Raw genomic sequence first — 42,664 nt, 5'->3', positions numbered from 1 at the left:
GCCCCTCTACCCCAGCCTTTGGGCGGCGCCGTGGGGCAACTCCCTTTGGGGCCCGGGGGCTTTGGGGCCTCTGTGCCGGGGGGGGGGGGGGGGGGGGCCCCCCCCCCCCCCCCCCCACCCCAAGCCAGGGAGACCTTGGGGGCCGCAGGCTCAGCGCGAGGGGGCGCAGGTAGCCTCGGTCGGACGGCCTCAGCCGCGTTGGAGGAGGCGGGTGGCGCCCGCGACGACGGTGGAGGCGAGCAGCCAGCCGATCACGACCAGGCCGGCGGAGATCCACTGGCTGATGCCGCCGGGGTTCCAGGCGCCCTGGTTGAGGTCGACGATCGGCAGCAGTTGGTTGAGGGTGTAGAGCACCGCGCTCCAGTGCGGGCGCTCGTCGGCCTTGAGCGGCTCCGGCCGGTGGGTGGCGAACCAGATGCTGCCGAGCGCCCAGGCGAGCAGCAGCCACAGGCCGGCCCGGCCGGGGCGATAGCCGTAACCGACGGTGATGTCCTGGACCGAGCCCCAGATCCGGGCGGGCAGCGGCAGGGTCTCCTGGCGGCGCCGCTGCTTGGCGTAGAGCACCTCGCGGGCGTCGTCGTCGGCGCCGTCGCGGCGCAGGGCGGCGGCGAGCTGCTCGTAGGACTCCGGCTGGAAGTCGACCGCGGAACCCTCCAGCCAGGCGATCCGCTGCCGGATGGTGAAGGGGCGGACCGGGCGGAGGTTCTCGTAGACGAAGCCGGTCAGGCCCAGGTGCTTGCCCAGCGGCCAGGCCTCCGGAGTGTCGACCAGGTTGCCGACCCGGGCGCGGGACAGCGAGACGGTGCCGGTGGGCCGGATCTTGCAGGTGAAGCGGAGTTCAGGGGTGTGGATGCGGCGCAGGGAGACCTCGTCGTCACCCTCCAGGTGGAACTCTCCGGAGATCAGGCAGGCGGCCTCGAAGCGGGCGTCCGAGAGGCGCACCTGGCCGAAGGCGCGGAACGGGGTGCTGGGGGCGTCGGGCGGGGGACTCTGGCCGTAGCCGGAGCCGTAGTAGCTGCGGGAGCCGAACCAGCCGCCGTCGGCGGAGCTGGTCAGGTACAGGGTGTGGCCGACGTTGAGCCGGACCGCGTTGAGGCAGACCCGGTTCTGCGGGTCGGCGTGCAGCTGGGCGCCGCGGAGCGAGAAGCGGCCACCTATCCGGGCCGTGCGGACGCTCAACTCGCCCCGGGTCTCCAGGCGTTCGGCCTCGAAGTCCTGGTGGACGGTGATCCCGTCGGCGGACACCGCGCGGCCGTAGCGGTCGCCGCCGATGACGGCCAGGTTGAGCAGCAGGTCGGTGCCGATCTTGGCGTCGGTGAGCCGGATGCCGTCGGGGATCCGGCAGCGGGCCAGGTGGAGGTCGCCGGTGGTGGAGAGCCGGGAGGCCTCCAGGCGGGGGACCAGGCAGTCGACCATGCGCAGGGTGGTCGCCGAGGCCTCCGAGATGAGGATCTTGTGCTCGAAGCGGCAGCCGCGCAGTTCGACGTACCGGTCGATGTGGCCGCCGGCCAGGTTGAGCGCACCGGTGACGTACACGCCGCTCATCCGCAGCGAGGCGACACGCCCGGCGGTGGGCCGCGGGCCGGCCAGCAGCAGGTGGGCGAGCACCTCGGCGCTCACTGTCCGCTCGGGGCCCCAGACGGCGTCCCCGAAGGGGTCGTCGATGTCGTTCCGGCCACACCGGAGGTCGAAGACCTCGCCCTCGCGGAAGAACTCCCAGAGCTCCCGTTCCGTGTCGGTCCAGCCTTCTGGAGCGGTTTCCGCCATGCTTTTCCCCGTCCCCCCGGTCGTCTCGCCTTTCGTATCACGGACTGAAATGTGGGACCACCTGTTCCGGCCACTCCTTACACTGGTTGGCGTGATCTCTCGAATCGACCTCCGCGGCTCGCTGGACGACCCGCGTGACCTGCTGCCCCGTGCCGAGTTCGACGTGGCGGCCGCCCTGGAGAAGGTGCGGCCGATCGCCGAGGACGTACGCCATCGCGGGGTCGCGGCGCTGATCGAGATCACCGAACGCTTCGACGGCGTCCGGCTGGAGTCCACCCGCGTCCCGGCCGAGCAGCTGACGGCCGCCCTGGAGACGCTGGACCCGCGGGTGCGGGCCGCGCTGGAGGAGTCGATCCGCCGGGCCCGGGCCGTGCACGCCGACCAGCGCCGCACCGGGCACACCACCCAGGTGGTGCCGGGCGGCACGGTCACCCAGCGCTGGGTGCCGGTCGAGCGGGTCGGCCTGTACGTGCCGGGCGGGCTGGCGGTCTACCCGTCCTCCGTGGTGATGAACGTGGTGCCGGCCCAGGAGGCGGGCGTGACGGGCATCGCGGTGACCTCCCCGCCGCAGAAGGCCCCTTTCAACAGTGAGTGGGGCGGCGGCCGGGTCCACCCGACGATCCTGGCGGCCTGCGCCCTGCTCGGCGTGGACGAGGTCTACTCCGTCGGCGGCGCCCAGGCGGTGGCGATGTTCGCCCTCGGCACCGAGGAGTGCGCGCCGGTCGACATGGTCACCGGCCCCGGCAACATCTACGTGGCCGCCGCCAAGCGGCTGTTCGCCGGCCGGATCGGCATCGACTCCGAGGCCGGCCCGACCGAGATCGCCGTCCTCGCCGACGACAGCGCGCTGCCCGGCGACGTCGCCGCCGACCTGATCAGCCAGGCCGAGCACGGTCCGACCTCCGGCTCGGTGCTGGTCACCGACTCCCCGGAGCTCGCCGACGCGGTCGAGGCCGAGCTGGCCGTGCAGGTCGCGAAGACCAAGCACAGCGAGCGGGTGGCCGAGGCGCTGGGCGGCCGGCAGTCCGGCATCATCCTGGTCGACGACCTGACCCAGGGCCTCGCCGTGGTCAACGCGTACGCGGCCGAGCACCTGGAGATCCAGACCCGCGACCCGCACGCGGTGGCGGCGCGCGTCGTCAACGCCGGCGCGGTCTTCATCGGCCGCTGGACCCCGGTCTCGCTGGGCGACTACGCGGCCGGCTCCAACCACGTGCTGCCGACCGGCGGCTGCGCCTGCCACTCCTCCGGGCTGTCGGTGCAGACCTTCCTGCGCGGCGTCCAGGTCGTCGAGTACGACCGGGACGCGCTGGCGGAGGTCGCCGCGCACGTGGTCACCCTGGCCAACGCCGAGGACCTCCCCGGCCACGGCGACGCCATCAAGGCCCGGTTCGATTGGACGGTTCCCGGCTCGTGAGCACCCCTGAGACCCGCCCCACGCGCATTGACGACCTCCCGATCCGGGACGAGCTGCGCGGCCAGTCCCCGTACGGTGCACCGCAGTTGGACGTCCCCGTCCAGCTGAACACCAACGAGAACCCGTACCCGCTGCCCGAGGAACTGGTCGCCCGGATCGCCGAGCGGGTCGCCGCGGCCGCCCGCAACCTCAACCGCTACCCCGACCGGGACGCGGTCGAGCTGCGCGAGGGCCTCGCCGCCTACCTGACCCGCACCACCGGCTTCCCGGTCGCGCGCGAGCAGGTGTGGGCCGCCAACGGCTCCAACGAGGTCCTCCAGCAACTGCTGCAGACCTTCGGCGGCCCCGGCCGCACCGCCCTCGGCTTCGAGCCCTCGTACTCGATGCACGCGCTGATCTCCCGCGGCACCGGCACCGCCTGGATCTCCGGCCCGCGGTGCGGCGACTTCACCATCGACGTGGACTCCGCGCTCGCCGCCATCGCCGAGCACCGGCCCAACGTGGTCTTCATCTGCTCGCCCAACAACCCCACCGGCACCGCCGTCGGAGCCGACACCGTGCTGCGGCTGTACGAGGCCGCGCAGGCCGCCCGGCCCAGCCTGGTGGTGGTGGACGAGGCCTACGTCGAGTTCTCGCACCGCGCCTCGCTGCTGCCGCTGATCGAGGGCCGCCCCAACCTGGTGGTCAGTCGCACCATGTCCAAGGCCTTCGGCGCCGCCGGGCTGCGCCTGGGCTACCTGGCCGCCGACGCGGCCGTCGTGGACGCCGTCCAGTTGGTGCGCCTGCCGTACCACCTGTCGGCCGTCACCCAGGCCACCGCGCTGGCCTGCCTGGAGCACACCGACACCCTGCTCGGGTACGTCGGCCGGCTCAAGCAGGAGCGCGACCGGCTGGTGGACGCGCTGCGCGCGATGGGCCTGGAGGTGACCGACTCGGACGCCAACTTCGTCCAGTTCGGCCGCTTCGCCGACACCCACGCCGTCTGGCAGGCCATCCTCGACCAGGGTGTCCTGGTCCGTGACAACGGCGTCCCCGGGTGGCTGCGCGTCACCGCCGGCACGCCCGCCGAGAACGACGCCTTCCTGGACGCCGTCCGAACTGTGATCAAGGAGCTGTAACCCCGTATGTCCCGCATCGGACGCGTCGAGCGCACCACCAAGGAGACCTCCGTCCTGGTCGAGATAGACCTCGACGGCACCGGCAAGACCGACATCTCCACCGGCGTCGGTTTCTACGACCACATGCTCGACCAGCTCGGTCGCCACGGTCTGTTCGACCTCACCGTCAAGACCGACGGCGACCTGCACATCGACACCCACCACACCATCGAGGACACCGCCCTCGCGCTCGGCGCCGCCTTCAAGCAGGCGCTCGGCGACAAGGTCGGCATCTACCGCTTCGGCAACTGCACGGTGCCGCTGGACGAGTCGCTCGCCCAGGTCACCGTCGACCTCTCCGGCCGGCCCTACCTGGTGCACACCGAGCCAGAGGGCATGGCGCCGATGATCGGCAGCTACGACACCACGATGACCCGGCACATCCTGGAGTCCTTCGTGGCCCAGGCCCAGGTCGCGCTGCACGTGCACGTCCCGTACGGGCGCAACGCGCACCACATCGTGGAGTGCCAGTTCAAGGCGCTGGCCCGGGCGCTGCGCTACGCCGCCGAACGCGACCCGCGCGCGGCCGGAATCCTCCCCTCGACCAAGGGTGCGCTGTGAGCAAGTCCGCCACGATCCTCCTCTTCGTCGGCCTCTTCCTGGCCGGCGGAGTGATCTCCTTCTGGAAGCAGAAGCTGCCGAAGGGCGTCATCCTGGTGCTGGCCATCGGCGCCGTGATGTGCCTGGGCTCCGGCCTCATGCGCCTGTAGACCGCCCGGCCCCGTAGAGAGACTGGACACCTGAACATGGGCAAGAACGTCGTCGTCCTCGACTACGGCTCCGGCAACCTCCGCTCCGCGCAGCGCGCCCTGGAGCGGACCGGGGCGAACGTCACGGTCAGCTCCGACTACGACACCGCGATGGCCGCCGACGGCCTGCTCGTCCCCGGCGTGGGCGCCTTCGAGGCCTGCATGCGCGGACTGAAGTCCGTCCGCGGGGACTGGATCATCGACCGCCGGCTCTCCGGCGGCCGCCCGGTCATGGGCATCTGCGTCGGCATGCAGATCCTCTTCGAGAAGGGCGTCGAGCACGGGGTGGAGACGCCCGGCTGCGACGAGTGGCCCGGCACCGTCGAGCCGCTGGACGCCCCCGTCGTCCCGCACATGGGCTGGAACACGGTGGACGTGCCCGAGGGCAGCCGGATGTTCGCCGGCCTGGACCCGGAGACCCGCTTCTACTTCGTGCACTCCTACGGGGTGCGGCACTGGGAGCTGGAGACCCACAGCGCGCGGATCCACCCGCCGCTGGTCACCTGGGCCACCCACGGGCAGCCGTTCGTCGCCGCCGTCGAGAACGGCCCGCTGTGGGCCACCCAGTTCCACCCCGAGAAGTCCGGCGACGCCGGCGCCGCCCTGCTGACCAACTGGGTCAACACCCTCTGACCGTCTGAGAGTTGTTACTGATGAGCCTTGAGCTGCTGCCTGCCGTCGACGTCCGGGACGGCCAGGCCGTCCGCCTGGTCAAGGGCGCCTCCGGCACCGAGACCTCCTTCGGCGAGCCGCTGGCCGCCGCCCTCGCCTGGCAGAACGCCGGCGCCGAGTGGCTCCACCTGGTCGACCTCGACGCCGCCTTCGGCACGGGCAGCAACTACGAGCTGCTGCGCGAGGTCACCGGTCAGCTGGACATCAAGGTCGAGCTGTCCGGCGGCATCCGCGACGACGAGTCGCTCGCCCGCGCACTCGCCACCGGCTGCACCCGGGTCAACCTCGGCACCGCCGCCCTGGAGGCCCCCGAGTGGGTCGCCAAGGCCATCGCCGAGCACGGCGACAAGATCGCCGTCGGCCTGGACGTGGTCGGCACCACCCTGCGCGGCCGCGGCTGGACCCGCGACGGTGGCCAGCTCTTCGACGTGCTGGAGCGGCTGAACCAGGAGGGCTGCGCCCGCTACGTCGTCACCGACGTCAACCGCGACGGCACCCTGACCGGCCCCAACCTGCAGCTGCTGCGCGACGTCTGCGGCGCCACCGACCGCCCGGTCGTCGCCTCCGGCGGCGTCTCCTCGCTGGACGACCTGCGCGCCATCGCCACTCTCGTCGGTGAGGGTGTCGAGGGCGCCATCGTGGGCAAGGCACTCTACGAGCAGAAGTTCACCCTCGAAGAGGCCCTGGAGGCGGTTTCCGGATGACCGATGGTCGGATCGTACGCGGCCGGATCGCCGGTTTCTCCCCCTGGGAGGAGGAGTTCGGCTACTCCCGGGCGGTCGCCGCGGGCGACCACGTGCACGTGGCCGGCTCCACCGCCTGGGTGGACGGCGGGATCGAGCACGAGGGCGACCCGTACCGGCAGACCCTCGCCGCCTTCGGCGTCGGGCTCCGGGCCCTGGCCGCGTACGGTCTGACCGCGGACGACGTGGTCCGCACCCGGATGTACATCACCCACGTCCGCGACGCCGAGGAGGTGGGCCGCGCCCACCGCGAACTCTTCGTCGACGCACGCCCGGTGGCCACCATGGTGGTGGTCGACGGGCTGATCGACTCCCGGATGATGGTCGAGGTCGAGATCGACGCGTACCGCACCGGGCTGGCAAAGACCCTGGAAGCCCCGGAAGGCAATCAGCCGTGACCCTTGCAGTACGTGTCATCCCCTGCCTGGACGTCGACGCGGGGCGGGTGGTCAAGGGCGTCAACTTCCAGAACCTGCGCGACGCCGGCGACCCGGTCGAGATGGCCAAGCTCTACGACGCCGAGGGCGCCGACGAGCTGACCTTCCTCGACATCACCGCCTCCTCCGGCGATCGCGAGACCACCTACGACGTGGTCCGCCGCACCGCTGAGCAGGTGTTCATCCCGCTCACCGTCGGCGGCGGCATCCGGGCCGTCGAGGACGTCAACAAGCTGCTGCGGGCCGGCGCCGACAAGGTCGGCGTCAACACCGCCGCCATCGCCCGGCCCGAGCTGATCCGCGAGATCGCCCAGCGGTTCGGGCGGCAGGTGTTGGTGCTGTCCGTCGATGCCCGGCGCTGCCCGGAGGGCACGGAGACCGCTTCCGGCTACGAGGTCACCACCCACGGCGGGCGCCAGGGCACCGGCCTGGACGCCGTCGAATGGGCGGGCCGCGCCGCCGAGTTGGGGGCGGGCGAGATCCTGCTCAACTCGATGGACGCGGACGGCACCAAGGACGGCTACGACCTGGAGATGATCCGGGCCGTCCGCAAGGCCGTCTCGGTGCCGGTGATCGCCTCCGGCGGGGCGGGCAAGCTCGGCGACTTCGCCCCGGCCGTCGAGGCGGGCGCGGACGCGGTGCTGGCGGCCAGTGTCTTCCACTTCGGGGACCTGCGGATCGGCGAGGTCAAGAGCGCGCTGCGGGAGGCCGGTCACCCGGTCCGGTGATCCCGTTCCTGCGTCGAGGGCCCGCTGCCGCGCAGCGGGCCCTCCGTGCTGTCCGTCTTCTCAGGACTCCTGTTCCGCAGGACTCCTGTTCCTCAGGACTCCTGCGGCTCGCCCTTGATCAGGGCGAACGGGGCGCCGTTCGGGTCCGCCAGCCAGGCGATCCGGCCGACGTTCTCCACGTCCGAGGCCGGCATCAGCACCGAGCCGCCCGCCGCCGTCGCCTTGGTGACCAGCGCGTCCACGTCCGCGGCGGCGAAGTACGGCGTCCAGGCGGTGGACTGGTCTTCGCCCATCACCGGGGCGATGCCGCCGAAGCTGGTCTGCCGCTGGTCGCCGTCGGCCGTGGAGATCACCCGGTAGCTCATGCCCGGGGACGGCTCGAAGTTCTCCACCCGCCAGTTGAACAGGCCCTGGTAGAAGGCGAAGGCGCCGTCCAGGTCGGAGGTGTGCAGCTCGGCCCAGACCAGGGTGTTGGGCTCGGAGACGGTGTCCAGGCCGACGGTGTTCCCGGACTGCCAGACCGCGAACTCGGCGCCCTGCGGGTCGGTGAGCGCCGCGAACCGGCCCTCCTGCATGACGTCCATCGGCGGCACGCGGACCGTGGCGCCGGACTGCTCGGCGGCCTTGACGGTGGCGTCCGCGTCAGCGGTGCGGAAGTACGTGGTCCAGGCGGACTGCGCGCCCGTGTCGAGGTTGCCGAGCGCGGCGACCCGCTTGCCGTCCAGCTGGAGGAAGCCGTAGCCGCCGGTCTCGGGGACCTCCTGGAAGGTCCAGCCGAAGACCGCGCCGTAGAACGCGGCGGTCGCGGGGATGTCCGGGCTGCCCAGGTCGATCCAGCAGGGCGAGCCGATGGGGAAGTCGGTGGTGAGCATAAGGTGGTGCTCCTTCGACGGAGAGTGACCGGGGCAGTCCGTCGGGCGCTCGCACGCCCCTCCCCGGCCATCTGCGAGTCTGCACCCGGGCACTGACATCCGCACTTCTTGCCCGCCGCCGTTTCTTGATTGCCTCCGCCGCCGCCGCTCCGTATCGTGCTGGGCAACGCGTCGACGGAGACGAGTAGCCAGGGATCACGCGAGCAGAGAGAACCGCCGGAAGCTGGGAAGGCGGTCTCGCGCCCCGAGGCGAAGACCCTCCCGAGCGCGGGGAGGAACGACCCCACCCGGTGGCGGTCCAATGCCCCGCCGGCCGGCCCCCGTCACCGGGCCCGAACGAGGCCGTCACGGCGACGACGTGACGGCGAAAGTGCGGTGGTACCGCGAGTTGCCCTTCTCGCCCGCACTCCCAAGGGATCATGACGACGTCCTTCGGAGGACCGCAATGATCCACAGCCGCGTACACGTCTCCGACCTGCGAGAACACGTCGGCCGCACCGTTTCCGTCCACGGATGGGTGCACACCCTCCGCCTGCAGCGCGCGATGCAGTTCGTCATCGTGCGGGACGGCACCGGCCTGGTACAGGTGACCCACAAGCGTGACGGCGGGCCGCTGGAGGCCCGGCTCGAAGCCCTCACACCCGAGTCCGCCGTCAGGATCACCGGCCGCGTCGTCGACGCGGCCCAAGTCAAGCTCGGCGGCCTGGAGATCGTGCCCGAGACGGTCGAGATCCTGAACCCGGCCGCCACCCCGCTGCCGATCGACGACCACACCGGCCCGGAGCAGCGCCTCGACTGGCGCTACCTGGACGTGCGCCGCCGCCCCGCCACCCAACTGCTGTTCGCCGTGCAGACCACCCTGGAACAGGGCATGCGCGAGTACGCCTACGCGCAGGGCGCCACCGAGATGCACACCCCCAAGCTCATGGGCACCGCCTCGGAGTCCGGCGCGGAGGTCTTCGAACTCGGCTACTTCGGCCGCAGCGCCTACCTGGCGCAGTCGCCCCAGTTCTTCAAGCAGATGGCCATCGCGGCCGGCATCGACAAGGTCTTCGAGATCGGGCCGGTCTTCCGCGCCGAACCGTCCTTCACCTCCCGGCACGCCACCGAGTTCACCGGCGTCGACGTCGAACTGGCCTGGATCGACGGCGTCGAGGACGTGATGGCCTTCGAGGAGCGGATGCTCGCCCACGCGATCGCCAAGGTCGCCGACCTGCACGGCGCGGCCATCGCCGAGCACTTCGGCGTCCAGGTCACCGTGCCCACGACGCCCTTCCCCCGGATCACCATGGCCGAGGCCCAGGAGATCCTGCGCAGGAGCGGCTGGGACCCGGCAGGAGCCAAGGCAGACCTGGACCCGGAGGGCGAGCGCGCCATCTCGGCCCACATCAGCGAGGCCACCGGGCACCAGTTCGTCTTCATCACCCACTACCCGGTCGGCATCCGGCCCTTCTACCACATGCGCCCCGCCGACGACCCCGGCCTCACCCTGAGCTTCGACCTGCTCTGGAACGGCCTGGAGATCACCACCGGCGCGCAGCGCGAACACCGCTACGACGTCCTGCTGGAGCAGGCCGCGGAGAAGGGCCTGAGCCCGGAGCCGATGCGGGACTACCTCAACGCGTTCCGCTACGGCTGCCCGCCGCACGGCGGCCTCGGCATGGGCCTCGGCCGGGTCCTGATGGTCCTGCTCGGCCTGACCTCCATCCGCGACGCCACCTTCCTCTTCCGCGGCCCGAACCGGCTCACGCCGTAGGCGGGTTGTGGCGGCCCCATCGTGTTCTGCGCAGGAAGTCGGCCTGGCCGACTCCCTGCGCAGGGGGCCGGACACGCCCTATGGCAGCGGCAGGACGTGGCGCAGGGCCTCGACGGCGTCCGGGGGGCCGTCGACGGTGAGGGTGGTACGGGCGCCGCGGCCGTAGGTGAAGAGGATGAGTTCGGCGGGTTCGCCGGTGAGGTGGACGGTGGGGGCGCCGGCGGGCCCGACGGTGAGGGACCGGCCGTCGGGGCGGGCGAGGGTGAGGCGGACGGGGGAGCGGCGGCCCGCTTCGAAGCGGGCGAGGAGGGGGAGCCGGCGCCAGAGCGCCTCGGCGCGGCCGGGCGGGACGGGCTGGGCGGTCCAGTTCTCGCCGGCCCGGGCGACGTCCTCGGCGTGGACGAAGTACTCGACGGTGTTGGCCGCTTCGTCCGCACCGGGGAGGGCGAACAGGGAGTAGACCGGGGGCCCGGCGCGGAAGAGCCGGACCAGTTCCTCGTACGGACGCTCGGCGTAGCCGTCCTGCACCCGCCGGGTCCAGCCGGCCAGGGCACCGATCCGGATGCCGGGCGCCGCGTCGGCGCGGCGCTCGCGGATCACCAGGTGGGCGGCGAGGTCCCGGGTGGTCCACCCGGCGCACAGGGTGGGCGCGTCCGGCCCGGCGGCGGTGAGGAGATGGGCGAGACGGTGACGTTCGGCGAGGGCGTGGTTCGACATGACGTCAGACTAGGGCGTGCCCTGGGGCCGCAGCCGCCCCGTGAGTTTGGGGCCGCCCTGTTTGTTGCTCGCGGTGAGGGCGCAGGTGTAGTCGCGCCAGCCCTGCTGGTAGTTGGTCATGGCGGGGCCGAACTGGCGGGGGTAGTAGGGCTTTCCGTCGGGCTGGTGGGCCTTGGCGGTGGTCTCGGCGTCCTTGCAGCCGTCGCGCATGGCGAGGGCGATGGGGATTTCGCCGGTGAGGCCGTCGGGGAGTCTGAGGTTGGCGATGACTTCGCCGTCGTGGGGGGTGGTGCAGGGGCGTTCCTCGGCCTTGGTGATCGCCGGGCTGAGTTGGGGGTGGTCGAAGCAGGCGCCCACCGGGAAGAAGGCGTACGGGGGTTGGGGCTTGGTGGGGGTGGGCGTGGGGGTGGGGGTCGGCGTCGGGGTGGCCGTGGGGGAGGGCGGCGGCGGGGCGGCTGCGGGCTTGGGGGCGTCCTCGGGCCAGAGCAGCACGGTGGCCACCACCGCGAGCAGCACGGCCAGGACGGCGGCGACGGCGATCACCAGGCCCCGGGACGGACGGGAGGCGGCGGCTTCGGGCGGCTGCTGCTCGGAGGTCATGGGCTGAGGATGGCCCAGTCGGGCCCGGCGCGGCAGGCGGTTGGCGGAACTGACTCCGTACGGGCCGTCTGCGAACCAGCCGTCCCGTTCGGAGGCCGTGGCCGGGCTGACACAATGGCCCCATGTCCACCACACCCGCCGCTCCCGGCACCACCGCCCTCGACCCGGCGATCGCCGCCCGCCTCAAGCGCACCGAGGACGGTCTGCTCCCGGCCATCGCGCAGCAGTACGACACCGGCGAGGTGCTGATGCTGGGCTGGATGGACGACGAGGCGCTGCACCGCACGCTCACCACCGGCCGCTGCACCTACTGGAGCCGCAGCCGCCGCGAGTACTGGGTGAAGGGCGACACCTCCGGTCACGTGCAGGCGGTCAAGTCGGTGGCCCTCGACTGCGACGGCGACACCCTGCTGGTCAAGGTCGACCAGACCGGCGCGGCCTGCCACACCGGCGACCGCACCTGCTTCGACGCCGACGTGCTCCCGATCGTCTGATTTCCAGCCATCCAACTCCAGAAGGTGCCGCCCCGCATGGACCTCGAAGCCTTCCGCAAGCTCGCCGTCGACACCCGGGTCATCCCCGTCACCCGCAGGCTCCTCGCGGACGGCCTCACCCCGATCGGCCTCTACCGCAGCCTCGCCGAGGAGCGGCCCGGCACCTTCCTGCTGGAGTCCGCCGAGCAGGGCGTCTGGTCGCGCTACTCCTTCGTGGGCGTGCGCAGCGCCGCCGTGCTGACCGCCGGCCCGGACGGCGACGCCCGCTGGCTCGGCACCCCGCCGGTCGGCATCCCCACCGGCGGTGACCCGCTGGAGGTGCTGCGCGCCGCCCTGGCGGCGCTGCACACCCCGCGCCGCGCCGACGACGGCCTGCCGCCGCTGACCGGCGGCCTGGTCGGCTACCTCGGGTACGACATCGTCCGCCGCCTGGAGAAGCTGCCCGACCTCAACCCGGACGACCTCCGGCTGCCCGAGCTCACCATGCTGCTCGCCACCGACCTCGCGGTGCTCGACCACCTGGACGGCACGGTGCTGCTGATCGCCAACGCCGTCAACCACAACGACCTGGCCAGCGGCGTGGACGAGGCCTACGCGGACGCGGTGGCCCGCCTGGACGCGATGGAGGCCGGGCTGCTGAAGCCGGTCGACCCGGGCCTGGCGACCTTCACCCCGGCCGGCCCCGGCGAGGTGCACTCGCCGTTCGGCGGGGCGCCGTACCGGGCCGCCGTGGAGGAGGTCAAGGAGCGGATCCGGGCCGGCGAGGCCTTCCAGGTGGTGCCCTCGCAGCGCTTCGAGGCACCCTGCCCGGCCTCCGCGCTGGACGTCTACCGCGTTCTGCGCACCACCAACCCCAGCCCGTACATGTACCTGTTCCGCTTCCCCGGGCCGGACGGCGGCGCCGAGGGCGGCTTCGACGTGGTCGGCTCCAGCCCGGAGGCGCTGGTCAAGGTCGCCGACGGCGAGGCGATGCTGCACCCGATCGCCGGGACCCGGCACCGCGGCGCGACCCCGCACGAGGACGCGGCGCTGGCCGCCGAACTGCTCGCCGACCCCAAGGAGCGGGCGGAGCACCTGATGCTGGTCGACCTCGGCCGCAACGACCTGGGGCGAGTCTGCGAGCCGGGCAGCGTCGAGGTGGTCGACTTCATGCAGATCGAGCGCTACAGCCACGTGATGCACATCGTCTCGACGGTGACCGGCAAGGTCGCCCCCGGGCGGAACGCCTTCGACGTGCTGACCGCCTGCTTCCCGGCCGGCACCCTCTCCGGCGCGCCCAAGCCCCGGGCGATGCGGATCATCGAGGAGCTGGAGCCGACCCGGCGCGGCCTGTACGGCGGCTGCGTGGGCTACCTGGACTTCGCGGGGGACTCGGACACCGCGATCGCGATCCGCACCGCGGTGCTGCGCGACGGCACCGCGTACGTGCAGGCGGGCGCGGGTGTGGTCGCCGACTCCGATCCGCATGGCGAGGACACCGAGTGCCGCAACAAGGCGGCCGCCGTGCTGCGGGCCGTCGCCACCGCCAATACGCTGCGGAGGCCGGAACTCTCCTGAGGCCCCTGAGGCTCCCGAGACCCCTGAGGCGCGGGCCGGCACTGTCCTGAGGCGTGAGGAGGCGGCCGGGATGCCCGAGGTGCCGTACGACGAGCTGCGCTGGGAGATCGTGTTCGGCGCCGCCGTGCAGCTCGGGGAGCAGCTGGCCGGCCGGGGCCGGGTGCTCTCCGGAGTGGTGGTCGACTTCCCGGCCGCGCCCGGCCCGCTGGCCCCGGACCTCGCGGTGCTCACCCCCGGCGCGGTGCGCGGCCCCCGGGGCCGGTACGCCGCCGCCGAGGTCGAGGCGGTGCTGGAGGTAGCCCACCCGGGGCGCGACCACGCCTGGGTGCGGGCCTGCGCGGAGAGCGGCGTGCCGCTGTACGTGGTGGTCGACCCGGCGGCCGCGGCCTGCACCGTGCACACCGCGCCGTCGCCCGGCGGGGTGTACCGGGAGGCCGAGCGGGTGCCCTTCGGCAACGACCTGTTCCTGTCGCTGGGCGGGCGCACGGCGGTGCTGCGCACGGACGAGTTCCCCACCCCGGGTACGGCGTAGCGCACGGCCCGGGGGATAGTGGACGGGTGACCGCTGCAGACCCCACCCCCACCACCGCCCCCGCCGCTCCCGCCACGCCCGCGGCCGGCCGCCGCACCCTCGGCGTGATGCTGCTGCTGACCGTGCTGAGCGCCGTGCTGGTGCTGACCGCGGCCGGGCGGGTCTGGGCCGAGGGCCGGGCCGGCACCCTGGACGTGTCCGTCACCGGCGGCAAGATCTCCGAACTGCCCGGCGGGCTGGCCCTGGTGGGCCTGGCCGCGGCCGTCGCGGTGTTCGCGGTGCGCGGCGTCGGGCGGCTCGCGGTCGGCGCGCTGACCCTGCTGGCCGGGCTGGGCGCGGCCGCCGCCTCGGTGGCCGGGGCCTCGGACACCGTCGCGCTGGACTCCGCGGCCTCCGGCAAGCTGGCGCTGGCCGGCTCGACCGCCACCGAGGTCTCGCACACCGGCTGGCCCTGGGTCGCGCTGGCCGGCGGGCTGCTGCTGGCCGTGGCCGGGCTGGTCACCCTGCGCTGCGGCCGCGGCTGGCCGGCCATGGGCAGCCGCTACGAGGCGCCCACCCGCAAGGCGCCGGCGAAGGCCGACACGCCGGGTGACCTGTGGAAGGCCCTGGACCGCGGCGAGGACCCGACCGCGGTCTGAGGCCCGCCCGGCCGGCCAGCGGGTGTGACGCGTTAGACCCGGCACCCGCTTTGGGCCGCCTGTGTGTGGCCCGGCACAATGGAACCCGTCAACCCGCCGGCGGCCCCGCAGGCCCGGCCGGGCCCCGAGAGCCTAGGAGCACCATCGATGTCAGCAGCTGCACACGGCCACACCACCGCCGCCTGGACCGGCGTCGTCATCTCCTTCGTCGGCTTCGGCATCGCGGGTGTCGCGATGATCCTGCCGTCGCCGCTGCTGGTCTGGGCCGGTATGGCGGTCGTCCTCGTCGGCGGGATCGTCGGCAAGGCCATGTCGATGGCGGGCATGGGCAAGCAGCCCAGCGCCAACGTCTACAAGTCGGTCGAGGAGCAGTCCGCGGCGCGCAAGGCGGCCATCGAGGCCCGCGCGACCGTCGCCGCCTGACGACGGCCGGTACTCCCGGTACTCCCGGTACTCCCGGTGCTCCCGGTACTCCCGGTACTCCCAGTACGGACTTCGTCGGCTCCGTGCGGCTGAGGATTCGTACAACCGAACGGCGGGCGCGCCACGCCCGCCGTTTCGTTCTGTCCGGGCCCGGCCCGGGCACAATCGGGGCGTGAACGCCGCCCCCACCGCCTCCGCCCCGCCACCCGTGCTGCGCCGGCTGGGCCCGCCGCTGGCCGCGCTGGCGGCGGTGGCCATCCCCGCCGGGTACGTCACGGTGGTGGACCCGAACGCCCCCGGGCACTACCCCGACTGCCCCTTCCTGACCGCCACCGGCTGGTGGTGCCCCGGCTGCGGGGGCCTGCGCTGCGTCCACGCGCTGGCCCACGGGGACCTCACCGGCGCGCTGCACGACAACGCGGTGGCCGTCCTGCTGCTCGGCGTCCTGGCGGTGCTCTGGCTGCGCTGGGGCTGGGCCGCGCTGACCCTCGGGCCGCCGGTCCGGGTCTCGGTCGGGGCCCGGCGCTGGGCACTGATCGGCCTGCTGGTGCTGGTGTTCGAGGTGGTGCGCAACCTGCCGATCGGGGCGGGGCTGGCGCCGGCGGTGGTCTGAGCGCTTCCGGCGGTGGTCCCCGGCGGCCGAGCGGTCCCGACACCGGCGCAGAGCGGTGGAGAGCCGGTGAAGCCGCAGCTGGGAGCCGCCGGAGGGGGCGTCCCGTTCCGCGAGACGCGTGCCGGGCGGATGCGCTGCGCGTCCCGGGTGCCGATACCATCGAAGTGCCGACGGGCCCCCGCCCGTCCGGCTCGCGCTGGCGAACCAGCAGAAATGATGGGGGCTCCTGAGTGAGTGTGCTCGACTCGATCATCGAAGGGGTCCGCGAGGACCTCGCCGAGCGGCAGGCCCGGGTCTCTCTGGACGAGCTCAAGGCGCTCGCGGCCAAGGCCCCGGAGGCCAAGGACGGCGTCGCCGCCCTCAAGGGCGACGGGGTCCGGGTGATCTGCGAGGTGAAGCGCTCCAGCCCGTCCAAGGGTGCGTTGGCCTCGATCGCCGACCCGGCCGCCCTGGCCCGCGACTACGCGGCCGGCGGTGCCGCCGCGATCAGCGTGCTGACCGAGCAGCGCCGCTTCGGCGGGTCGCTCGCCGACCTGGACGCGGTCCGTGCCGCGGTGGACACCCCGGTGCTGCGCAAGGACTTCATCGTCACCGCCTACCAGCTGTGGGAGGCCCGCGCGCACGGCGCCGACCTCGCGCTGCTGATCGTCGCCGCACTGGAGCAGCCGGCCCTGGTGTCGCTGATCGAGCGCGCCGAGTCGATCGGCCTCACCCCGCTGGTCGAGGTGCACGACGAGGACGAGATCAAGCGCGCGGTGGACGCCGGGGCGCGGATCATCGGCGTCAACGCCCGCAACCTGAAGACCCTGGAGGTCGACCGCAGCACGTTCGAGAACGTGGTGCACGCCATCCCGGACGGCGTCGTCAAGGTCGCCGAGTCCGGTGTGCGCGGCCCGCTGGACGTGATCAACTACGCCAACCTGGGTGCCGACGCGGTGCTGGTCGGCGAGTCGCTGGTGACGGGCAAGGACCCGCGGGCCGCGGTCGCCGACCTGGTCGCGGCCGGGACCCACCCGGCCGTCCGGCACAAGGACTGACGCGGCCCAGATGAAGATCGCCACCCGACTCGCCCCCGGCTGCCGCCCGCGCGGCTGCCGCGCGCCCGCACGCCGGGTGCTGGGGCGTCGGGTGCGGTACGTGATCGGCTGCGAGCCGGGCCAGGTGCCGGGGCGGCGATGGCGCGTGACGCACGGCTGAACCAGCCGATCAGACGTCACCGTCATCCATCTCCGCAAGGGAAACCACCATGTCCGAGAAGGACTACCTGCCCGGCGCCCAGGTGCCGGACGCCCGCGGCTACTTCGGCGCGTACGGCGGCCGCTTCATCCCCGAGGCGCTGGTCGCCGCGGTCGAACAGGTCGCCGAGGAGTACGAGAAGGCCAAGACCGACCCGGCCTTCGCGGCCGAGCTCGACGGGCTGCTGAAGGACTACACCGGCCGCCCGAGCCCGCTGACCGACGTGCACCGCTTCTCCGCCGAGGCGGGCGGCGCGCGGATCCTGCTCAAGCGCGAGGACCTCAACCACACCGGCTCGCACAAGATCAACAACGTGCTGGGCCAGGCCCTGCTCACCAGGCGGATGGGCAAGACCCGGATCATCGCCGAGACCGGCGCCGGCCAGCACGGGGTGGCCACCGCCACCGCCTGCGCCCTGTTCGGCTTCGACTGCACCATCTACATGGGCGAGGTCGACACCGAGCGCCAGGCGCTCAACGTCGCCCGGATGCGGATGCTCGGCGCCGAGGTGATCGCCGTCAAGTCCGGCAGCCGCACGCTCAAGGACGCCATCAACGAGGCCTTCCGCGACTGGGTCGCCAACGTCGACTCCACCCACTACCTGTTCGGGACCGTCGCCGGGCCGCACCCCTTCCCGATGATGGTCCGCGACTTCCACCGGATCATCGGCGTCGAGGCCCGCCGGCAGGTGCTCGACCGCACCGGGCGGCTGCCCGACGCGGTGGTCGCGTGCGTCGGCGGCGGCTCCAACGCGATGGGGATCTTCCACGAGTTCATCCCGGACGCCGGGGTGCGGCTGATCGGCTGCGAGGCGGCCGGTGAGGGCGCCGACACCCCGCGCCACGCCGCCACCCTGACCAAGGGCGACCCGGGGGTGCTGCACGGCTCCCGGACGTACGTCCTGCAGGACGAGGACGGGCAGACCATCGAGTCGCACTCCATCTCGGCCGGGCTCGACTACCCGGGCGTCGGCCCGGAGCACGCCTGGCTGAAGGACACCGGACGGGCCGAGTACCGGCCGGTGACGGACGACGCGGCCATGCAGGCACTGCGGCTGCTCTCCCGCACCGAGGGCATCATCCCGGCCATCGAGAGCGCCCACGCGCTCGCCGGGGCCCTGGAACTGGGCCGCGAGCTCGGGCCGGAGGCGACCATCCTGGTCTCGCTCTCCGGGCGCGGGGACAAGGACATGCACACCGCGGCCCAGTACTTCGGGCTGTACGACGAGCCGGCCGGCGACCAGGCCGAGGGGGGCAAGTGATCATGGCTTCGAAGCCCAACGCCATCAAGTCCAACGCCATCAAGCCCGGTGCCAGCAAGCTCAGTGACCGTCTTTCGGCCGCCAAGGCCGAGGGCCGGGCCGCGCTGATCGGCTACCTCCCGGCCGGGTTCCCCACCGTCGACGGCGGGATCCGGGCGGTCAACGCGCTGATCGAGGGCGGCTGCGACGTCGTCGAGATCGGGCTGCCGCACTCCGACCCGGTCCTGGACGGGGCCGTCATCCAGACCGCCGACGACATCGCGCTGCGCGGCGGCGTGCGGATCAAGGACGTGCTGCGCACCGTCCAGGAGGTCGCCGCCGCGCACCCCGAGGCGGCGGTGCTGGTGATGACGTACTGGAACCCGGTCGACCGCTACGGGGTGGCGCGCTTCGCGGCCGACCTGGCCGCGGCGGGCGGGGCGGGCTGCATCCTGCCGGACCTTCCGGTGGAGGAGTCCGGGGAGTGGCGCAAGGCGGCGGAGGCGCACGGGCTGGACACCGTGTTCGTGGTCGCCCCCAGCAGCAAGGACGCGCGACTGGCCGAGGTCACGGCCGCGGGCAGCGGGTTCGTGTACGCGGCCGCGGTGATGGGCGTGACCGGGACCCGGTCGGCGGTCGGATCGCTGGCCGAGGACCTGGTCGCCCGCACCCGGGCCACCACGGACCTGCCGGTGTGCGTCGGCCTCGGCGTCTCGAACGCGGAGCAGGCGGCGGAGGTCGCCCGGTTCGCGGACGGGGTGATCGTGGGGTCGGCGTTCGTGCAGCGGATCCTCTCCGCGGGCGAGGACGAGGCGGCGGCGCTGGACGGCGTCCGGGCGCTCGCCGGTGAGCTCGCGGCAGGAGTGCGCAGGCGCTGACGCGCGGCCCGGGTGACGGCCCGCCATCCCTTCGAGGGATGGCGGGCCGTTCCGCTGCGCGGGTCCGGTTCCCCGCCGTCAGCTTCGGGGCGGCCCCGAACGGGTGAACAGCGGCGGCGACACGCACCAGGCGGGGTTGACCGACGTTGAGTGGAGGGACGAGTGCACGGACAACGTGCACGGGGGTAGCCGAGCGAGCGAAGGGGTGAGCGCCGGTGGCGGGTCTTCATCGGGCCGTGCTGCTGCGGGCGGCGGCTGCCGCGCTGGCCCTGGGCGCTGCGGTCGGTGCGCACACCGAGGTGGGGCAGGCGCTGGCCAAGCGCGGTGCCGAGCGGGCGGAGCGGGACGCGGTGGCCTGTGCGGAGGCGGCGCGCTGGGACGCGGCCGAGCGGGCGGCCCGGGCGCAGCACGAGGGGCGCCTGGAGCTGTTCGATCCGGGGCGGATGCCGGTGTGCCGGTGACGCAGGGGTGTTCGAGGGAATCGGACAGAACGTCACTCGTCCGGCTTAATTCCTGAATCCGGAGGAACCGCCCTTCATTCCTTACGGTTCATCAGGAAGTGAACGAGTTTCCCGAGGGGGGTTCCCTGATGGCCGGCCCGGCAGTGCAGCCCGGTGGTTCCGCGCCGGCGCGGCGGCCGCTGCCGGCCTGGAGCGAGTGGGTGGGCACGGCCGTGCGGCTCGGCCTGGCGGTGGTCTGGGGGTGGGCCGGGCTGGCCAAGATCGCCGATCCGGCGGAGGCCGCCCAGGCCGTCCGGGCCTACGAGATCCTGCCCGAGGGCCTGGTCAAGCCGATCGGCTACGGACTGCCCTTCCTGGAGCTGGCGCTCGCCCTGCTGCTGGTGATCGGGCTCGGGGTCCGGCTGGTGGCCGGGGTCTCCGCGCTGCTGCTGCTCACCTTCATCGCCGGGATCGCCTCGGCCTGGGCGCGCGGCATCTCGATCGACTGCGGCTGCTTCGGCGGCGGCGGGCACGTCGACGCCTCGCAGACCGAGTACCTGCAGGAGATCCTGCGCGACACCGGGTTCCTGTTGCTGGCCGGGTGGCTGCTGTGGCGGCCCCGCACCCGGCTCTCGGCCGACGGCTGGCTGGCGAGCTGATCCGTCCGGCCATCCCCATCCCCGCACCCGACGAAGGCTCCCCGACCGTGGATGTCAAGGCAATGAGCGAGAAGAACCGAGAAGGCAAGCGCACCGCCCGCGAGCGGATGCTGGACCAGCGGGCGGCCGAGGAGGCCTCCTCCCGGCGCAGGAAGAAGCTGATCGTCGGCGGGGCCGTGCTCGCGGTGATCGCCGCCGCGGTGGTCACCGGCGTCGTGGTGCAGAACCAGCGCTCCAAGCCGGAGACCCCGACCGCCGCCCCGGCCGGGACCATTGGCGACAAGAACCTGGTGGTCCCGGTCGGCGCGAGCAACGCGCCGTCGGTCCTCACGGTGTACGAGGACCCGCGCTGTCCGGCCTGCGGCATGTTCGAGCGCGAGTTCTCGGCGACCATCGACCAGCTGGAGGACGCCGGGAAGATCTACACCAACGCCCACATCGTGTCCTTCATCGACCGGTCACTGCCGGGCAAGGGCTCCAGGAACGGTGCCAACGCGCTGGGGTGCGCCCAGGACGCCGGGCACTTCCGGGACTTCCACGACGTGCTCTACCGCAACCAGCCGGACGAGACCAACGACGCCTTCGGCAACAAGGCGGTCCTGCTCAACCTGGCGAAGCAGGTGAACGGGCTGGACACGCCGGAGTTCCAGGCCTGCGTCAACGACAACAAGTACGGCGGGTGGGTGTCGTCGGTGCAGCAGGACTTCGACAAGTCCAGCTACAAGTCGACCCCGACCGTGCTGCTCAACGGCAAGCCGATCTACCCGAAGAACGGCGACGAGGACATCACCCCGGCGAACCTGGAGAAGTGGGTGGACGCCGCCAACCAGGGCAAGCAGCTGGGCACGGCGGGCTCGGGCGGGCAGACCCCGGCGCCCACCGCCGCTGCTTCGGAGGCCAACAACCCGTCACCGACGGCGGGCTGAGCCGCCGCACCGTCGCCGCCCCCTCCGACGGGAGGGGGCGGCGGTGTTCGTTGTTCGGTTTCTGTGACCCCGGGGGTGTCCGATGGGGACGTCGGACCCTGTAGCGTCGGAACTGCCATGGATATCGCCTACATTCCCAGCCCGTCGCGGGGCGTCCTCTACCTCGGACCGATCCCGCTGCGCGCCTACGCCTTCTGCATCATCCTCGGGGTCGTCGCAGCCGTCTGGCTCGGCAGCAAGCGCTGGGTCGCCCGGGGCGGTGCCAAGCACACCGTCGGTGACATCGCCGTCTGGGCCGTGCCGTTCGGCCTGGTCGGCGGCCGGCTGTACCACGTGATCACCGACCACCAGCTGTACTTCGGCGAGGGGAAGAACCCCTGGAACGCCTTCAAGATCTGGGAGGGCGGCCTCGGGATCTGGGGCGCGGTCGCGCTGGGCGCGGTCGGCGCCTGGATCGGCTGCCGCCGCCGGGGCGTGCCGTTGCCCGCGTACGCCGACGCCATCGCGCCGGGCATCGTGCTCGCGCAGGCGATGGGCCGCTGGGGCAACTACTTCAACCAGGAGCTGTACGGGCGGGCGACCACGCTGCCGTGGGGCCTGGAGATCCACAAGACGCTGCCCGACGGCGAGGTGGTGAGCGGCGTCTTCCACCCGACCTTCCTGTACGAGTCGATCTGGGACGTGGCCGTCGCGCTGCTGGTGATCTGGGCCGACCGGCGCTGGAAGCTGGGGCACGGCCGGGCGTTCGCCCTGTACGTGGGCGCGTACACGGTGGGCCGGTTCTGGACCGAGTGGCTGCGGATCGACGAGGCGCACGTCTACTTCGGCCTGCGGCTCAACGACTGGACGTCGATCGTGGTGTTCATCGGCGCCGTGGCGTACTTCGTGATCGTCGGGAAGAAGCGGCCCGGGCGCGAGGACCCGGCGAGCATCGACCCGGCGGCGCACGCCGAGGCGGAGCAGGCCGAGGAGAAGGCGGCCGAGGAGAAGGCGAAGGGCGAGAAGCCGAGCGAGACGGTGGACGGGGAGAAGCCGTCCCGGATCCTGGACGGCGACGGGGACGGGGAAGCGGACCCGCTGCCGGCCGCCGCGGCTTCCACGGCCGCGGAGAAGACCGGCAAGGACGCCGAGAACCCCATCTGAGCAGGCACTTCCGCTGACTGAGGCTGCCCTTCGCGAGACCTGCGAAGGGCAGCCTCAGCATCGTTCGGGAAGCCTTGTCTTGCTGGAAATGCCCAGGTCAAGCGGGCTACGGTCGGGGTGACGAACGAAGACGGAGGGGAAGAACCGTGACTGCGAGCACCCTGGAAGCCGAGCCGGCACAGCACCCGCGGATACCCGCGGCCGACCACCACCGGGACGTCAACGGCGGCTGGTTGCGGCCCGCGGTGTTCGGCGCGGTGGACGGCCTGGTGTCCAACTTCGCGCTGATGACCGGCGTGGTCGGCGGGGCGGCGTCCAACGGCACGGTGATCCTCACCGGGCTGGCGGGCCTGGCGGCCGGCGCCTGCTCGATGGCGGCGGGGGAGTACACCTCGGTGGCCTCGCAGCGGGAGCTGGTGCAGGCCGAGATCGAGGCCGAGCGGCTGGAGCTGAGCCGCAACCCGCACGGCGAGCTGGCCGAACTGGCGCAGCTGTACGTCTCGCGCGGGGTGGAGCCGGAGCTCGCCCACGAGGTGGCTCGGCAGCTGTCCCGCGACCCGGAGCTGGCGCTGGAGATCCACGCGCGGGAGGAGCTGGGGATCGACCCCACCGACCTGCCCTCGCCGCTGGTGGCGGCCGGCTCGTCCTTCCTGTGCTTCGCGCTCGGCGCGCTGCTGCCGCTGCTGCCGTACCTGCTGGGGGCCAGTTCGCTGCTGCCCGCGTTGGTGCTCGCGGCGCTCGGCCTGTTCGGCTGCGGCGCGGTGGTGGCCCGGGTGACGGCGCGCAGCTGGTGGTTCAGCGGGCTGCGGCAGCTGGTGCTGGGCGGGGCCGCGGCCGGGGTGACGTACCTGCTCGGGTGGCTGATCGGCGGGCACGTCGGGTAGTCGACGGATGGCCGACGGGTAGTCGACAGCGCTGCATGGTTATGCCGGGCAGTGCGTGACGTTTCACACATGGACGTCGCGCGCTGCCCGGCATCGTCTCATCATCCGGCGCTCGCAGCCGCGGATTCGCATCCGGCGGCCCCGGTCCCGGAATGGATTCCCAGGCGTCCATGATCGGCTTGTGTGGCGATCCGGTTTCGCCCCTGTTTCAGGCAGGGGTTGGTTGGGCACAATCGTCGGGACGTGCACCGTGGCACGTCCTCTTCTTCCAGCCCCCTGACCTGCGCACCGTCCCGCGATGTGGACGGCATATTCCGCTTCTCGGGATCCTGGGCATCATGTAACTTGCACGACCCCGCACCATCGCATCAGGGCCAACGTCGTCCCTACTTGCACCAACTTGCCGAAAGACGACGACGGGAGAGCCGATGCTGTCTGCATCCATGCACTCCGCCAACGAGCCTCAGGCCGGCGCCGCCCGCCAGCCGTACGCGCTCGTGCCGGATGCGCGACCTGCTGCTCAGGGCCTGTACGACCCGCGAAACGAGCACGACGCCTGTGGCGTCGGTTTCGTCGCCACGCTGACCGGCATCGCCGACCACACCATCGTCGAGCAGGCGCTGAACGTCCTGCGCAACCTGGAGCACCGCGGCGCCACCGGCGCCGAGCCGGACTCCGGTGACGGCGCGGGCATCCTGACCCAGATCCCGGACGCCTTCCTGCGCGGGAAGGTCTCCTTCGACCTCCCGGCGGCCGGCTCCTACGCCGTCGGCATAGCCTTCCTGCCCGACGATGACGCGGCCGACGCCGCCGCCGTCGCGCAGATCGAGGCGATCGCCGCGGAGGAGGACCTGACCGTCCTCGGCTGGCGTGACGTGCCGGTCACCCCGGACCTGCTCGGTTCCACCGCGCGCAGCGTGATGCCGCGGTTCCGGCAGCTGTTCCTGGCCCATGATGAGAAGGCCGGCGTCGAGCTGGACCGCATCGCGTTCGTGGTCCGCAAGCGGGCCGAGCGCGAGGCCGGCGTGTACTTCCCGTCGCTGTCCGCCCGCACCATCGTCTACAAGGGCATGCTGACCACCGGCCAGCTGGAGCCCTTCTTCCCCGACCTGTCGGACCGCACCTACGCGTCCGCCCTCGGCCTGGTGCACTCCCGGTTCTCCACCAACACCTTCCCGAGCTGGCCGCTCGCCCACCCGTACCGCTTCGTCGCGCACAACGGCGAGATCAACACGGTCAAGGGCAACCGCAACTGGATGCGCGCCCGGGAGTCCCAGCTCGCCACCGACCTGATCCCGGCCAACAAGAACGGGCAGGGCCTGGAGCGGATCTTCCCGATCTGCACCCCGGAGCACTCCGACTCGGCCTCCTTCGACGAGGTCCTGGAGCTGCTCCACCTCGGCGGCCGTTCGCTGCCGCACTCGGTGCTGATGATGATCCCGGAGGCGTGGGAGAACCACGCCACCATGGACCCGGCCCGCCGCGCGTTCTACCAGTACCACTCCAACCTGATGGAGCCCTGGGACGGCCCGGCCTGCGTCACCTTCACCGACGGCACCCGGATCGGCGCCGTGCTCGACCGCAACGGCCTGCGCCCGGCCCGCTACTGGGTCACCGAGGACGGCCTGGTCGTGCTCTCCTCCGAGGTCGGCGTCCTCGACATCGACCAGCAGAAGGTGGTCCAGAAGGGCCGCCTGCAGCCCGGCAAGATGTTCCTGGTCTGCCTCAACGAGAACCGGATCGTCCCGGACGAGGAGATCAAGGCCGGCCTGGCCGCCGAGCACCCCTACGAGGAGTGGGTCACCGGCGGGCAGATCCAGCTCGCCAATCTCCCCGAGCGCGAGCACATCGCCCACACCCACGCCTCCGTCACCCGCCGCCAGCAGACCTTCGGCTACACCGAGGAGGAGCTGCGCGTCATCCTCGCGCCGATGGCCCGCACCGGCGGCGAGGCGCTCGGCTCGATGGGCACCGACTCGCCGATCGCCGCTCTGAGCGAGAAGCCGCGGCTGCTGTTCGACTACTTCGTGCAGCTCTTCGCGCAGGTCACCAACCCGCCGCTGGACGCCATCCGCGAGGAGCTCGTCACCTCGCTGCTGTCCAACCTCGGCCCCGAGGGCAACCTGCTGACCGCCGAGTCCGCCTCCTGCCGCTCGGTCGGCATCACCTTCCCGGTGATCGACAACGACGAACTGGCCAAGCTCGTCCACATCAACGCCGACGGCGACCAGCCCGGGCTGAAGGCCGTCACGCTGTCCGGCCTCTACAAGGTCGCCAGCGGCGGCGAGGGCCTGGCCGCGCGCCTCGCCGAGATCGCCGCCGAGGCCGACGCCGCGATCGCCGACGGCGCCCGGATCATCGTGCTCTCCGACCGGCACTCCGACGCCGAGCACGCCCCGATCCCCTCGCTGCTGCTCACCTCCGCCATCCACCACCACCTGATCCGCACCAAGCAGCGCACCCAGGTGTCGCTGCTGGTCGAGGCCGGTGACGTGCGCGAGGTGCACCACGTCGCGCTGCTGATCGGCTACGGCGCCGGCGCGGTCAACCCGTACCTGGCGATGGAGTCGGTCGAGGACCTGGTCGCCCAGGGTACGTTTTTGAATGCGAGGGGCATTGAGGGCGTCGAGGCCGAGAAGGCGATCAAGAACCTGATCAAGGCGCTCGGCAAGGGCGTGCTCAAGGTGATGTCCAAGATGGGCATCTCCACCGTCGCCTCCTACCGCGGCGCCCAGGTCTTCGAGGCCATCGGCCTTTCCCAGGACCTGGTCGACGGCTACTTCGCCGGCACCACCACCAAGCTCGGCGGCATCGGCCTGGAGGAGATCGCCCGCGAGACCGCCGCCCGGCACGCCAAGGCCTACCCGGCCTCCGGCATCCCGGCCGCGCACCGCGCGCTGGAGATCGGCGGCGAGTACCAGTGGCGCCGCGAGGGCGAGCCGCACCTGTTCGACCCGGACACCGTGTTCCGGCTGCAGCACTCCACCCGCAACCGCCGGTACGACATCTTCAAGCAGTACACCGACCGGGTGAACGAGCAGTCCGAGCGCCTGATGACGCTGCGCGGCCTGTTCCAGCTGGAGGGCCTCGGCCGGGAGCCGATCCCGGTCGAGGAGGTCGAGCCGGTCTCCGAGATCGTCAAGCGCTTCTCCACCGGCGCCATGTCGTACGGCTCGATCTCCCGCGAGGCGCACGAGACCCTCGCCATCGCGATGAACCGCCTCGGCGGCAAGTCCAACACCGGTGAGGGCGGCGAGGACCCGGACCGCCTGTACGACCCCGAGCGCCGCTCGGCGATCAAGCAGGTCGCCTCCGGCCGGTTCGGCGTCACCTCCGAGTACCTGGTCAACGCCGACGACATCCAGATCAAGATGGCCCAGGGCGCCAAGCCCGGCGAGGGCGGCCAGCTGCCCGGCCACAAGGTCTACCCGTGGGTCGCCAGGACCCGGCACTCCACTCCGGGCGTCGGCCTGATCTCCCCGCCGCCGCACCACGACATCTACTCGATCGAGGACCTGGCCCAGCTGATCCACGACCTCAAGAACGCCAACCCGGCCGCCCGCATCCACGTGAAGCTGGTGTCCGAGGTCGGCGTCGGGACGGTCGCGGCCGGCGTGTCCAAGGCGCACGCCGACGTCGTCCTGGTCTCCGGGCACGACGGCGGCACCGGCGCCTCGCCACTCACCTCGCTGAAGCACGCGGGCGGCCCCTGGGAGCTCGGCCTCGCCGAGACCCAGCAGACCCTGCTGCTCAACGGGCTGCGCGACCGCATCGTGGTCCAGACCGACGGCCAGCTGAAGACCGGCCGCGACGTCGTCATCGCCGCGCTGCTCGGCGCCGAGGAGTTCGGCTTCGCCACCGCCCCGCTGGTCGTCTCCGGCTGCATCATGATGCGCGTCTGCCACCTGGACACCTGTCCGGTCGGCGTCGCCACCCAGAACCCGGTGCTGCGCGAGCGCTTCTCCGGCAAGCCCGAATTCGTCGTCAACTTCTTCGAGTTCATCGCCGAGGAGGTCCGGGAGATCCTGGCCTCGCTGGGCTTCCGCTCGATCGAGGAGGCCGTCGGCCGCGCCGAGCACATCGACGCCCGGGCCGCGATCGACCACTGGAAGGCCGCCGGGCTCGACCTGGCCCCGCTGTTCCACGTGCCCGCCCTGCCCGAGGGCGCCGCCCGGCACCGCACCACCACCCAGGACCACGCCCTGGACAAGGCCCTCGACAACCAGCTGATCGAGCTGGCCCAGGACGCCCTGGAGCGCGGCGAGTCGGTCCGGCTCGAACTGCCGATCCGCAACGTCAACCGCACCGTCGGCACCATGCTCGGCCACCAGGTGACCAAGCGGTACCGCGGCGAGGGCCTGCCGGAGGGGACGATCGACGTCACCTTCACCGGCTCGGCCGGGCAGTCCTTCGGCGCCTTCGTGCCGAAGGGGATCACCCTGCGGCTGGAGGGCGACGCCAACGACTACGTCGGCAAGGGGCTCTCCGGCGGTGTGCTCGTCGTGCGCCCCGCGCGCGAGGCCGCGGCCATCGGCAACGACGCCCAGAACCACGTGATCGCCGGCAACACCATCGGCTACGGCGCCACCTCCGGCCGGATCCACCTGCGCGGCAAGGCCGGTGAGCGCTTCGCCGTCCGCAACTCCGGTGCGACGCTGGTCGTCGAGGGCGTCGGCGACCACGGCCTGGAGTACATGACCGGCGGCCGGGTCGTCATCCTCGGCGAGACCGGACGCAACCTCGCGGCCGGCATGTCCGGCGGCATCGCGTACGTCCTGGACCTGCGCCCCGCCAACGTCAACGACGGCATGGTCGGCATCGAGGCCCCCACCGCCGACGACCGCGACTGGCTGCGCGACACCGTGCAGCAGCACTACGAGGAGACCGGCTCCACCGTCGCCGCCGAGCTCCTGGCCGACTGGGGCAGCGGGGTCTCCCGCTTCTCCAAGATCATGCCGACCGACTACAAGGCAGTGCTCGCCGCCAAGGACGCCGCTGAGCGCGATGGCCTCTCCGAGGCCGAGACCACTCGCAAGATGATGGAGGCGGCACATGGCTGACCCCAAGGGCTTCCTGACCACGCCCAAGCAGCTGGCCGAGCGACGGCCCGTGGACGTTCGCATCCGGGACTGGAACGAGGTCTACGTCGAGCGCAGCCTCCTGCCGATCATCACCAAGCAGGCCGGCCGCTGCATGGACTGCGGCATCCCGTTCTGCCACAACGGCTGCCCGCTCGGGAACCTCATCCCCGAGTGGAACGACCTCGCCTACCGCGACGACTTCACCGGCGCCATCGAGCGGCTGCACGCCACCAACAACTTCCCGGAGTTCACCGGGCGGCTGTGCCCGGCGCCCTGCGAGTCGGCCTGCGTGCTCGGCATCAACCAGGACGCGGTGACCATCAAGAACGTCGAGGTCACCATCATCGACAAGGCCTGGGACCGCGGCGGGGTCACCCCGCAGATCCCCGAGCGGCTCTCCGGCAAGACCGTCGCCGTCGTCGGCTCCGGCCCGGCCGGTCTGGCCGCCGCCCAGCAGCTCACCCGGGCCGGGCACACCGTGGTCGTGTACGAGCGCGCCGACCGCATCGGCGGACTGCTGCGCTACGGCATCCCCGAGTTCAAGATGGAGAAGCGCCACATCAACCGCCGCATCGAGCAGATGCGCGCGGAGGGCACCCGCTTCCGCACCGGCGTGCACGTCGGCGAGGACATCACCGGGCAGCAGCTGCGCGAGCGCTTCGACGCCGTCGTGGTCGCCGCCGGCGCCACCACCGCCCGCGACCTGCCGGTGCCCGGGCGCGAGCTCAAGGGCGTCCACCAGGCCATGGAGTACCTGCCGCTGGCCAACAAGGTGCAGGAGGGCGACCTCGTCGACTCGCCGATCAGCGCCAAGGGCAAGCACGTGGTCGTGATCGGCGGCGGCGACACCGGCGCGGACTGCGTCGGCACCGCCCACCGCCAGGGCGCCCTGTCGGTCACCCAGCTGGAGATCATGCCCCGCCCCAGCGAGGACCGCCCCGGGCACCAGCCCTGGCCCACCATGCCGATGACCTACAAGGTCACCTCCGCGCACGAGGAGGGCGGCGAGCGGGTCTACTCCGTGAACACCACCCACTTCACCGGCGACGAGGACGGCAACGTCCAGGAACTGCACCTCGTCGAGGTCGAGTTCAAGGACGGCCGGTTCGAGCCCGTCCCGGGCACCGAGCGGGCCATCCCGGCCCAGCTGGTCACCCTGGCCATGGGCTTCACCGGGACGGACGTGAAGAACGGCCTGGTCGAGCAGCTGGGAGCGGACCTCGACGCGCGCGGTAACATTGCCCGCGACGGCCGGTTCGCCACCAATGTCGATGGCGTGTACGTCTGCGGAGACGCCGGCCGAGGCCAGTCGCTGATCGTCTGGGCCATCGCGGAAGGCCGTTCGGCCGCCGCCGCGGTGGACAAGTACCTGGGCGGCAAGACCCCGCTTCCCGCCCCGATCCGGCCCACGGACCGCCCGCTGGTGGTCTGACGGGCCCTGACGGTCTGACCGGCCCCACCCCGAACCCCCGGCGCCGCATCGCCGGGAGCTCAACCCGCTGCCCCCGCCAGCGTCGCCGGGCCAACGCGGTCTCCTGGCGCCTGCCCTCTTCCCCGACCAGTTGGAGGGCGGGCGCCGTCGCGTTCCCGCACCCGTTCCCGCGCGTTCCCCCGCGCTTCCCCAAGGCTTCCCGGGTCCTTCCCGGGCGCTTCGGACGCATTCCCAGGCGCTTCTCACCCGCGCTCTCACCCGCCTCTTACCGGCGCTCCCACCTGCGCCTTCACCTCCGCGCCGAAATCCGGCTCACAGCCTCCTCCCAGGCTTCGCACAGCGGCCGAAACGCGCACCGGGACGGACTGTTGTTCGTCGGTGCCAGGTGGCAGACTGCCGCCGACGGCCGGGGGGCTGCGCGAGTGCGGAGGTTGACTTCGATGGGCACGACTCAGGCAGGCGGAGGCGCCACCGTACGGCGCCTGCTGCTCGGCAGCCAGCTGCGCAAGCTCCGCGAGTCCAGAGGCGTCAGCCGCGAGGAGGCCGGATACTCGATCCGCGCCTCCGAGTCCAAGATCAGCCGGATGGAACTCGGCCGGGTCGGCTTCAAGGAGCGCGACGTCGCGGACCTCCTCACCCTCTACGGCGTCGACGCCGAACAGGAACGGGCCAACGTGCTCGGACTCGTCCGGGAGGCCAACGCCACCTCCTGGTGGCACGACTACGGCGACGTCCTGCCCGCCTGGTTCCAGAACTACCTCGGGCTGGAGGAGGCCGCCACCGAGATCCGCAGCTACGAGGTCCAGTTCGTCCACGGGCTGCTGCAGACCGCCGACTACGCCCGCGCCGTCATCGTCGCCGGCTGCCACGGCCTCCAGGACGAGGAGATCGAACGCCGGGTCGAGGTCCGCCGCAAGCGCCAGGACCTGCTCACCGCCGAACACCCGCCCGAGCTGCTCGCGGTCCTCGACGAGGCCGCGCTGCGCCGCCCCTGGGGCGGGCCGGAGCTGATGCGCGGCCAGCTCGACCGGCTGCTCGAACTCGCCGAACTGCCCAACGTGCGGCTGCAGGTGCGCCCGCTCGGCGGCGCCGCGCTGAGCGCCGAGAGCGGCGCGTTCAGCGTGCTGGGCTTCAGCGAGGCCGAACTCGCCGACGTGGTCTACCTGGAGCAGTTCACCACCGCGCTCTACGTGGACAAGCCCACCGAGGTCGCCTCCTACCGGCAGGCGATGGACGGGCTGCTCGCCGAGAGCCTCGAACCCGGACCGACCCGCGATCTTCTGCACTCCATACGCCAAGAGCTTTGACACATCAGTACGATGAGGTCCCATCAGGTCGGGCACGAGAGGGATCAGATGTCGTACTTCTCCGAGTTGGCGCTGCAGTACATCGACGGCGAATGGTGCGGCGGCAGCGGCTCCTGGGACATCGTCGACGTCGACCCGTACACCGGTGACAAGCTGGCCACCATCACCGTGGCCACCGTCGCCGAGGTCGACCGGGCCTACCGTGCCGCCGAGCGCGCCCAGCGCGGCTGGGCCGCCACCAACCCCTACCAGCGCCGGCTGGTCTTCGAGCGCGCGCTGCGGCTGGTCGAGGAGCGCGAGGACGAGATCGTCCGGGCGATCATGGTCGAACTCGGCGGCACCGCGCTCAAGGCCGGCTTCGAGCTGTCCCTGGTCAAGGACATGCTGCGGGAGTGCCTGCACCTGTCGGTGGCCTCCGAGGGGCGGCTGCTGCCCTCGACCGCGCCGGGCAAGGAGAACCGCCTGCTCCGGCTGCCGGTCGGCGTGGTCGGTGTGATCAGCCCGTTCAACTTCCCGCTGTTCCTGGCCATCAAGGCCGTCGCCCCGGCGCTCGCGCTCGGCAACGGCGTGGTGCTCAAGCCGCACCAGGAGACCCCGGTCGTCGGCGGCAGCCTGATCGCCAAGCTCTTCGAGGACGCGGGCCTGCCGCCCGGCCTGCTGAACGTGGTCATCACCGACATCGCGGAGATCGGCGACAGCTTCCTGGAGCACCCGGTGCCCAAGGTGATCTCCTTCACCGGCTCCGACCAGGTCGGCCGGCACGTCGCCACCGTCGCCGCCGCCCACTTCAAGCGGACGGTGCTGGAGCTCGGCGGCAACAGCGCGCTGATCGTGCTGGACGACGCCGACCTCGACTACGCCGTGGACGCCGCCGTGTTCAGCCGCTTCGTCCACCAGGGCCAGGTCTGCATGGCCGCCAACCGGGTGCTGGTCGACCGCAGCGTGCTCGCCGAGTTCACCGAGAAGTTCGTCGCCAAGACCGCCTCGCTGACCGTCGGCGACCCCAAGGACCCGGCCACCCACATCGGCCCGCTGATCAACTCCGTCCAGGCCGACGCGATCGACGCGCAGGTCGACCAGGCGATCGCGGCCGGTGCCACCGCGCTGCTGCGCGGGACCACGACCGGAAGCCTGATGGCGCCCACCGTGCTCACCGACCTGGCCGAGGACGCGCCCATCCTGCGGCGCGAACTCTTCGGCCCGGTGGCGCTGCTGGTGCCCTTCGACGGCGAGGACGAGGCCGTCCGGATCGCCAACGACACGCCCTTCGGGCTCAGCGGCGCGGTGCACACCGCGGACGTCGAGCGCGGGGTGCGGGTCGCCCGGCGGATCGAGACCGGCATGATCCACGTCAACGGCGGGACCATCGCGGACGAGCCCGGGGTGCCGTTCGGCGGGGAGAAGAACTCCGGGGTCGGCCGGCTCAACGGGGAGTCCACGGTGGACGCCTTCACCACGGTGAAGTGGATCTCGGTGCAGCACGGGCGGGCGCCGTTCCCGTTCTAGAGCCCTCGGGGCCGTGTCAGACACGCCCTAGGCGGCGCGGGCCTCCCGGCGGTAGCCGCCGGGGGCCCGGCCGAACTCCCGCTTGAACGCCTTCGCGAAGGCGTACTCCGAGCCGTACCCGGTCTGCGCGGCCACCGCCGTCAGCGGCGCCTCCGACTCGCGCAGCAGCCGGGCGGCGGTGGTCATCCGCCAGCGGGTCAGGTACGCCATCGGCGGCTCGCCCACCATCGAGGTGAAGCGGCGGGCGAAGGCGGCGCGGGACAGGCCCGCCCGGTCCGCCAGCGACTCCACCGTCCAGGAGGTCTCCGGGGCCTCGTGGATGGCGTTCAGGGCGGGCGCCACGGCGGTGTCCCGCAGGGCCGCCGCCCAGCCCGCGGCGGCCGCGGGCGGCTGGTCCTCGAACCAGGCCCGCAGGACGTACAGCAGCAGCGAGTCGATCAGTGCCGGGACGATACCGGTCGAGCCGATCCGCGGGTTCTCCAGCTCCGCGCCCAACAGCTGCACGGCGGCGGCCAGTTCGGGGTGGCGGCCGTGCCGGGTCGGCAGGTGGATCAGGGCCGGCAGCTGGCGGACCATCGGGTGCGGGCGGCCCTGGTCCAGGTGGTAGTTGCCGCACAGCAGGCTGGTGCGGGCCCCCTCGCCGCCGATCGTCAGGGTGCCGATCGGCGGGCCGGCGTCGATCCGGCAGGCCTCGGCGTCCACCGGCGGGGTGTCCGGGGTGTCGGCCAGGACGTGGCCCCGGCCGTCCCGCAGGAAGATGACGTCCCCGGGGCTGAGGGGGACGGGCTCACCGGTGGCGGCCGGGTCGGCCGGTACCAGCCAGCAGGTGCCGTACAGCACCACGTGGAAGCCCGCCCCGACGACCGGGGGCAGCCGGAGGGCCCAGGGCGCGCGGCCCTCGGTGCGCACCGACGCGGGGTGCGCCGTGCGCATCGAGGCCAGCGCCTCGGTCAGGATGTCCATGGTCCGCCCCCGGGGGTTCTCGTCACTCAACGGTCAGTACGACCTTGCCCTGGACGGTACCGGAGCCGACCAGGTCGTGGGCCTTCGCGGCCTCGGCGAGAGGGAAGGCCGCGGTGACGTACGGGCGGATCAGGCCCTCGTCCACCAGGGCGGCGATCGCCTCCAGCGCGGCGTAGTCGGGCTCGACCGAGACGCCCGCGAAGCGCCGTCCGGCGGCCTCGATCGCGGTGGCCAGCTCCTGGTTCCAGTGCTCCATGATGCTGACCAGGGTGCCGCCCGGCTTCAGCACCTCCAGGGCGCGGGTGCCCTCGGAGGAGGAGTCGAAGACGATGTCGACGTCCTGGACGGCCTCGGTGTAGTCCGTGGTCCGGTAGTCGATCAGCTCGTCGGCGCCGATCTCCTTGAGGAAGGCGTGCTTGCCCTCGCTGGCGAGGGCTATCACGTACGCGCCGCGGGCCTTGGCGATCTGCACGGCGAGGTGGCCGACGCCGCCGGCCGCGCGGTGGACCAGCACCCGGTCGCCCTCGCCGACCTTCGCCAGGTCCACCAGGCCCTGCCAGGCGGTCAGCGCGGCCAGCGGCAGCGCGGCGGCCTGGGTGTGGTCCAGGGAAGCGGGCTTGCGGGCCAGTTGGCGGGACGGCGCGGCCACGTACTCGGCGTAGGCGCCGGCGGCACGCGGGAAGAACGGCATCCCGTACACCTCCTCGCCCACCCGGTAGCGGGCCCCCGGGCCGACCTCCTCGACCACCCCGGAGACGTCCCAGCCCACCGTGAACGGCGGCTCTCCCAGCAGCGGGAACGCCCCGGCCCGCACCGCCACGTCGACCGGGTTCACCCCGGCGGCCTTCACCCGCACCAGCACCTCGCCGCTCAACGGCTTCGGGCGCTCCACCTCGGCCAGCTCCATGACCTCGGGGCCGCCGAACTCCTGCTGCACGATCGCGCGCATTGCCTTCTCCCTCGTGATGGTTCGCTCAACACCGGCCTGGTTGGGGGCCGTTCGCGATGTGCTCAACGATAGGGAGATGGAGTGAGCGGATGAATATCCTTCAGTCTCGGCTGGATGTCCGATCGTCTCGCGGGGTGAGTGGGTCAGTGGACCGTGATCTCACCGGCCGCGGAACGGCGAGGCGCCGCCGGGCACGGACCCGGCGGCGCCTCGGTAGTGCGACTAGAACACCGGCTGGCCGGCGCGGACGAGGCGCCAGGAGTCGGTGAAGAAGTCGGCGGGGTCGATGACGCCCTTGGCCTTGACCCAGGCGATCATGGTGTTGCGGATCTCGTCGGAGTTCGTCCAGACCGCCTTGGCGGTGGCGACGTGCGGGAAGTTGCCGCCGCCGTTGGCGCGGTAGTTGTTGACCGCGAGGACGAACTGGGCGTTCGGGTCGATCGGCTTGCCCTGGAAGCTGAGGTTGACGATCCGGCTGCCCTTGGGCTGGGCGATGTCGATGTCGTAGCTCAGGCCGTAGACCGAGTCGTAGTTGTAGTCCGGGGTGTCCTCGGCGTTGGTCAGGGTGTCCTTGTTCACCGGGGCGCCCGCGGCGAGCTGGTTGTAGTACTTGGCCGAGAACTCCAGGTAGTCCTTGAGCTGGGCGCCCGTCAGGATGCGGGCCTCCAGGGTGTTCTCGTAGATGTACAGGCCGGCCGCGTCGCGCAGCTTGACCTGGCCGGCCGGGATCAGCGCGGTGCGGTTGAACGGGGCGGCCTGGGCCAGGACCGGGAGGCTGGCGTACTGCCCGCCCGCCAGCGCGGCCTTCACGGCGTCGGCCTGGACCTTGCCGATCAGGTCGACGATCGGGGTGGCCTTGAACCGGGCGTCGGCGATCGACAGCTCGATCTTGCTGTTGCCGATGTTCTGGTTGACGTACGCCACGACCTTCTTGTGCTGGTCGACGATGGCGTCGCTGATCTCCGGGTTCTCCGGCACGGTGTTGGAGTTCAGCACCCGGGCGGAGACCGAGGCGACCTTCCAGTGGCCGTCGACGAACTCGACCTCGAAGTCGAAGCAGCTCAGGCGCTGGCCCCAGCACAGCGGCTCGGAGAGCACGACCGTCTTGCCGGTCTTCTTGTTGACGATGAGGCGCTGGGCGACCTCCTTGTGGGTGTGACCCACCAGCACCGCGTCGATGTCCGGGACGGTCTCGGCCATCTCGCCGGAGGCGTCCTCGGGCCAGGGGAGCTGGTCGCCGTAGGTGGTGGCCTCGTCGATGCCGGAGTGGGCGGAGACCACGATGACGTCCGCGCCCGCGGCCTTCATCCGGGGCACGTACTTGGCGGCGGTCTCGACGATGCCCGGGAAGACCATCTGGCCGGCGACGTTGGCCTTGTCCCAGATCGCGATGCCCGGGTTGGTGAGGCCGAGGATGCCGACCTTGATCGGGGTGTCCTCGTCCAGCCACACCTCCTTGATCACGTACGGCTTGAAGGCGGGCTTCTCGTTCTTCGCGTGCAGGGCGTTGGCGCCCAGCAGCGGGAACTCCAGCTGGTCCTCGAAGGCCTTCACGGTGGGGATGCCGTAGTTGAACTCGTGGTTGCCGAGCGCGGCGGCGTCGTAGCCCATGAGGTTCATGGCGACGGCCATCGGGTGGTCCGGCACGTTGTCGCCGTCGGTGGCGATCGGCTCGATCCGGGCGTAGTAGTAGGTGAGCTGGGTGCCCTGGATGATGTCGCCCGAGTCGATGAGCAGGCAGCGGTCCCAGCCCTTGTCCTCGCGGACCTGGTTGGCCAGGGTGGAGATCTTGGCGAGGCCGACGGCGTTGTGGGCCTTGTCGACGTACTCGGCGTCGGTGAAGTAGTCCCAGTTGAGCACCCGGCCGTGCAGGTCGGTGGTGCCCATGACGGTGAAGGCCTGGCGGTGGGGCTTGCGCTTGCTGCCCTTGGCGGCCGCCGTGTCCGGCTCGGCGGCCGCGGCGGCGGGGGCGGCGGCGACGACGGCTCCGCCGGCCAGGGCGGCGCCGGCGGCGGTGGCGGCGGACCGGGTGACGAAGTCACGGCGGTTCAGGGGCATGGACGACTCTCCCGAGTGGGGAACGACGGCGGATGGGCCGTCAACTTGTGGACGTACGAGGTGCGTGGCGCGTCCGCGGATGCGGTGACGCGCGTAGAAGGACGCGCGTAGAAGTGTGCCGTGCGGGCCGGGCCGCTGGATAGCCCTCCGACGTTTCCAACAGGTGAGATCTTGGCGACTCGTTCGTGACCGGGATGGGCGGGAGCGGGGATGGTATGGGGCAGGACGGTCGATATCCGGCCACTGTGCGGGCCGTTCAGCCGAGTTCGGCCGCCAGCTGTTTCACCTCCCGGCCCAGCTCCGCCGCCGGGTCCGGCGCGTCCGGGCCCGCCCACGGCAGCCAGGTCCGGGCCCGCAGGTAGCCGTCCACCGCGACCGGCAGCCGATGCCGCACGATCGGGTCGACCGTCGGACCGGGCCCGGTCTCGCGCAGCGCCGCCAGCAGCGCGTCCACCCCGGCCGAGGCGGGCAGCGGGACGGTGTCCAGGTAGGCGATGAGCGCGACCAGTTCGGGGGCGGACGGCGGGTCGACCCTCTCGGACGGCGCAGACGCAGACGCAGACGCAGGCGCAGGCGGCGGCGGTGGGGGCGGGGGCTTCGGGCCAGGCGTCAGCAGCGCGCCGGCCCCGTACAGCCCCGCCACCACCGCCGGCCACCACGCCCCGCCCAGCCCGGCGAAGTGCAGCCCCAGCCCGAGGGCGCCGCCCCCGCAGCCCACCAGGTTCCTGGCCGACTCCAGGTACTGCAGCGCCCTCCGGCCGTACCCGTCACTGGTAGCCACGGATCTCCTCGAACACCCCGTCCAGCGAACCGCCGCCGTCGAACAGCTTGCCGCCGCTCACGTCCGCGATCCCCTGCAACTGGCTCACCGCCGCCTCGCCGAACTTGATCGGGAACACCGGGATCGCCTTCTCGCCGGGCGGCAACGCGTCGTGGAAGCGCTTGAAGTCGCCGTCGGTGGCGCCCTCGTTGCTCTCCCCGTCCGTCATCAGCACGATCGAGGTGAACCGGTCGTCGCCCGCCGCCTTCTGCTGCTCCTCGATCACCCGGTACGCCTGCTCCAGCGAGTCGTACAGCGCCGTACCGCCCTCCGCCCGCAGCGACTGGACATCGGCGTTGATCGACGCCAGCTCCGCCTCCGGACCCGGCGTCCCGCCCGAGGGCGGCACCACGTGCGTCTTCGTCCACTTCACCTGCGAGGCGAAGGAGATCAGCGTCACCTCCTCGCGGTCCCGGAACCGCCGCACCCCGCGGGTGTCGTCCGTACCCGTCAGCCGGCCCAGCGCCGTCTTCAACGAGTTCAGCCGCGAACCCTCCATCGAACCCGAGGTGTCCAGCACGTACACCGTCCTCGACGGGCGGCGCAGCTCGTTCTGGTACGAGGCCAGCAGACCGTCCGCCACCGCCCGCGTCCCCGGGAACGGCAGCTCGCGGCGGCGGTCGGTCGGCAGCCCCGCCGCCGGGGCCGCGCCCGCCGCCACCGGGCGGCGCAGCGTCAGCTCCGAGATGCGCTGCTGCACGTCCTGCTTCAACAGGTAGGCGGTCAGCCGCTGGAAGGAATCCCGCTCGCCCTGCCCCGAGGAGGACAGCAGCGACAGCGGGTAGTCCGCCGAGACCACGCCGTCCACCGGGCGCACCACCGTCAGCCGCTGCTCCGGCGGCAGGGTCTTGTTCATCGACAGCAGCACCGACTCGTAGTTCACCAGCGCGCCGACCTTGCCCGGCTCGGCCCGGGTGTACGCCTGCGCCAGCCACCCCGAGGAACCGGAGGTCAGCTTCTGGCCGGTGAAGAACTGCTTCAGCTGCGGCGTCGCCTTCCGCACGTCCGCCTCGGTCAGCGCCGACCCCGCGCCCGAGAACGCCGAGGCCACCGCGACCAGGGTGGAGAAGCCGGAGTTGGAGCGCGACGGGTCGGACATCCCGTACGACAGCTTCCCGGCCGCGGCCGCGTCGCCGATCTGCGCCCAGGAGACCTTCGAGCCGTCGCCCCAGCCGAGGTCGCCGAGCACCGAGGAACGCACCCCGACGGCCACCGGGGAGACCATCACCGGGGTCTCCGACAGCACCTTGGACCTGCCGGTCGGATCCAGGCGCAGGTACTGGTTGGACGGGAACCAGACCGCGTCGTACTTGCCGTCCGCCCGGCCCGAGGAGACCGTGTCCGCGCCGTCCAGCGTGCCGGTGAAGGCCAGCTGCACCGTCACCCCGGTCGCCTTGCGGGCGTCGTCCAGGACCGGCTGCAGGTCCTGCAGTTCACTGCCGGCCAGGACGCGCAGCACGCCGGGGCGCGGCGTCTCGGCGAGCGTGGTCGGGTTCGGGGCCGGCGCCGGATCGGGCGACGAGGTGCAGGCGGTGGCCGCGGCCAGCACCGCCGCCAGCACGGCGGTCAGCCAACTGCGGCGGGTGGTCGGGACGTTTCGACCGCGACGGGTGGTCTGGACGTTCACTTCGGGCTCCCCTTCGCCGCCGCGGTCAGCTTGAGCAGGTTGTCCAGGGACGGCACGGGTGACTGCTTCACCTTGGCCGCGTTCAGGTCCTGGGCGAAGGCCGGCTGCCTGCTGCCCTTCACCAGTTCGGCGAAGGCGCCGGGGCGGGCCTGCGGACGGAAACCGAACCGGGCCTCCAGCGTGCGCAGCGCGTCGTCGTCCTGGAGCAGGGCGGCCAGCTTCCTGCCGTTCTCGGTCCGGGCGATGATGGTGTGGTCGGAGTAGACCGTGGTGTCCGGGTACATCACCACCGTGTCGCCGGCCGACTGGCCCTGCGCCGTCAACGCGGCGACCTGGGACTCGTACCCGAACAGCAACGGATTGCCGACCCCCGCCTGGAAGTCCCGGAACGGCTCGTCGCTGCTGCTCTTCTGACCGCCCTGCATCGCGGTCGCCTGGTGCAGCACGGGCCGGGTGGCTTCCACGCCCGCGTCGTCGGAGACCACCTGGTGGTTGTTGAGGACGTACGACAGCAACGCGACGTACAGCGCGCCGGAGGAGGAACTCTCCGGATCAGTGGTGGTGATGTAGATCGGCCCGGCCAGATCGCCGTGGCCCTCGGCGTTCGTCAGGTCCTGCCACCTGCGGTTCGCCTTCAGGTCGTTGACGTACTCGTCCATCTTGAACGTCCAGACGCCCGAATCGTCCGGCGCCGCCAGCTTGTTGTCCTTGAGGATCTGCGCGACCGGCGCGTGCGCCACCACCACCAGCGGTGAGTAGAACGGCACCAGCGGGGAATCCTGCTGCCCCCAGTTGCGCTGGATCTCGCGGGCCGGCGCGGTGCTCGCCGGGAACGCGAAGTCCAGCCCGGAGTTGTTCTTCGCCTGCTCGCTCATCGTCCAGGACCCGGTCGAATCGGCGTGGACCTCCAGGCCCTGCTTCGCCAACTCGGCCTTCACTTCGGGGCTTTCGAAGAACGCCCGCTTCTCCGAACCGATCAGCCCGGTGACCGTGACCGTCTTCTGCGGTTTCGGGCCGTCGTCCGGGACCAGCGCGTACGTCACCCCGCCCAGCAGGGCCAGGGCGGCGAGCACCCCCAGAGCGCGTCTCATGCCGAGCGCCTCCCCCTCGTCGCTCCGTCCCCGGGCGCGGTTACCCGGGGGTGACGAGCGTCCCGCCGGGCGGGGAGCACGACCGGAAGAAATGGTGAACCAGGGGTGAACACCGTTTCACGGAATCGCATCGGCCGGGGACTCGCGGCTTGCCCTCGCGGCTCGCCCTCGCACCGCCGTCGAGGGGCCTTCGCACACCGGTCCGAGGGTGTGTCAGATTGTTCAACTCGCCTTACCCCAAAGGTCATCCCGTAGTCCGGACCCACGTCGAGGTTACGCGCCGGTAATGCCTACCCTCAGCAGTATGCGCCGAGCAAAAATCGTCTGCACCCTCGGGCCGGCCACCGACTCGTACGACCGGATCAAATCCCTGGTCGACGCCGGGATGGACATCGCCCGATTCAACCTCAGCCACGGCTCCCACGCCGAACACGAGGAACGCTACCGTCGCGTCCGCAAGGCCGCCGACGAAACCGGCCGGAGCGTCGGCATCCTCGCCGACCTTCAAGGCCCGAAGATCCGGCTCGACACCTTCGCCCACGGACCCGTACTTCTCGAACGCGGCGACGAGTTCACCATCTCCACCGACAACGGCGTCGTGGGGGACAACAACATCTGCGGCACCACCTACGCCGGCCTCGCCGGCGACGTCAGCCGCGGCGAACGCATCCTCGTCGACGACGGACGCGTCACCCTGGAAGTCGTCGACGTCGACGGCCCGCGGGTGCGATGCCTCGTCATCGAAGGCGGACTCGTCTCCGACCACAAGGGCCTCAACCTCCCCGGCGTCGCCGTCTCCGTCCCCGCACTCAGCGACAAGGACGTCGCCGACCTGCGATGGGCGCTGCGCACCGGGGCCGACCTGATCGCGCTCTCCTTCGTCCGCAGCGGCCGCGACATCGAGGACGTGCACCGGGTGATGGACGAGGAGGGGCGGCACGTCCCGGTCATCGCCAAGATCGAGAAGCCGCAGGCGGTCGAGAACCTGGACTCCATCGTGGACGCCTTCGACGGCATCATGGTGGCCCGCGGGGACCTGGGCGTGGAGATGCCCCTCGAACAGGTCCCGCTCGTCCAGAAGCGTGCCATCAAGCTCGCCAAGCGCAACGCCAAGCCGGTCATCGTGGCGACCCAGATGCTCGACTCGATGATCAACGCCTCCCGGCCGACGCGCGCCGAGGCCTCCGACGTCGCCAACGCGGTGCTCGACGGCACGGACGCGGTCATGCTCTCCGGGGAGACCTCCGTCGGCAAGTACCCCGTCGAGACGGTCAGGACCATGGGCCGGATCATCGAGGCCGCCGAGAACGACATCCTGGCGGCAGGCCTGCCCCCGCTGACCACCGGCACCAAGCCGCGGACCCAGGGCGGCGCCGTCGCCCGCGCGGCGGCCGAGATCGGCGACTTCCTGCACGCCAAGTACCTCATCGCCTTCACCCAGTCCGGCGACACGGCGCGGCGATTGACCCGTTACCGCTCGCCCATTCCCGTGCTCGCCTTCACCTACGAACCGGCGGTGCGCAGCCAACTCGCCCTCACCTGGGGCGTGGAGACCTTCCTCGGCCCCTTCGCCCCGACCACGGACCAGATGGTCGAACAGGTCGACGCGGCGCTGCTGTCCCTGGGCCGCTGCCAGAAGGGCGACATCGTCATCATCACGGCGGGTTCGCCCCCGGGCCTGGCGGGCTCCACCAACCTCGTCCGCGTCCACCACGTGGGGACCCTGGACGTCTGAGGCTTCGTTGGCGGCGCGGCCCCTCCGGTGGAAGGGCCGCGCCGCTCTCAGTACTTGGGGCCGATGTGGGTGCCCTGGCGGGCGATGGAGATGTTGGTGGCGCCGGTGGCGCGCGTAGCGGCCTTCCACTGGACGCCGACGGCGTCGAGGGTGGCGGTGAAGAGGCCGATGATGTTGGCTGACGTGTTAGTGAAGAATTGACTTCCGATCTCCCTCGCGTGGTTACGAAGGATCCCTACCTCACTCCGCACCTGCTTCGCTGCGTGGAGTGTGGTGGTCGGTTCCTGTTTCCTCCCCGTTGTGGGGCTTGCTCGCGCGCTCCTGGTTGCCGAGCAGGAGTCTTACAGCGATCCGCAGGCGTTTACCCGGCTCAGTTACCCGGCCGGGGCCGACAGTCCGTCGGCGGATGGTGCTTGGGCCCTCAGACGACGGCCCTCATATCTAATGTTCTTTGCTGCGTTCCAGTCTCGGTCGTGTGTGCTGTCACAGCTGGGGCACACCCATCGACGGACGCGCAGAGGTTTGGGTCCGTCGTGGCGCCCGCAGTTCGAGCAGACACGAGAGGACGGGAAGGTGCGGCTGATCTTGATAGAAGTCCGGCCGCGCCGAGCGGCCTTGTACTGCAACATGGCACAGAACTGCGCCCATCCGGCGTCGTACACGCTCTTCGCGAGGCGTCCACGCGCGAGTCCACGTACGTTCAGGGTCTCCATGAACACGGCTTGGATGCCCCTATGACTGTCAAGCAGTCATGCCGGGAGCGGTGTGAGCCCGACACGTGGCAGCAGCGAGAAGACCTCGCGGGCGACGTAGCGCT

Annotated in this window: 41 protein-coding genes; 29 read left to right on the top strand and 12 right to left on the bottom strand. The window is 71.8% G+C overall.

The genetic code is table 11. The features are described from left to right. Positions 1-189 precede the first annotated feature (189 nt). Positions 190-1,767 carry an oxidoreductase gene (locus ACIG5E_RS30220; protein ID WP_396538716.1) on the bottom strand — a complete coding sequence of 526 codons (1,578 nt, stop codon included), beginning with the start codon at positions 1,765-1,767 and terminating at the stop codon, positions 190-192. A 91-nt stretch (positions 1,768-1,858) separates the two neighbouring features. On the opposite strand from ACIG5E_RS30220, the gene hisD reads away from it, so the two are divergent. The 8 genes from hisD to hisF are packed head-to-tail and all read left to right on the top strand — an operon-like array spanning position 1,859 to position 7,670. After that, positions 1,859-3,184: a histidinol dehydrogenase gene (hisD, locus tag ACIG5E_RS30215; protein WP_396538714.1), complete on the top strand. Its 1,326-nt coding sequence runs from the start codon at positions 1,859-1,861 to the stop codon at positions 3,182-3,184. Further along, the gene (locus ACIG5E_RS30210) at positions 3,181-4,302 is read left to right on the top strand and encodes a histidinol-phosphate transaminase (RefSeq protein WP_396538712.1); all 1,122 of its coding nucleotides are present in this window, start codon (positions 3,181-3,183) and stop codon (positions 4,300-4,302) included. Before hisD ends, ACIG5E_RS30210 begins: the two co-directional genes overlap by 4 nt. A gap of 6 nt (positions 4,303-4,308) precedes the next feature. After that, a complete protein-coding gene (gene hisB, locus ACIG5E_RS30205; RefSeq protein ID WP_396538710.1) occupies positions 4,309-4,902 on the top strand; it encodes an imidazoleglycerol-phosphate dehydratase HisB in 594 nt (197 codons plus the stop codon). Continuing rightward, positions 4,899-5,051 carry a hypothetical protein gene (locus ACIG5E_RS30200; protein ID WP_030280435.1) on the top strand — a complete coding sequence of 51 codons (153 nt, stop codon included), beginning with the start codon at positions 4,899-4,901 and terminating at the stop codon, positions 5,049-5,051. The genes hisB and ACIG5E_RS30200 overlap by 4 nt, the downstream gene beginning before the upstream one ends. A 36-nt stretch (positions 5,052-5,087) precedes the next feature. Next, entirely contained in the window at positions 5,088-5,723 is a 636-nt protein-coding gene (gene hisH, locus ACIG5E_RS30195) for an imidazole glycerol phosphate synthase subunit HisH (protein WP_396538708.1), read from the top strand. Positions 5,724-5,740: 17 nt separating this feature from the next. Beyond that, positions 5,741-6,466 carry a bifunctional 1-(5-phosphoribosyl)-5-((5-phosphoribosylamino)methylideneamino)imidazole-4-carboxamide isomerase/phosphoribosylanthranilate isomerase PriA gene (gene priA / locus ACIG5E_RS30190; RefSeq protein WP_396538785.1) on the top strand — a complete coding sequence of 242 codons (726 nt, stop codon included), beginning with the start codon at positions 5,741-5,743 and terminating at the stop codon, positions 6,464-6,466. Beyond that, entirely contained in the window at positions 6,463-6,903 is a 441-nt protein-coding gene (locus tag ACIG5E_RS30185; protein WP_396538706.1) for a RidA family protein, read from the top strand. Before priA ends, ACIG5E_RS30185 begins: the two co-directional genes overlap by 4 nt. Further along, the gene (gene hisF, locus ACIG5E_RS30180; RefSeq protein WP_396538704.1) at positions 6,900-7,670 is read left to right on the top strand and encodes an imidazole glycerol phosphate synthase subunit HisF; all 771 of its coding nucleotides are present in this window, start codon (positions 6,900-6,902) and stop codon (positions 7,668-7,670) included. The genes ACIG5E_RS30185 and hisF overlap by 4 nt, the downstream gene beginning before the upstream one ends. A 92-nt stretch (positions 7,671-7,762) precedes the next feature. On the opposite strand, the gene ACIG5E_RS30175 is transcribed toward hisF, so the two are convergent. Further along, positions 7,763-8,542 carry a VOC family protein gene (locus ACIG5E_RS30175; protein ID WP_396538702.1) on the bottom strand — a complete coding sequence of 260 codons (780 nt, stop codon included), beginning with the start codon at positions 8,540-8,542 and terminating at the stop codon, positions 7,763-7,765. A gap of 445 nt (positions 8,543-8,987) precedes the next feature. Here ACIG5E_RS30175 and aspS point away from each other — a divergent pair, with 445 nt between their 5' ends. Then, positions 8,988-10,298 (top strand): aspartate--tRNA(Asn) ligase, encoded by a 1,311-nt coding sequence (gene aspS / locus ACIG5E_RS30170; protein ID WP_396538700.1) that lies wholly within the window; start codon positions 8,988-8,990, stop codon positions 10,296-10,298. Between the two features lie 78 nt (positions 10,299-10,376). Here the strand turns inward: aspS and ACIG5E_RS30165 are convergent, their stop codons facing one another. Further along, on the bottom strand, positions 10,377-11,015 hold the full coding sequence (locus tag ACIG5E_RS30165) for a TIGR03085 family metal-binding protein (protein ID WP_396538698.1): 639 nt from the start codon (positions 11,013-11,015) through the stop codon (positions 10,377-10,379). Between the two features lie 9 nt (positions 11,016-11,024). Then, positions 11,025-11,615 carry a hypothetical protein gene (locus tag ACIG5E_RS30160; protein WP_396538696.1) on the bottom strand — a complete coding sequence of 197 codons (591 nt, stop codon included), beginning with the start codon at positions 11,613-11,615 and terminating at the stop codon, positions 11,025-11,027. A gap of 122 nt (positions 11,616-11,737) precedes the next feature. Between ACIG5E_RS30160 and hisI the strand changes: the two genes are divergently transcribed. The 19 genes from hisI (at position 11,738) to ACIG5E_RS30065 (ending at position 32,604) form a co-directional block, all read left to right on the top strand. Beyond that, a complete protein-coding gene (gene hisI / locus ACIG5E_RS30155) occupies positions 11,738-12,109 on the top strand; it encodes a phosphoribosyl-AMP cyclohydrolase (protein WP_396538694.1) in 372 nt (123 codons plus the stop codon). A gap of 36 nt (positions 12,110-12,145) precedes the next feature. After that, positions 12,146-13,666, top strand: coding sequence for an anthranilate synthase component I (locus tag ACIG5E_RS30150; protein WP_396538692.1), 1,521 nt, complete (start codon positions 12,146-12,148; stop codon positions 13,664-13,666). A gap of 70 nt (positions 13,667-13,736) precedes the next feature. Continuing rightward, the gene (locus ACIG5E_RS30145) at positions 13,737-14,198 is read left to right on the top strand and encodes a Uma2 family endonuclease (protein WP_396538690.1); all 462 of its coding nucleotides are present in this window, start codon (positions 13,737-13,739) and stop codon (positions 14,196-14,198) included. A gap of 26 nt (positions 14,199-14,224) precedes the next feature. After that, a complete protein-coding gene (locus ACIG5E_RS30140; protein WP_396538688.1) occupies positions 14,225-14,836 on the top strand; it encodes a TIGR02234 family membrane protein in 612 nt (203 codons plus the stop codon). 147 nt (positions 14,837-14,983) lie between these two features. Then, positions 14,984-15,259 carry an HGxxPAAW family protein gene (locus tag ACIG5E_RS30135; RefSeq protein ID WP_396538686.1) on the top strand — a complete coding sequence of 92 codons (276 nt, stop codon included), beginning with the start codon at positions 14,984-14,986 and terminating at the stop codon, positions 15,257-15,259. A 172-nt stretch (positions 15,260-15,431) separates the two neighbouring features. Then, the gene (locus ACIG5E_RS30130) at positions 15,432-15,872 is read left to right on the top strand and encodes a DUF2752 domain-containing protein (RefSeq protein ID WP_396538684.1); all 441 of its coding nucleotides are present in this window, start codon (positions 15,432-15,434) and stop codon (positions 15,870-15,872) included. Between the two features lie 230 nt (positions 15,873-16,102). Beyond that, entirely contained in the window at positions 16,103-16,909 is an 807-nt protein-coding gene (gene trpC, locus ACIG5E_RS30125) for an indole-3-glycerol phosphate synthase TrpC (RefSeq protein WP_396538682.1), read from the top strand. Positions 16,910-16,919: 10 nt separating this feature from the next. Further along, positions 16,920-17,069, top strand: a complete 150-nt coding sequence (gene trpM, locus ACIG5E_RS30120; protein WP_167395798.1) for a tryptophan biosynthesis modulator TrpM — start codon at positions 16,920-16,922, stop codon at positions 17,067-17,069. A 49-nt stretch (positions 17,070-17,118) separates the two neighbouring features. Further along, positions 17,119-18,369, top strand: a complete 1,251-nt coding sequence (gene trpB, locus ACIG5E_RS30115) for a tryptophan synthase subunit beta (protein WP_396538680.1) — start codon at positions 17,119-17,121, stop codon at positions 18,367-18,369. 2 nt (positions 18,370-18,371) lie between these two features. Then, complete coding sequence (trpA, locus tag ACIG5E_RS30110) at positions 18,372-19,226, top strand: tryptophan synthase subunit alpha (RefSeq protein ID WP_396538678.1); 855 nt, start codon at positions 18,372-18,374, stop codon at positions 19,224-19,226. A gap of 215 nt (positions 19,227-19,441) precedes the next feature. Continuing rightward, positions 19,442-19,687 carry a hypothetical protein gene (locus ACIG5E_RS30105; RefSeq protein WP_396538676.1) on the top strand — a complete coding sequence of 82 codons (246 nt, stop codon included), beginning with the start codon at positions 19,442-19,444 and terminating at the stop codon, positions 19,685-19,687. 200 nt (positions 19,688-19,887) lie between these two features. Beyond that, positions 19,888-20,325: a MauE/DoxX family redox-associated membrane protein gene (locus ACIG5E_RS30100; RefSeq protein ID WP_396538674.1), complete on the top strand. Its 438-nt coding sequence runs from the start codon at positions 19,888-19,890 to the stop codon at positions 20,323-20,325. Between the two features lie 62 nt (positions 20,326-20,387). Further along, complete coding sequence (locus ACIG5E_RS30095) at positions 20,388-21,251, top strand: DsbA family protein (RefSeq protein WP_396538672.1); 864 nt, start codon at positions 20,388-20,390, stop codon at positions 21,249-21,251. 117 nt (positions 21,252-21,368) lie between these two features. Continuing rightward, positions 21,369-22,394 (top strand): prolipoprotein diacylglyceryl transferase, encoded by a 1,026-nt coding sequence (gene lgt, locus ACIG5E_RS30090; protein ID WP_396538670.1) that lies wholly within the window; start codon positions 21,369-21,371, stop codon positions 22,392-22,394. 161 nt (positions 22,395-22,555) lie between these two features. Beyond that, the gene (locus ACIG5E_RS30085) at positions 22,556-23,278 is read left to right on the top strand and encodes a VIT1/CCC1 transporter family protein (RefSeq protein ID WP_396538783.1); all 723 of its coding nucleotides are present in this window, start codon (positions 22,556-22,558) and stop codon (positions 23,276-23,278) included. 443 nt (positions 23,279-23,721) lie between these two features. Further along, on the top strand, positions 23,722-28,338 hold the full coding sequence (gene gltB / locus ACIG5E_RS30080) for a glutamate synthase large subunit (RefSeq protein ID WP_396538781.1): 4,617 nt from the start codon (positions 23,722-23,724) through the stop codon (positions 28,336-28,338). Then, positions 28,331-29,791, top strand: a complete 1,461-nt coding sequence (locus tag ACIG5E_RS30075) for a glutamate synthase subunit beta (protein ID WP_396538668.1) — start codon at positions 28,331-28,333, stop codon at positions 29,789-29,791. The genes gltB and ACIG5E_RS30075 overlap by 8 nt, the downstream gene beginning before the upstream one ends. 440 nt (positions 29,792-30,231) lie before the next feature. Then, on the top strand, positions 30,232-31,098 hold the full coding sequence (locus ACIG5E_RS30070; RefSeq protein ID WP_396538666.1) for a helix-turn-helix domain-containing protein: 867 nt from the start codon (positions 30,232-30,234) through the stop codon (positions 31,096-31,098). Between the two features lie 48 nt (positions 31,099-31,146). Beyond that, complete coding sequence (locus tag ACIG5E_RS30065) at positions 31,147-32,604, top strand: aldehyde dehydrogenase family protein (RefSeq protein WP_396538664.1); 1,458 nt, start codon at positions 31,147-31,149, stop codon at positions 32,602-32,604. Between the two features lie 27 nt (positions 32,605-32,631). Here the strand turns inward: ACIG5E_RS30065 and ACIG5E_RS30060 are convergent, their stop codons facing one another. The 6 genes from ACIG5E_RS30060 to ACIG5E_RS30035 form a co-directional block, all read right to left on the bottom strand. Further along, complete coding sequence (locus ACIG5E_RS30060; protein ID WP_396538662.1) at positions 32,632-33,597, bottom strand: AraC family transcriptional regulator; 966 nt, start codon at positions 33,595-33,597, stop codon at positions 32,632-32,634. Then, a complete protein-coding gene (locus ACIG5E_RS30055) occupies positions 33,590-34,516 on the bottom strand; it encodes an NADP-dependent oxidoreductase (protein WP_396538660.1) in 927 nt (308 codons plus the stop codon). The genes ACIG5E_RS30060 and ACIG5E_RS30055 overlap by 8 nt, the downstream gene beginning before the upstream one ends. Before the next feature lie 222 nt (positions 34,517-34,738). Then, on the bottom strand, positions 34,739-36,574 hold the full coding sequence (locus tag ACIG5E_RS30050) for a bifunctional metallophosphatase/5'-nucleotidase (RefSeq protein ID WP_396538658.1): 1,836 nt from the start codon (positions 36,572-36,574) through the stop codon (positions 34,739-34,741). Positions 36,575-36,830: 256 nt separating this feature from the next. Next, positions 36,831-37,355: a hypothetical protein gene (locus ACIG5E_RS30045; protein WP_396538656.1), complete on the bottom strand. Its 525-nt coding sequence runs from the start codon at positions 37,353-37,355 to the stop codon at positions 36,831-36,833. After that, a complete protein-coding gene (locus ACIG5E_RS30040; protein ID WP_396538654.1) occupies positions 37,342-39,021 on the bottom strand; it encodes a VWA domain-containing protein in 1,680 nt (559 codons plus the stop codon). The genes ACIG5E_RS30045 and ACIG5E_RS30040 overlap by 14 nt, the downstream gene beginning before the upstream one ends. Beyond that, on the bottom strand, positions 39,018-40,112 hold the full coding sequence (locus ACIG5E_RS30035) for a substrate-binding domain-containing protein (protein WP_396538652.1): 1,095 nt from the start codon (positions 40,110-40,112) through the stop codon (positions 39,018-39,020). Before ACIG5E_RS30035 ends, ACIG5E_RS30040 begins: the two co-directional genes overlap by 4 nt. A 304-nt stretch (positions 40,113-40,416) precedes the next feature. On the opposite strand from ACIG5E_RS30035, the gene pyk reads away from it, so the two are divergent. Beyond that, a complete protein-coding gene (gene pyk / locus ACIG5E_RS30030; protein WP_396538650.1) occupies positions 40,417-41,847 on the top strand; it encodes a pyruvate kinase in 1,431 nt (476 codons plus the stop codon). A gap of 47 nt (positions 41,848-41,894) precedes the next feature. Here pyk and ACIG5E_RS30025 read toward each other — a convergent pair whose 3' ends face one another. Both ACIG5E_RS30025 and ACIG5E_RS30020 read right to left on the bottom strand, forming a co-directional pair. Next, positions 41,895-42,098, bottom strand: coding sequence for a hypothetical protein (locus ACIG5E_RS30025; protein ID WP_396538648.1), 204 nt, complete (start codon positions 42,096-42,098; stop codon positions 41,895-41,897). 123 nt (positions 42,099-42,221) lie between these two features. Beyond that, positions 42,222-42,560 carry a zinc ribbon domain-containing protein gene (locus ACIG5E_RS30020; protein WP_396538646.1) on the bottom strand — a complete coding sequence of 113 codons (339 nt, stop codon included), beginning with the start codon at positions 42,558-42,560 and terminating at the stop codon, positions 42,222-42,224. Positions 42,561-42,664 lie beyond the last annotated feature (104 nt).

It is taken from the genome of Kitasatospora sp. NPDC053057 (assembly GCF_044546945.1).
Taxonomy (GTDB): domain Bacteria; phylum Actinomycetota; class Actinomycetes; order Streptomycetales; family Streptomycetaceae; genus Kitasatospora.
Note: the sequence above shows the minus strand (reverse complement) of the source record. Positions and strands in the feature narration are given on the sequence as shown.

Excerpts from the sequence above, each read along its gene's own strand:
- ACIG5E_RS30220 (WP_396538716.1), bottom strand. The coding sequence starts at position 1,767 with ATGGCGGAAACCGCTCCAGAAGGCTGGACCGACACGGAACGGGAGCTC.
- hisB (WP_396538710.1), top strand. The coding sequence starts at position 4,309 with ATGTCCCGCATCGGACGCGTCGAGCGCACCACCAAGGAGACCTCCGTC.
- hisH (WP_396538708.1), top strand. The coding sequence starts at position 5,088 with ATGGGCAAGAACGTCGTCGTCCTCGACTACGGCTCCGGCAACCTCCGC.
- ACIG5E_RS30185 (WP_396538706.1), top strand. The coding sequence starts at position 6,463 with ATGACCGATGGTCGGATCGTACGCGGCCGGATCGCCGGTTTCTCCCCC.
- ACIG5E_RS30175 (WP_396538702.1), bottom strand. The coding sequence starts at position 8,542 with ATGCTCACCACCGACTTCCCCATCGGCTCGCCCTGCTGGATCGACCTG.
- aspS (WP_396538700.1), top strand. The coding sequence starts at position 8,988 with ATGATCCACAGCCGCGTACACGTCTCCGACCTGCGAGAACACGTCGGC.
- ACIG5E_RS30165 (WP_396538698.1), bottom strand. The coding sequence starts at position 11,015 with ATGTCGAACCACGCCCTCGCCGAACGTCACCGTCTCGCCCATCTCCTC.
- ACIG5E_RS30160 (WP_396538696.1), bottom strand. The coding sequence starts at position 11,615 with ATGACCTCCGAGCAGCAGCCGCCCGAAGCCGCCGCCTCCCGTCCGTCC.
- hisI (WP_396538694.1), top strand. The coding sequence starts at position 11,738 with ATGTCCACCACACCCGCCGCTCCCGGCACCACCGCCCTCGACCCGGCG.
- ACIG5E_RS30150 (WP_396538692.1), top strand. The coding sequence starts at position 12,146 with ATGGACCTCGAAGCCTTCCGCAAGCTCGCCGTCGACACCCGGGTCATC.
- ACIG5E_RS30145 (WP_396538690.1), top strand. The coding sequence starts at position 13,737 with ATGCCCGAGGTGCCGTACGACGAGCTGCGCTGGGAGATCGTGTTCGGC.
- ACIG5E_RS30135 (WP_396538686.1), top strand. The coding sequence starts at position 14,984 with ATGTCAGCAGCTGCACACGGCCACACCACCGCCGCCTGGACCGGCGTC.
- trpM (WP_167395798.1), top strand. The coding sequence starts at position 16,920 with ATGAAGATCGCCACCCGACTCGCCCCCGGCTGCCGCCCGCGCGGCTGC.
- trpB (WP_396538680.1), top strand. The coding sequence starts at position 17,119 with ATGTCCGAGAAGGACTACCTGCCCGGCGCCCAGGTGCCGGACGCCCGC.
- trpA (WP_396538678.1), top strand. The coding sequence starts at position 18,372 with ATGGCTTCGAAGCCCAACGCCATCAAGTCCAACGCCATCAAGCCCGGT.
- ACIG5E_RS30095 (WP_396538672.1), top strand. The coding sequence starts at position 20,388 with ATGAGCGAGAAGAACCGAGAAGGCAAGCGCACCGCCCGCGAGCGGATG.
- lgt (WP_396538670.1), top strand. The coding sequence starts at position 21,369 with ATGGATATCGCCTACATTCCCAGCCCGTCGCGGGGCGTCCTCTACCTC.
- gltB (WP_396538781.1), top strand. The coding sequence starts at position 23,722 with ATGCACTCCGCCAACGAGCCTCAGGCCGGCGCCGCCCGCCAGCCGTAC.
- ACIG5E_RS30075 (WP_396538668.1), top strand. The coding sequence starts at position 28,331 with ATGGCTGACCCCAAGGGCTTCCTGACCACGCCCAAGCAGCTGGCCGAG.
- ACIG5E_RS30070 (WP_396538666.1), top strand. The coding sequence starts at position 30,232 with ATGGGCACGACTCAGGCAGGCGGAGGCGCCACCGTACGGCGCCTGCTG.
- ACIG5E_RS30065 (WP_396538664.1), top strand. The coding sequence starts at position 31,147 with ATGTCGTACTTCTCCGAGTTGGCGCTGCAGTACATCGACGGCGAATGG.
- ACIG5E_RS30055 (WP_396538660.1), bottom strand. The coding sequence starts at position 34,516 with ATGCGCGCGATCGTGCAGCAGGAGTTCGGCGGCCCCGAGGTCATGGAG.
- ACIG5E_RS30050 (WP_396538658.1), bottom strand. The coding sequence starts at position 36,574 with ATGCCCCTGAACCGCCGTGACTTCGTCACCCGGTCCGCCGCCACCGCC.
- ACIG5E_RS30035 (WP_396538652.1), bottom strand. The coding sequence starts at position 40,112 with ATGAGACGCGCTCTGGGGGTGCTCGCCGCCCTGGCCCTGCTGGGCGGG.
- pyk (WP_396538650.1), top strand. The coding sequence starts at position 40,417 with ATGCGCCGAGCAAAAATCGTCTGCACCCTCGGGCCGGCCACCGACTCG.
- ACIG5E_RS30020 (WP_396538646.1), bottom strand. The coding sequence starts at position 42,560 with ATGGAGACCCTGAACGTACGTGGACTCGCGCGTGGACGCCTCGCGAAG.